General features: G+C 38.6%; 46 protein-coding genes, 4 tRNA genes, 1 other RNA gene and 1 pseudogene (2 of these 52 running past the window's edge). 14 read left to right on the forward strand and 38 right to left on the reverse strand.

Annotated elements, in window-relative coordinates; translation table 11 throughout:
* Positions 1–1453 carry the 5' portion of an excinuclease ABC subunit UvrA gene (uvrA, locus tag J4861_RS07400; protein ID WP_211817456.1) on the reverse strand. Its footprint begins 1424 nt before the window's first position, so the window shows 1453 of its 2877 coding nt (coding positions 1–1453); its start codon is at positions 1451–1453; its stop codon lies beyond the left edge, outside the window.
* Between the two features lie 152 nt (positions 1454–1605).
* Between uvrA and J4861_RS07405 the strand changes: the two genes are divergently transcribed.
* Positions 1606–2010, forward strand: coding sequence for a hypothetical protein (locus tag J4861_RS07405; RefSeq protein ID WP_211817457.1), 405 nt, complete (start codon positions 1606–1608; stop codon positions 2008–2010).
* A gap of 64 nt (positions 2011–2074) precedes the next feature.
* Here J4861_RS07405 and J4861_RS07410 read toward each other — a convergent pair whose 3' ends face one another.
* The 10 genes from J4861_RS07410 to J4861_RS07450 form a co-directional block, all read right to left on the reverse strand.
* Entirely contained in the window at positions 2075–2740 is a 666-nt protein-coding gene (locus J4861_RS07410; RefSeq protein ID WP_211817458.1) for a hypothetical protein, read from the reverse strand.
* Positions 2741–2853: 113 nt separating this feature from the next.
* Positions 2854–3231, reverse strand: coding sequence for a YccF domain-containing protein (locus J4861_RS07415; protein ID WP_211817459.1), 378 nt, complete (start codon positions 3229–3231; stop codon positions 2854–2856).
* A gap of 296 nt (positions 3232–3527) precedes the next feature.
* Positions 3528–4037 (reverse strand): nitroreductase family protein, encoded by a 510-nt coding sequence (locus J4861_RS07420; RefSeq protein WP_211817460.1) that lies wholly within the window; start codon positions 4035–4037, stop codon positions 3528–3530.
* Positions 4038–4119: 82 nt separating this feature from the next.
* Complete coding sequence (locus J4861_RS07425; RefSeq protein WP_211817461.1) at positions 4120–5157, reverse strand: DHH family phosphoesterase; 1038 nt, start codon at positions 5155–5157, stop codon at positions 4120–4122.
* A gap of 158 nt (positions 5158–5315) precedes the next feature.
* A complete protein-coding gene (locus tag J4861_RS07430; protein WP_211817462.1) occupies positions 5316–6227 on the reverse strand; it encodes a glycosyltransferase family protein in 912 nt (303 codons plus the stop codon).
* Positions 6228–6684: 457 nt separating this feature from the next.
* Positions 6685–7134, reverse strand: a complete 450-nt coding sequence (locus J4861_RS07435; protein WP_211817463.1) for an HU family DNA-binding protein — start codon at positions 7132–7134, stop codon at positions 6685–6687.
* Positions 7135–7551: 417 nt separating this feature from the next.
* On the reverse strand, positions 7552–9159 hold the full coding sequence (locus J4861_RS07440; protein WP_211817464.1) for a hypothetical protein: 1608 nt from the start codon (positions 9157–9159) through the stop codon (positions 7552–7554).
* Positions 9160–9192: 33 nt separating this feature from the next.
* Complete coding sequence (locus tag J4861_RS07445; protein ID WP_211817465.1) at positions 9193–9399, reverse strand: hypothetical protein; 207 nt, start codon at positions 9397–9399, stop codon at positions 9193–9195.
* Between the two features lie 164 nt (positions 9400–9563).
* The gene (locus J4861_RS13385) at positions 9564–9746 is read right to left on the reverse strand and encodes a hypothetical protein (protein ID WP_249110912.1); all 183 of its coding nucleotides are present in this window, start codon (positions 9744–9746) and stop codon (positions 9564–9566) included.
* Positions 9747–10034: 288 nt separating this feature from the next.
* Positions 10035–10742 carry a DNA alkylation repair protein gene (locus J4861_RS07450; protein ID WP_211817466.1) on the reverse strand — a complete coding sequence of 236 codons (708 nt, stop codon included), beginning with the start codon at positions 10740–10742 and terminating at the stop codon, positions 10035–10037.
* Between the two features lie 197 nt (positions 10743–10939).
* Here J4861_RS07450 and J4861_RS07455 point away from each other — a divergent pair, with 197 nt between their 5' ends.
* The gene (locus J4861_RS07455) at positions 10940–11209 is read left to right on the forward strand and encodes a co-chaperone GroES (protein ID WP_211817467.1); all 270 of its coding nucleotides are present in this window, start codon (positions 10940–10942) and stop codon (positions 11207–11209) included.
* Between the two features lie 101 nt (positions 11210–11310).
* Complete coding sequence (groL, locus tag J4861_RS07460) at positions 11311–12936, forward strand: chaperonin GroEL (RefSeq protein WP_013263821.1); 1626 nt, start codon at positions 11311–11313, stop codon at positions 12934–12936.
* Positions 12937–13037: 101 nt separating this feature from the next.
* Here groL and J4861_RS07465 read toward each other — a convergent pair whose 3' ends face one another.
* The 3 genes from J4861_RS07465 to J4861_RS07470 form a co-directional block, all read right to left on the reverse strand.
* Entirely contained in the window at positions 13038–13865 is an 828-nt protein-coding gene (locus J4861_RS07465) for a hypothetical protein (RefSeq protein ID WP_211817468.1), read from the reverse strand.
* Between the two features lie 2012 nt (positions 13866–15877).
* A complete protein-coding gene (locus tag J4861_RS13390) occupies positions 15878–16234 on the reverse strand; it encodes a transposase (RefSeq protein ID WP_346267022.1) in 357 nt (118 codons plus the stop codon).
* Positions 16155–16913 (reverse strand): IS110 family transposase, encoded by a 759-nt coding sequence (locus J4861_RS07470; protein ID WP_249110783.1) that lies wholly within the window; start codon positions 16911–16913, stop codon positions 16155–16157. The genes J4861_RS13390 and J4861_RS07470 overlap by 80 nt, the downstream gene beginning before the upstream one ends.
* 271 nt (positions 16914–17184) lie before the next feature.
* Here J4861_RS07470 and J4861_RS07475 point away from each other — a divergent pair, with 271 nt between their 5' ends.
* Both J4861_RS07475 and J4861_RS07480 read left to right on the forward strand, forming a co-directional pair.
* Positions 17185–18942, forward strand: a complete 1758-nt coding sequence (locus J4861_RS07475; RefSeq protein ID WP_211817469.1) for an IS1634 family transposase — start codon at positions 17185–17187, stop codon at positions 18940–18942.
* A gap of 476 nt (positions 18943–19418) precedes the next feature.
* Complete coding sequence (locus tag J4861_RS07480; RefSeq protein WP_211817470.1) at positions 19419–21176, forward strand: phosphoethanolamine transferase; 1758 nt, start codon at positions 19419–19421, stop codon at positions 21174–21176.
* Between the two features lie 413 nt (positions 21177–21589).
* Here J4861_RS07480 and J4861_RS07485 read toward each other — a convergent pair whose 3' ends face one another.
* The 8 genes from J4861_RS07485 to sppA all read right to left on the reverse strand — a co-directional run bounded on the left by J4861_RS07485 (position 21590) and on the right by sppA (position 32841).
* Positions 21590–23152 (reverse strand): sulfatase, encoded by a 1563-nt coding sequence (locus J4861_RS07485; RefSeq protein ID WP_211817471.1) that lies wholly within the window; start codon positions 23150–23152, stop codon positions 21590–21592.
* A gap of 306 nt (positions 23153–23458) precedes the next feature.
* A complete protein-coding gene (locus J4861_RS07490) occupies positions 23459–25540 on the reverse strand; it encodes a GDSL-type esterase/lipase family protein (protein ID WP_211817472.1) in 2082 nt (693 codons plus the stop codon).
* A gap of 638 nt (positions 25541–26178) precedes the next feature.
* Positions 26179–26251, reverse strand: a tRNA-Phe gene (locus tag J4861_RS07495).
* A gap of 173 nt (positions 26252–26424) precedes the next feature.
* On the reverse strand, positions 26425–27858 hold the full coding sequence (tnpC, locus tag J4861_RS07500; protein ID WP_211815788.1) for an IS66 family transposase: 1434 nt from the start codon (positions 27856–27858) through the stop codon (positions 26425–26427).
* A gap of 116 nt (positions 27859–27974) precedes the next feature.
* Entirely contained in the window at positions 27975–29084 is a 1110-nt protein-coding gene (locus J4861_RS07505) for a thiamine-phosphate kinase (protein WP_211817473.1), read from the reverse strand.
* A gap of 99 nt (positions 29085–29183) precedes the next feature.
* The gene (locus J4861_RS07510) at positions 29184–29993 is read right to left on the reverse strand and encodes a purine-nucleoside phosphorylase (RefSeq protein WP_081439540.1); all 810 of its coding nucleotides are present in this window, start codon (positions 29991–29993) and stop codon (positions 29184–29186) included.
* Complete coding sequence (gene lpxK, locus J4861_RS07515) at positions 29875–31056, reverse strand: tetraacyldisaccharide 4'-kinase (RefSeq protein ID WP_211817474.1); 1182 nt, start codon at positions 31054–31056, stop codon at positions 29875–29877. The genes J4861_RS07510 and lpxK overlap by 119 nt, the downstream gene beginning before the upstream one ends.
* A gap of 6 nt (positions 31057–31062) precedes the next feature.
* Entirely contained in the window at positions 31063–32841 is a 1779-nt protein-coding gene (gene sppA, locus J4861_RS07520) for a signal peptide peptidase SppA (RefSeq protein ID WP_211817475.1), read from the reverse strand.
* 95 nt (positions 32842–32936) lie between these two features.
* Here sppA and J4861_RS07525 point away from each other — a divergent pair, with 95 nt between their 5' ends.
* Positions 32937–33986, forward strand: a complete 1050-nt coding sequence (locus J4861_RS07525) for a glycerate kinase family protein (protein ID WP_211817476.1) — start codon at positions 32937–32939, stop codon at positions 33984–33986.
* Between the two features lie 267 nt (positions 33987–34253).
* On the opposite strand, the gene J4861_RS13395 is transcribed toward J4861_RS07525, so the two are convergent.
* A complete protein-coding gene (locus tag J4861_RS13395) occupies positions 34254–34610 on the reverse strand; it encodes a transposase (protein WP_346267022.1) in 357 nt (118 codons plus the stop codon).
* Positions 34531–35289, reverse strand: a complete 759-nt coding sequence (locus J4861_RS07530) for an IS110 family transposase (protein WP_249110783.1) — start codon at positions 35287–35289, stop codon at positions 34531–34533. Before J4861_RS07530 ends, J4861_RS13395 begins: the two co-directional genes overlap by 80 nt.
* Positions 35290–35560: 271 nt before the next feature.
* Here J4861_RS07530 and J4861_RS07535 point away from each other — a divergent pair, with 271 nt between their 5' ends.
* Entirely contained in the window at positions 35561–37441 is a 1881-nt protein-coding gene (locus tag J4861_RS07535; protein ID WP_211817477.1) for an IS1634 family transposase, read from the forward strand.
* A 378-nt stretch (positions 37442–37819) separates the two neighbouring features.
* Here J4861_RS07535 and J4861_RS07540 read toward each other — a convergent pair whose 3' ends face one another.
* Positions 37820–38125 carry a DUF3592 domain-containing protein gene (locus tag J4861_RS07540; RefSeq protein WP_211817478.1) on the reverse strand — a complete coding sequence of 102 codons (306 nt, stop codon included), beginning with the start codon at positions 38123–38125 and terminating at the stop codon, positions 37820–37822.
* Complete coding sequence (mnmL, locus tag J4861_RS07545) at positions 38122–39033, reverse strand: tRNA modification radical SAM protein MnmL/YtqA (protein ID WP_211817479.1); 912 nt, start codon at positions 39031–39033, stop codon at positions 38122–38124. Before mnmL ends, J4861_RS07540 begins: the two co-directional genes overlap by 4 nt.
* A gap of 55 nt (positions 39034–39088) precedes the next feature.
* On the opposite strand from mnmL, the gene J4861_RS07550 reads away from it, so the two are divergent.
* Positions 39089–41278 carry a S9 family peptidase gene (locus tag J4861_RS07550; protein ID WP_211817480.1) on the forward strand — a complete coding sequence of 730 codons (2190 nt, stop codon included), beginning with the start codon at positions 39089–39091 and terminating at the stop codon, positions 41276–41278.
* Between the two features lie 406 nt (positions 41279–41684).
* On the opposite strand, the gene J4861_RS07555 is transcribed toward J4861_RS07550, so the two are convergent.
* From J4861_RS07555 to J4861_RS07575, 5 genes are read right to left on the reverse strand one after another with little or no spacing between them, the layout of a single operon-like run.
* Entirely contained in the window at positions 41685–42089 is a 405-nt protein-coding gene (locus tag J4861_RS07555; RefSeq protein ID WP_211817481.1) for a PqqD family protein, read from the reverse strand.
* A gap of 43 nt (positions 42090–42132) precedes the next feature.
* A complete protein-coding gene (locus J4861_RS07560) occupies positions 42133–42618 on the reverse strand; it encodes a S24/S26 family peptidase (protein WP_211817482.1) in 486 nt (161 codons plus the stop codon).
* A 5-nt stretch (positions 42619–42623) separates the two neighbouring features.
* Positions 42624–43511, reverse strand: coding sequence for a hypothetical protein (locus J4861_RS07565; RefSeq protein WP_211817483.1), 888 nt, complete (start codon positions 43509–43511; stop codon positions 42624–42626).
* Positions 43512–43526: 15 nt separating this feature from the next.
* Positions 43527–43991, reverse strand: coding sequence for a hypothetical protein (locus J4861_RS07570; protein WP_211817484.1), 465 nt, complete (start codon positions 43989–43991; stop codon positions 43527–43529).
* Positions 43992–44019: 28 nt separating this feature from the next.
* Positions 44020–44883 carry a sigma-70 family RNA polymerase sigma factor gene (locus J4861_RS07575; RefSeq protein ID WP_004360834.1) on the reverse strand — a complete coding sequence of 288 codons (864 nt, stop codon included), beginning with the start codon at positions 44881–44883 and terminating at the stop codon, positions 44020–44022.
* Positions 44884–45405: 522 nt separating this feature from the next.
* Here J4861_RS07575 and J4861_RS13560 point away from each other — a divergent pair.
* Positions 45406–46611, forward strand: a pseudogene (locus tag J4861_RS13560) (ISL3 family transposase).
* A 381-nt stretch (positions 46612–46992) separates the two neighbouring features.
* On the opposite strand, the gene J4861_RS07585 reads toward J4861_RS13560, so the two are convergent.
* Entirely contained in the window at positions 46993–48459 is a 1467-nt protein-coding gene (locus J4861_RS07585; protein ID WP_211817485.1) for a trypsin-like peptidase domain-containing protein, read from the reverse strand.
* Positions 48460–49218: 759 nt separating this feature from the next.
* On the opposite strand from J4861_RS07585, the gene rnpB reads away from it, so the two are divergent.
* From rnpB to J4861_RS07610, 5 genes are all read left to right on the forward strand, one after another.
* Positions 49219–49604, forward strand: an RNA gene (rnpB, locus tag J4861_RS07590) — RNase P RNA component class A.
* Between the two features lie 94 nt (positions 49605–49698).
* Positions 49699–50127: a hypothetical protein gene (locus J4861_RS07595; protein WP_211817486.1), complete on the forward strand. Its 429-nt coding sequence runs from the start codon at positions 49699–49701 to the stop codon at positions 50125–50127.
* Positions 50128–50152: 25 nt separating this feature from the next.
* The gene (locus tag J4861_RS07600) at positions 50153–50560 is read left to right on the forward strand and encodes a YkvA family protein (protein WP_211817487.1); all 408 of its coding nucleotides are present in this window, start codon (positions 50153–50155) and stop codon (positions 50558–50560) included.
* 22 nt (positions 50561–50582) lie between these two features.
* A complete protein-coding gene (locus J4861_RS07605; protein ID WP_211817488.1) occupies positions 50583–50768 on the forward strand; it encodes a FeoB-associated Cys-rich membrane protein in 186 nt (61 codons plus the stop codon).
* Positions 50769–50963: 195 nt separating this feature from the next.
* Positions 50964–51034 (forward strand) — tRNA-Cys (locus J4861_RS07610).
* 660 nt (positions 51035–51694) lie between these two features.
* Here the strand turns inward: J4861_RS07610 and J4861_RS07615 are convergent.
* From J4861_RS07615 to J4861_RS07640, 6 genes are all read right to left on the reverse strand, one after another.
* The gene (locus tag J4861_RS07615; RefSeq protein WP_211817768.1) at positions 51695–54613 is read right to left on the reverse strand and encodes a porin family protein; all 2919 of its coding nucleotides are present in this window, start codon (positions 54611–54613) and stop codon (positions 51695–51697) included.
* A gap of 97 nt (positions 54614–54710) precedes the next feature.
* Positions 54711–56051: a M56 family metallopeptidase gene (locus J4861_RS07620; RefSeq protein ID WP_211817489.1), complete on the reverse strand. Its 1341-nt coding sequence runs from the start codon at positions 56049–56051 to the stop codon at positions 54711–54713.
* Between the two features lie 56 nt (positions 56052–56107).
* Entirely contained in the window at positions 56108–56470 is a 363-nt protein-coding gene (locus J4861_RS07625) for a BlaI/MecI/CopY family transcriptional regulator (RefSeq protein ID WP_013264871.1), read from the reverse strand.
* Positions 56471–57041: 571 nt separating this feature from the next.
* A tRNA-Tyr gene (locus J4861_RS07630) sits at positions 57042–57123 on the reverse strand.
* 4 nt (positions 57124–57127) lie between these two features.
* A tRNA-Val gene (locus J4861_RS07635) sits at positions 57128–57205 on the reverse strand.
* 194 nt (positions 57206–57399) lie between these two features.
* Positions 57400–57671 carry the 3' end of an NCS2 family permease gene (locus tag J4861_RS07640; protein WP_211817769.1) on the reverse strand. 1030 nt of this gene lie beyond the right edge of the window, so 272 of the gene's 1302 nt are visible here — the last part of the coding sequence; its start codon lies beyond the right edge, outside the window; the stop codon is at positions 57400–57402.

The following is a 57671-nucleotide window of genomic DNA, read 5'->3' on the forward strand; positions in this document are numbered from 1 at the left end:
GTGTGTTTGATTGGCGGTTAAGGGTGAGATAGCCTAATCCTACATCTAAAAGGAACTGCAAACGACTTGTTATTTCGGTCATCAGTCGCTTACTGACTTCCTGCTTATGCTCTGTTAGTTCCAGTTTGTCGAACCATTGTTTAAGGTTGATGATTGGCATATCAACGAGGTCGGTGATAGCCATACCCCCAATCTTCACCCATGTAGCTTCCTTCTTTAACTTCGTACCGTGGCAGTCTGGACAAATAGTTTTGCCACGATAACGGCTGAGCATGACACGGTATTGAATCTTGTATTGGTTTTCCTTCAACATTTGGAAGAAGGTCTCAATACAGATACGGTCGTGGATATCTTTCTTTCTTTCGCTTGGCAGACCCTTCCAAAGGCTTTCCTTCTCAGCCTTTGTCAACTCAAAATAGGGCTTGAAGATAGGGAAATTGTCTTTTGCAGCACGTCTACAGAACTCATCTTTCCATGTTGCCATCTTCTCTCCATGCCAACATTGAACACAGCCATCATAGACAGAAAGAGAGGAGTCTGGGATAACCAACTTCTCATCTATTCCGATGACACGACCAAAACCTTCACAAGTAGGACAGGCACCGAGGGGAGAATTGAACGAAAACATATTATCGTTCGGTTCTTCAAAGCGTATGCCGTCTGCTTCAAAGCGTGTAGAGAAATCGTAAGTAAGCTTGGCTGGCAGAATCATTAACTGCATGTTGCCGTCGCCCTCATAGAAAGCGGTCTCGCAAGAGTCGGTGAGTCGGGTCAGTGTATCTTTGGAATTGTCAACTGAGAGACGGTCAATAACGAGATAGATATTCTTTGCTTTGTCCTTTGCCGTGCTTTTATTGTCATCATCAGCAGGGTTTTGTTCAAGCCAATCTTCTATACGGATAAAGTCGTTATCTACATAGATACGTGCATAACCTTCCTGCATCTCCATCTCAAGTTGGTTCTGTACGCTTCGTCCTTCAACAATGTGGAGTGGGGCAAGGATACAGAACTTGGTCCCTTCTGAGTAGGACATGACTTTCTCAATGACGTCTTCAACAGAGTGATGCTTCACTTCTTCGCCAGAGATAGGGCTGAATGTCCTACCAATGCGGGCATAGAGAAGACGGAGATATTCGTATATTTCGGTAGAAGTGCCCACTGTTGAACGTGGGTTACGTGATATAACCTTTTGCTCAATAGCAATAGCAGGAGGGAGTCCTTTGATGAAATCGACCTCAGGTTTAGACATTCTGCCTAAGAACTGACGGGCATAAGCAGAAAGACTTTCCACATATCGGCGTTGTCCTTCAGCGTAGAGTGTGTCGAAAGCAAGCGATGACTTGCCCGAACCTGATACGCCAGTAATGGCAACAAACTTACCTTGAGGGATTTTTACATCTATATTTTTTAGGTTGTTAACCTTAGCTCCTTTTACCTCAATATATTTATTCATATTTTCCAACTTTATTCTACATTTATCCTTATATACTCTTAAAAGAGATTTAAAGGATTAATCGCAAAATGCAAAATTACAAAAAAACTTTGGTTCTTTCTGATATTTACTTTATATTTGCACGCGATATTTGATTTTAAAAGAACACAATTATGAGAGTTAAGAAATTATTAGTTATTGCTTTGTTGGCCCTTCCAATGATGGGTATGGCACAAAGCTCATACGAGCAGATAGGCGAATCTGCAAGCATTACACAGTTTGAAAACAAGCAGAATAGCGCAGCTTACCAGCAATGGTTGAGCCAGTATGAAGAGTGTGGTCGTCAGATTAATGCAATATCTGAGCAGTACCAGCGTGAGGTTGAGAAGCGCGGCTATCCAAAGAAGAAGACTGTCAAGGCTAAGATAGCACTTGTAAATCAGTATATCAGTTTGTTGCAGCAGCAGCGTGATTCACCAGAACTGAATCAGGGTGTTGATCTTGACAAGGTGAATAGTAAGATTACTATGTGGCAGGAACAGCTTGAAGGTTTGGCTGCTTTGCTGAAGAAGATTTAAATCGTATTATATTGTAATATTAAAAGAGCTGTAACCGCTTTGGCAGTTACAACTCTTTTTTGTTTTATTGCTCTTCACCATCAGTGTTAAGCAGAATCTTTTTATTTCCTTTCTTTGCTTCGAAATAAGGTGGTTCATCTCTTAGCGATATACTGTCATAAATGAAAGGTGCAATAATAGTATCCTTACCGTCAGGAAGTATCAAGCCAAGTTTACCATCTAATTGGGCTATGAGCGGCATTGTTCGTAAGTCATCAACATAGACATAACAAGTACGAAGGAACTCATACTTCGGTTCAACGAGTGTACGCCCTCTGTGATCGAGAATACCAAACTTTCCTTTTCGTTCGATAACCTCATGATACTGAATGTAAATCTCACGTATAAGGTTCAGATACTTCACCATCTTTCGTTTATCGTTGACCAATGTTACGAGGTAATCGAAGGTGTCAGAGTAGTTTGCCATAGCACGAGCTAAGACAATCTTCATGTCTAATCCTTTGATAACCTTGCGGTTCAAGTCGATGTATCGTGCAATAGCAGCCTCCTTTTCCTTCATCGGTAGGTCTTTCAGATGCTCCTCAAAGCGTAGCATCTGTTGTTTGCTGCCGTGCATGGCTTTAATGTATCTATGTATCTGTCGCCCCATTTCGATGCACACGAAATGGCGTATCTGCTGCTCCTCTATAGGGTCAGCGTATTCCTGGTTGAAGTTGTCTTGCGTAATCATGGGCTTTTTCTCCTTTGTTTTTGCCAAAGATACTGACTTTTAATAGTTCTACCAAGGAATTAAAAGAATTTAATTCAAATGATTATCAAATGCTTTTATTTCTTGTCTTTGGATTAAAGGTGAAGCTCAACATCTTTGCCAAAAGGTGCAAGGGATAGTCCAGCCATTTTGAAGTGTTGCTTGGCAAATGGAATACCTATAATCGTAATGGCAAGGAGGATACCAAAGAGAATGTGGGTTAAGCATGCCCATAAACCACCAAAGATAATCCAAATGATATTGAGTGGAATGGTGATACAGCCTGAAAGACTTTCTCCTTCTCTCACTTCTGCACCAAAAGGCCATAGGCACAAGAGTCCGAGCTTGAACGTTTGTACTGCAGCTGGTATGCCGATAATGGTGATGGCAAGTGCTAAACTACCTGTAAAATAACCGATAGCAGCCTCTAATCCGCCAAATATCCACCAAATAATGTTTCCAAGAATACGCATAAATTGATTGTTGAATTAAGATGTTAATATGTAGATGTTCCCTCTGCTTGAATGTTATAAGCTAAGTTTTAAACCAGAATTTAATAGCATCTTACTTTCATGCAGGTGTCATATTGAGTTGTATAGAGCGTCAACACTATTGGTGCGAACCATTAGCACCATTGGTGCGGAGCCTCAGCACATCAGCTAAAAGTAAGGAGAATGATCCGTTATGGTCGTTACATTATATGAATAAGATGCTAATAACTAATCTATGCAGCTTATGTTCAATAGACAACAGAAATCGTTTATAAGGATTATATGAAGTCTGTTATTTCTTCTAATGCCTTCCTTTTCTTTTCATTCAATGGACAATTATCAGCGATATGTCCAATAGGAATGATGGCAATAGGTTCAAAACCTTTATATGGAAAGGTCTCTTTCAGTTTGGCTACATTAAAGTTACATACCCAACAACTACCTAAGCCTCGCTCTGTTGCAGCCAAGCAAAGATGTTCAGTAGCAATGGCAACATCAATATCGCCATGCTGCTTGTTGTCTTCTTGGCGTATCCAGTTATTGTCAACCTCACGCATACAAATGATGTAGAGCGGTGCCGACTTGAACCATTCACGGTCGTAGCATTCTTGTAGCTGCTTGCGCGCCTCATCCGACTTCACAACTACAAATTTCCATGGCTGTTTGTTGACAGCCGATGGTGCCATACGTGTCACCTCAAGGATATATTGTAAGTCCTCTTCTGATACCGGGGTGTCACTATACTTACGTACAGAAAAGCGCTTTTTAGATAGTTCTAATATGTTCATAACCTGATAAATATAAGCTTTCCAATGTGGATTTAGCCATGAAGTATTTTGTTGTTTATTCTTTCACTATAAAGGATTTTACTTATTGTAATTCCTCTTTATAATATAGTATCGCCTTAATGGCAATCTGTTCCGCTTCCTCGATGGTGCAATTTAGTCTTCCACCTGATGCGTCAGCATGACCGCCACCATTGAAGAATTTTCCTGCCATAGGTTGACAGTGGAAGCCATTGCAAGAACGAAGACTCACGAGTACAGTCTTAGGTTTCTCTGTATCTTCTCGCAATGAGATACTTAGTTTGAGTCCTTTAATCTGCTGTGGAATATTAACAAGTCCCTCCATGTCACCCTTGATGAAATGGAACTGTGTCATCTCTTCTTTTGTTACGGTATAATAGGATGCGTGCAACTCCTCAATCACCTTCATCTTGTTGAGGATGATGTGTGCACGGAGGCGGAGGGCATTGGTAGAGTAGTTATGGAATACACGGTTATAAATCTCGTCCTTATCAATGTTCTTTGCAAGAAGTTGACCGATAATATAGAATATCTCTGGGCGTGACGAATTATAGGTGAAGCCACCTGTGTCGGTCATCATACCACAATAAATGCAGGACGCACATTGGGTTGTCATCTTCTCGTAGCCATCTAACTGACTAATCAGACGGAAGACAATCTCACATGTACTTGACATTTCTGGATGTGAGACTGTCAATGCGTTGTTTGTTTCAGGTTCTAAGTGGTGGTCGATGAGTAGGCGAGGGGCTGTGGAAGACTCCAAAACTTCTTGCATTGCATCTACACGTGAGTTTTGGTTGAAGTCAAGACAGCAAACAAGATCTGCTTCCTTAAACGCCTTCTCAACCTCCTTTGGTCGTCTGTCATAACGAATAACGGAATTATGGCCTGGAAGCCAATGCAGGAAGTCTGGTGTAGCGTCAGGCATACACACCTTAACGTTGGTCTTACCAATCTGGTTTAGGTAATGCATCCATGCCAGTGACGAACCTGTTGCGTCACCATCTGGTGACTTATGCGCACAGATTACTATGTTTGTTGCATTGGAAAGAAGATTGCGAAGTGTTGCAATCTCTTCTTGATTTAGTAGGTTTAATTCCATTATAGCTGTAAGCTTTGGTGTGTGTTTGAAAGGTGTTTGGGTGTTATACCCGATGTGTGTAGAGATGAGAGAAATAAAAAGCCCTGCCTGGATACCCGTCTTACATCTTGATATACCGAAGAATGTATGCGGAGATAGTACCCAGGCAGGGTTATGAATTAGAACAATTTAGCTGGATAGGTTCCATCGTCAACCAGTGACTGAATCTTTTCAACCACGCTCTGACGATCGGCAGCGTATGTTACGCCAAACCACTTGCTGGTAGTGTCAAGCACCTTCACGGTAGATGTACCATCGTTGATGAGCTTGTTTACCATCAATGGGATGAAGTATTCAGACTTCTTATTCTCCATGTTCTTTGGATCAGAGAGGAACTCCTTGAAGTATGCCTCGCTGTACTCGAAGTAGTCTGGTGTGAAGCCCCATACATTCATAGATACTGGAGTGTTCTCACCTACAGCAACCCACTCGCCATTGTCGTCTTTATACTTGATTTCGCCATCGCGACGCTCAATCTCTGTACGCTCAACAACAGTTGTCAAGTGTCCTTCTGCATCGGTAGAGCAGATACCACGAGCAACAGTACCATTCTCGCTCAGTGTGTTACCTACGCGGAAACCAACCATTGCATACTTATCTCTTGCACCTTCTGGGAGGTCGGCAAGGAACTTACCGATAACCTTGAAGCAATCACGATTATAGAAGTCGTCACAGTTGATAACGCAGAAAGGCTCTTTGATAACATCCTTTGCCATCAATACCGCATGGTTGGTGCCCCATGGCTTCTCACGACCTTCTGGTACAGAGAATCCTTCTGGCAATGCATCGATACTCTGGAAAACAAGTTCTGCAGGGATATGACCCTCATACTTTGAGAGAACCTGGCTGCGGAACTGCTCCTCGAAATCCTTACGGATAACAAAAACAATCTTACCAAATCCTGCTTGGATTGCATCATAGATAGAGTAGTCCATAATGGTCTCGCCATTAGGACCCAATTCGTCGAGCTGCTTTAGCCCGCCGTAGCGGCTTCCCATACCTGCCGCAAGGAGTAATAACGTAGGTTTCATTTTCTTTTTTATATCGTTAAATTATATATTATGTTCTGATTGCAAAGGTAAGAAAAATATGGGATATATAATTATTTTATGTTATGAATTATGAGAGTTAAGTTTGTTGAGGTTTCTGTATATCCTGCCATTCTGTCTATTTTCATCTATATCAGAGGTGAGACCTCTCTTTGCCCTCTTTTCCACAGCAAGAGACACGGTTACCGAGATACCTCGTATAAGGATGTTGAAATAGAGGAACGCAAAAAAACTTGCCCCTTAACACCAAGAGTGGTGACAGGGGCAAGAAAACGAAAATTAAATTAATAAATTAAAAAGTATTGCTATTGATATCACATCAAGGGCATATCTCAAAAACATGAAAAAAATCATTAATTCAGAATCTTTCAAAACCAAGTTTGTTTTCAATTCTGTTCTTTTCAATTAAGCGTATAAATACTTTCGCGTTCTGTGAGATTTATACGGTGTCTGGTACAGGTCCATTTTCTTCTTTCTTTTCCTTTTTCTTCTTATCTTTCCCTGCCTCTTCTGTCTTTCTCACCGATTCGTAAGAGTTTACAGACAGCTCACTTTTCAATTCTCTTCCTGGCGTAAAGACCACGCGCGGCTTAATCGTCTCGGTCTTAAAAGCCTTTTCCGTTGCAGCTCCCTCGCTTGACAGTGTTAGGCGCATTGTGCCAAATTCTCCTAACTGCACGCTAAAGCCATCACGGAGATAATGAGGCAGACAATCCATAAAGTTCGCCAGCACGTTTTCAATGTCACCACGGGTCAGCGAAGAACGCCCCGCAATGTCATGTGCAATATCCCACAGCGTCTTCTTACCCACGTTTACAGGACTTGCATAAAACTTTCCAGGACCTGTCTTGGTGCCTGGTTTTCTTCTTTCAATCAATTTGATTTTCATTGTGTTTAAGATTTTATTAGTTATTATTTACTTATGCTGCACTTTGCAGCAACACGTCTTTCATTAGTTTCGTTTCTTATACCGAGCATCATTAGCTTAAGTAAAAGCGTTTTTATTCACTATTCAAAAGAAATAAAAACCTCCGCAAAGCTTGGAAAACCCGCACGATGCGGAGGCTTAAAACGCATATTAGGTCAGAGTAAAAATTCTAACGGGTCGGAAGAAAATTTCTAACCTGTTAGAAATTTCTCGCTAACACGTTCCCCGTAAATTTATAACACGTTAGAAATTTTCTTGCAACGGGTTAGATTTTCTCTTATCTCTTATCCTCCTTTATCCCATTAGGCTCCCTCCCCCTTTACTTCCCTTAGGTCAGTGACCGTTGGTTTGGGGAGGGTCGGGGTGGGGCTTTTAGGACTACTGAAACGCCTCTGCCCTGAACCCGTTGTAGCGGTAGTAGTTGTTGTTCACGTTGACGTAACCACTGCCGAAGGCCAGGCCGTACGCGAAGTTACTAACCCATGGGTAAGCACTCGACGACCAATAGTTGCCGCTGCTGCCAACGTTGGTCAGCAGACCAGAGTTGTAGGAACCCAAGGCGGGCAGGTAGAAATATTTGTTTGCATCGGATGCAGATGGGAGGCCTGCGTTGTTGATACTACTGTTAGTGTTGTTATAATACCTGTATGTTGTACGTAAGTCAGTTGTATTATCAGCAGATTTCTCTGTATCGTAATTACCCTCTGCCAGTAGTACAGACTTCTTCTTAAACCACATGCCACCTTTATATAAATGACCCATAGTTGTCCATAACTCGTCTGCGTCCCAACGTGGATCGCCGTACACGCAATACCAAGACATCTCGTTGGCATTTGGTACGTTGTAAAATGAGATGTGGGTAGCATCAAATCTACCAGAACCACCGCCCTCGTTATACCAACGAGACACATCACTGTTACTCTGAGGGTAATTTGGGGAGCTGTTGTAGTTTAGTGTTGGCTGACCTGTGTTTCCTGACAAGTGCCTTGTCCATTCGTAACCATACCAATATTGCTGCTGCGCATCCCACATGTAGTAATGGTCGCCGTCGTAATTCTTTACGTCAAGCGATGCAGTCATATCGTAGTACGTGTTAGAAGCGTAAGCGGTGGCAGGAAGCGTCTTTGTAATAGTACCCTCAACGTTGGTTGCTACGTCTTTTACCCAATAACGTACTTTTAAGGTATGAGTGCCTGGCTTAATCACCATGTATGCACCGTTAGTAGTTACGTTAGCTGCGCTGTTAGTCAGTGGGAAGCCGTTAGGGTTGCTGCTGCTACCGCTTGTGGTTAAGACTATCTTGTCTCCGTTTGTTACTGTGGAAGCGACCAAAGCACCTGTTGTCGTATTGACGGTGTATTTCTCTGCAATATCATTGTCAGAACTTACCTCTACCTTAGTTAGGTAACAGTTATGCAGAATTGTGTTACTTGTGTAAGGCTGGAAAACTAAGTAAGCTGGCTGATGCTCTAACACGAACTCAAACTGTTGCTTGCCCGTTACCTTATTTGCTGTAGCAGTACCGTAATCGCCGGCGGTGCCGAAATGCTCGGTGTTGTCTGGCTTTGTTTGTGTTTGAGCAGTAGAAATCGTTACTTGGCTGCCGTTACTATTCTTACCCAAGTAATAAACCTTATAACTCGTGTGTGCTGTAAACTTGCCCGGTACTTTATACTTAAAAGAAGCTACCTTACTGGTTGGGGCATTGCTACTCTTCTGCAATACGTTATTATCATCCTTTACGTAGATATAGTCGCCAGCTTCCCAAGAGAAATCACTGCTATTATAATCTAATGATGTGCGGGTCTTTGTCTCGTCACCTGCTACGAAAGTCGTTAGGTTCTTGTCGTTATCCTCATTGGGGTTCGTTGGGTTCTGTGCCACATCCTCATTAGCGCAGGATGTAAAAGCCAAGGCTATACCAAATACAAGTGCCAAGGACTTTAGTTGTAATGTGAATGAATGTCGTTTCATTGTTTTCTTCATTGTTACTTTGTTCTCTTTGTTAATAACTCTCTGTTAGTCTTCCCATGAAGATGTGTTTTCATCTTCAAAGTCTTCCACATTCCATTGACTTGCTTTAGCAGCAGCAGATGGCCCAGTAGCATGGTTTGCCTTTTTGTGCTGACTGGGGAAGGACGTATCCATCAAATAAGTGGTTTCGTTTACCTGAACTATTTCACACTTTGGTGCAGAATAGTTCTTCTTTTGTTTCTTTTTCTCCATTGTTTTATCAATTAAAATAGTTATTATTTCGTGCTTAATTTCTTCTTATTTCGTTTATGTAGGGACACAAAAAAGCGAACAAAGGAAACTCCGAAAAGTCCTTTGTTTACAGGGGTTGCACGGCACGCCTCGCGCGCGTATGCGAGAAGAAAAAAGTGGGGAGGTTAGGCCTGGCCTATATGAGAGAGAGAGAGAGAGAGTACAAAATTATTTGGAACTACCAAATAATTTGCGATATTTTTTTCATCTTTCTTCGTTAAAGAATCTAATGCAGCACAAAGCGTGTTTACACCTTTATTTCCTAAGGTGCAAATATTTGCTGGATTAATATTCTTTATGACTCTCATCGTTATTGCGAGTTAATTTTAATTTAACTGGGCGCAAAGGTAGTGACAATATTCGAAATAAACAAGAAATTAGCAAAAAATATAAAAACAATTATCTTTCCTTGCTTTACGTATTACCTTATATAATAGCAAACATCTTTGCAGAAGGTTTGAATTATGAGGGTTAAGTCCTTTTACCTCTTCGCCTTTTCACCTTTAACTTAAAACGATAATTCGTCTTTTTAAGTCTCTCAGTCTTTGACACGCATTGGAATAAAGTTTTGAAGGTGGGCGAAAGAGAAAAGAGGGTCAGCCACGTTTCATAAGTTTAGAACGCTCTTTGGGTGAGAACTTCTCTATTGCATAACGTAGCATGGTACGGGGCATGTCTGCTCGATGGCTCATCACGTAATCATAAAGTCGCTCAGGATTACGCTTTCCAGCTTCACGAAGCATCCAACCAATAGCTTTGTGCATGAGGTCGTGTGGGTGTTGCATCATGAGGTCGCTAAGTGCATAGGTGTCTTCTAATTGTCCTTTACGAATGAATGCGTATGTTGATACGATAGCGATACGATTATCCCATAGTAGTGGACTTTGAGCTAAATGATAAAGAATGTCACGTGATTTGTCAAGTAAGTATTCGCCTATGATGAAGCGACAAGATAGGTCAACAAGGTCCCAGTTATTGATTCGCTTAGTTTGAGAAAGGTAAAGATTGAATAGCTCTTTGCGTAAAGCTTCGTCTTTTTTCTTACTTTTCTCTACCATTATGATTAAGGCACAAAGGCGCACTTCATGCCATTCTGACTGTATCAGCTCCCGTATCTCCTCTATGGATATGTCTTTGTGTAACTTGGCAATAGCTCTGATATTGGGTACGGTAACACCTAAGAAACGGTCGCCTTCACCATATTCTCCTTTGCCAGCCTTAAAGAACTTAGGGAATATTTCTCGCTTCTCCGCATCTGATAGTGCTTGAAGTTTATTTGTTATAGTCTTGGTAAGTTGCTTCATTGTTAACCCTTTATTAATTTACCAACTTCTTTTCTCATGCAAAGATAATTATTTTTTTTTTTTAGTCGAATAGGTAAGAAGAACTGACAGATTGTCAGTAAGTCCTTTTGGCATAGTTTTCGTATAATTGAAAGCGAAATGACTTGGTGACAGGTCATATACAGAATGAAAATTAAAATCTTAAAACATATACAATTATGACAATTAAACCTTTAGCAGACAGAGTCCTCGTGCTTCCAGCACAGGCAGAAGAGAAAGTTGGTGGTATTATAATTCCAGATACAGCCAAGGAGAAACCACAGCGTGGTAAGGTTGTAGCTGTTGGTAATGGTACCAAGGATGAAGAGATGGTTCTCAAAGTTGGCGACGAAGTACTCTATGGTAAGTATGCTGGTACAGAGCTTGAGAATGAAGGAGAGAAATATCTGATGATGCGTCAGAGTGATGTATTAGCAGTTATTGAATAAAATAGCCTTTGCTTATTAAAGAATGTAATACTCTTACCTTATATATATAAGGTGACGATAAGCAAAGCATAACTAAACAATAATAATAAGGAATAAACAAAATGGCAAAAGAGATAAAATTCAATTCAGATGCACGTGAACTCTTGAAGAGTGGTGTTGATCAGTTGGCAAATGCAGTGAAGGTAACACTCGGCCCTAAGGGGCGTAATGTTGTTATCGGTAAGAAGTTTGGTGCTCCACAGATTACTAAGGACGGTGTTACCGTGGCTAAGGAGGTAGAGCTTGAGGATAACTTTGAGAATGCAGGTGCACAGCTTGTTAAGAGTGTTGCAAGCAAGACTGGTGATGATGCTGGTGATGGTACAACAACAGCAACTATCCTCACACAGGCTATTGTTACTGAAGGATTGAAGAATGTTACAGCAGGTGCAAACCCAATGGACCTTAAGCGTGGTATCGACAAGGCTGTAGCTAAGGTTGTTGATCATATTAAGGCTTCTGCAGAGGTAGTTGGTGACAACTATGACAAGATTGAGCAGGTAGCTACTGTAAGTGCTAACAACGACCCTGAAATTGGTAAGTTGCTCGCAGATGCTATGCGTAAGGTGTCTAAGGATGGTGTTATCACTATCGAAGAGAGCAAGACTCGTGAGACAAGTATCGGTGTTGTTGAGGGTATGCAGTTCGATCGTGGTTACCTCTCTGGTTACTTCGTAACAGATACAGATAAGATGGAGTGTGATATGGAGAACCCATATATTCTCATCTACGATAAGAAGATTTCAAACGTTAAGGACTTCCTTCCAATCCTCCAGCCAGCAGCTGAGAGTGGTCGTCCATTGTTGGTAATTGCTGAGGATGTAGATTCAGAGGCTTTGACAACATTGGTTGTAAACCGTCTTCGTGCAGGTTTGAAGATTTGTGCTGTTAAGGCTCCAGGCTTTGGCGACCGTCGCAAAGCAATGCTTGAGGATATCGCAGTATTGACAGGTGGTGTAGTTATCAGCGAGGAGAAGGGCCTTTCACTTGATAAGGCAACTCTTGAGATGTTGGGTACAGCTAAGAAGGTTACCATTTCTAAGGACAATACAACAATCGTTGATGGTGCTGGTGAGAAGGAAGCAATCAAGGATCGTGTGGCTCAAATTAAGAACGAGATTGCAGCTTCAACAAGCTCATACGATAAGGAGAAGTTGCAGGAGCGCTTGGCTAAGCTCTCTGGTGGTGTAGCTGTTCTCTATGTTGGTGCTAACTCTGAGGTAGAAATGAAGGAGAAGAAGGATCGTGTTGACGATGCTCTTTGCGCTACTCGTGCTGCAATGGAGGAGGGTGTAGTTGTTGGTGGTGGTACCACATACATCCGTGCTCAGGAGGCATTGAAGGACCTTAAGGGTGAGAATGCTGACGAGCAGACAGGTATCAATATTGTTTGTCGTGCTATTGAGGAGCCTCTCCGTCAGATTATCGCTAATGCAGGTGGTGAAGGTGCTGTTGTAGTAAATAAGGTTCGTGAGGGTAAGGGTGACTATGGTTACAATGCTCGTAAGGATGTTTATGAGGACCTTCGTGCTGCAGGTGTTATCGACCCAGCTAAGGTTTCTCGTGTTGCACTTGAGAATGCAGCTTCAATCGCAGGTATGTTCCTGACAACTGAGTGTCTTATTGTAGACAAGGTTGAGGATACACCAGCTATGCCAGCTGCTCCTGGAATGGGCGGTATGATGTAATAAGCTTTTTATCAAGATATTATAAAATAAAAGGAAGACATTTATAGGGTCTTCCTTTTATTTTTTATTAATACGTTGTGTTCCTTATTATTTTTAGCTGTCTATTTATAGCTGAGTTCTGTTCCTTTATTTATACTTAAAAGTTCCACTTTCTTATCGGTAATATTTATGTGAACTTGAACAAAGTTACGCCCTCCATGATTACCATATGCTGTGTTAAAGATTGTTTGGTATTTACTTTTTATTATTCCTTGGTCATTGTGGACTTCGTATGCATACAAATTAACAAAGACATATTTCATATACATTTTCTGATATCCGAAATATTGAACAAAATAGTGGTCATATGGCAATGTATTGTTGCTACTATTCAGCTCTTTCTTTAGAATTGTCTCAAATGCTCTGTATTCCTGCTTTGTAAGCTTATAATAAGAACAATTATCCCATAGTTTGAATGGTTTTCCGTCCATCCATGTTATCATACCTTTGTAAGACATTTCTTGAGGTCTTTTATTCTTAGAATCAATAGCCCAAATATATTTCTTTCTTTTTCTAATTGCTATCCATAAGAAGAAAGACAAAAGAAAAGTGGACCAAGGAACAATTATACTATAAATTGTTTCACTATTTGTGAAAACCTGATCTCTTTCTACATCGTAGTATAGAGGAGTATTTTCAATGTCAGATTCTTGGCTATGAGATATTCCTACGTAATATTTTTTATTGTTATATAATATGTTTATAGTTACACCATTTCTGTTACCCCCTCGAGATATAATTTGGTCTCTTTTAATAAAGATAGGATGAGTGGTAGCAATAACTTCTTTTTTATGGTAATAATCAATAGAACAAAGAATAGAATAAAGTAGCACTAAAGCCTGTATTATGCTAATGTATATGCCTACTTTATTAAAGTAATGTTTAATCATTTCCTGCTATAATTTTGTTTTATCATTTGTTTAATAGTTTATACTATCTTTCTTTTAACTCGTAATAATATAGTTTCGAAGATGTGGAAAGTGGGAACAAAAGGCGAGGAATATTATTTCCCTCTGTGGAATTCACCACAATATTAGAAAGCAAACTTCTTCACGACAACTCGACATCCAATGTAAGGCTGAATGCTGGCAGCCATTCAAATGTTATGCGTTATATTGCAATATGTCTACGATAATATTCTTTCTTCTGAAAGTGTAGAGAAATTAAATATATTATTTTCAAGGGCAAATATACAACTTTATTTCGTAAATGTACTTTTAAGCAATAAGAAAATGAGATGGTACATTATGTGTTATTTTACAAATGTTACATATGGAATTACTGTGAAAAACCTAATCTAATTTTAATTACTGTCATTTTTAAGATTCTGCGTAAATTGTTTATTGTTAGATGCTTAGTTGGAGAAAAGAGGTGATAGGAGTGACAGTACAATAGAAAAGGTGTGTAGTTCTCTTTTGTATTTTGAATTATTGCTGTCCGGTAAAAATAAACTGAAAGTTCTGTATCTCTTTATTCATCGGTGTTGCAGCCGTTTTACTTATCCAGGGGCTTGGTTTTTAGTTTTAAACTGTAAGCATTATAAAATGCGCTTATATTGACAAGGAAAGCCCTATAATAACCAAATAAATTAATGAAATCATAAGTTTAAGCCTATTTTATCTAACACAAATAACTCCAAAAAAGTTTTATCGGACACCAATAATTTTGAATTGTAAAGATATGTCGATCCGTAGCGTGTATAGATGTTTGGCAGTAAGGATATTCAAGGCAATTATATGTCAATTTTAATGTGAGTTTGTTAGAATGTTGTATATAATATCTCTTATTTTGTCAATGTCAACAAAGTATTTTAATATTATGATATAGATAGACATCCCCAATATAATGCATATCGGTAGTATTAAGAAGAAGCAATAAGTTGGGATTATCCTATTAAATTTATGCTGAGAATATTTCTTATATAAACGCTCTACCATCTTCTTATTTCCATATTCATTGTAACAAAACCTAAGATTGAAATGAAATATAAAATAAAAAACGCGGTGTTAATTCTACCACCTTTCCGTGTTATCTCGGGTACGACACCTGCTATCGGAAGAAGAACAAACATAAGTACGCATGATAAATACAAAATACTATTTAACATAGCAGAATCATGTTTTGCTTTATAAGCCATATGTATCCTAAAAAATATATAATTTATAATCATCTGATTCTATCTTATTACCAATTAAGTACTCGACCATTTATATTGTGTTCCCTATAACGTTTAGCTTCTTTCCTCATTGGAATCAATCCCATGAAATCTAAGATTCTAATAGGATTCGCATAGACCGTTTAACGTAAGGTTCATTGATAGTAACTATTCAGCGATAATAAACGTTGAATATCAAGAAATTATAAACGTAACATTGTGGCAAAAAGGCTCGAAATGACATTCTTTATTAGAATTTGCATGTATCTATTTATGTAACTTATTGATAATCAATAATAGTTTATACACCTTATCGCTGAATAGTTACAAAATTCCATGCTATATAATGAATCTTAAAAATAAAATGAGTAATAAAGAAACAAATTAAAGAACGATGGCTTATAATGAAATTACTGGATATAATTTTAGAATAAGTTACAAAAACGTTTAATGGACTTTGAACAAGATAGGAGTTATGGACTGGTATCAAATAAAGAAATATTTATATTATACTCATGATGATTATGTCAGAGATATAATTGCTCTACATCTTAGCCCAAGTTTAACCGGCAAAATTATTTTTCATAAATTTTCGGGATGTTTTGTGTAGTATCAATTTGATAAATGATTGATAATCAAGTGTAGGGTATTGTTGCGAGGAGTAAAATCTGATTTGTAGGACACAGCCATATCAAAATTATTTTGCTTTCTATGTCAAAAACCTCCAATATTTCTTATTTTAACTATTTATTTAACATTTACACTTTGCGTTGCCACGCAGATGTTGTCAGATTGATACATGCAACCATTTCTGACCATTGCTGTTATAATGGCAATCATCTTATTCTTGACATTATTCAGTGCAACCATCGGTTTCTTTCCTCGTTCTATAAGCCTTTGATAATACTTTGCAATCTGTGGACAAGTTCGTACAGCGGCTAATGCAGCCTGTGTGAGGAGCGATTTGAGCATCTTATTAGCTATAAAGCCCACTCGTGGATCAGTGTGTACGCTTGTGCCAGAATCACGTCCAAAAGGTGCTATACCATAGTAGCAAGCAATCTTTCTTGGGTTGTATGCGAACTCGCGTAAAGTTGTTCGTATATACCATTAAACTGACAGCGTTGATAGTCCCAACACCAGGCATAGATGTGACAATGGCAAAAATACTATAGAGTTGGTCATCTGATTCGATATATTCCTTTATCTTTTCATCACACTTGGCTATTTCCTTATTTATCTCTGTAATGATATGTCTGGCACTCTGAGATATAGTATTCTTGATAGGCGATTTCTCTTGTGTAAAACGTTTCTCAATTCGTCTTACTTGAAAGCTGTACCTGTGACGTACAAGGTGATGACGACACAAGAAAAGTTCCCGTAATCCACTCAAAGCAGGGCTTAAGGGTTCATATAACTGCGCCTTATCCTCAAAGCGGAGAGCATACTCAGCAATCATAAATGCGTCAACAGCATCATTCTTTATACGCTTCAAAGGGAATGTGCGTTTGATGGTTAGTGCATTCTCTATCCACACGTCATACCCCTGAGCATATAGCCAGTCGCTCATCATACGGCTGTATCCACCCGTAGTTTCGCCACAGAACAACCAAGAGGAGCATGTTTTTTCCTCAACCACAGACTTAATCCACTTAATCATCTTACGATAACCACTCACTTTATTGTCGAACACTGCATGCACTTGCATAGATGTAGACTTAACGATAATAGCTACATCGAATTTTTCTTTTGAGAAATCAATGCCAATTAAAACTTTCTTCATATCTTTGCATTTTATGGAAGGCTAGCCAATAGTTGTTGGACTCAAAACTCTAAATAGGCTCGCAGCCTAGACTTTCTATCAGGTCTTTGCAACTATACAGGATGGACTAAAGCAAAAGCTGGATTTGAATTCCTTGTTACTTTAAAGTTTCCCTATCCTGTAGGCTGGTTCTTCCTTTTGACAACAAAGGTAATGAATCAACCTTGTTTTCTAAAGGATTTTTATACCCTCTTTAAGTTTCTTGCTGCAAACTTAGAGTTACTTTGCACTCATGCACGCAAATGTACAGACACGATTCAACCCTGCCACAGGGGACATGGCTCCTTATTATCGCATCAAGGAGTCATATCGTGATGTGCAGGGTCATGTACATTCGCTAATTCTGTTGAATATCGGGTTCGAACCTTCACTTACTGCTGTACAGGTTCGAAAAATTGCATACGCTCTTACCGAACGCTTCAAAAATAGAAGTACACCCTCGCTTTTCAAAGAACATCTTGACGGTCTTACTCCTATTGAACAGGCAAAGGCTGACGAATGGTGGATCCGTATGGAGAAAGAAGGTGGAATCGATCGGTTTAATAAGGAAGAGCAGAAGTCGCTGAGAAAATATGAGAACTATATTGACCTTGAGACGGCAAACTATACTGACGCAAGGAATGTTGGTGCAGAGTGGCTCTGCAAGCAGACAATAGACAAGCTACAATTAGAGGGTTTTCTGCGCAAAAACGGGTGGACGGAGAATGCGATACACACGGCTTTGTCAGCATTGATTGTTCGCACGGTATATGCAGTTTCTGAACGTTCATCTTATTATTATTTGCGCGATAACTCGGCTGCCGCTGAACTTTATAGTGGAGTTCCTGGCTGGACACCAGGAATCAATTCTCTGTATAAAATCACTGATAAATTATATGAACTAAAGGAACAGTTAGAGCATCATCTGTGCAGCATTACTGACGCTCTCTTTAATATAGACAACAAGTTGATGCTCTTCGACTTAACCAACTTCTATTTCGAGGGCAGCAAGCGTAACAGCAACAAGGCCAAGTTCGGTCGTTCAAAAGAAAAACGCTCTGACTGTAAGCTACTTGTACTTGCATTATGTATCAATAAAGAAGGTTTTATACGTTATTCTTCTATCTTAGAGGGTAATACAGCAGATCCCAAGTCTCTACCCAATATGATTGATACGCTGGCAAAGAGGAATCCATCAAGAACAAAGGATACGCTCGTTGTCATGGATGCAGGTGTTGCCACGGAAGAGAACTTGGAGTTAATAAAGAAAAAGGGTTACAATTATCTCTGCGTATCCCGTACGAAAATGAAGGACTATACGCTCAGTGATGATAACAAGAGCGTTACAGTAATGGATGCCCGTCGACAGAAGATAACGCTGAAAGAGGTTAAGACAGAGGATGATGAGGATTATTATCTCGAAATAACATCTCCTTCGAAAGCTATGACAGAGTCGTCCATGAACAGGGTTTGGAGAGAGCGTTTTGAGATGGAACTGCAGAGGATAAACGAAGGAATCTCCAAGAAAGGTGGAACAAAAACCTATGAAAAGGTTGTTGAACGTACAGGACGTGCCATACAGAAGTACCTCCTCCGCAGCAATGTCAGGACACTTTCTGAACGTGTAACATGGGAATACTACAATCTCATTCGTGAGATAGAATGTACGAACAGACAACTAAAGAATGATCTCAACCTCCGTCCAATCTATCATCAGAAAGATGAGCGAAGCGACGCACACCTTTTCTTCGGTTTATTAGCCTACTGGGTGGTAAACACTATCCGTTGTCAATTAAAACGAGAAGGAGAATCCTGTTACTGGACCGAGATAGTACGACGTATGAGCATCCAAAAGCTCGTCACCACAAAAGGGAAGAATCCATTAGGTGAAACCATCGAGATGCGCCAATGTAGTAGTCCTTCGAAGCAAGCAAAACAGATATACGATAAGTTGAACTTAAAACACTCACCATTCAAAAAGAATAAAATTTGTAGGACACAGAGCCCATAAGAAAAATGAGGAAAGTACGGTGACAGTAACAATTAGGCGAAGGTGGGTATTAAACTTGGGTTAAGGCTTTTGTCAACTACTATCTTTATTTTCTTTTGATGTTTCTTCTTATTATGTTGAAACCAATCAATTGAAGAATAAGTAACTATTTTGAGCGGTGAGCTACATGTTGGTATGTGCTCACCGTTCTTATGATTAAGGTTAGTAGTGATAAGTATCCTTTTAAGTTAAACTGCCTGTTAAAGACTAAACTGATTTTGTTTTATAGTTGAGTAGCTTGTCTATCTTTGTATTAAAGGTATAGAGGGCTATGTTAAGTTACATAAATAGACCAGCAATATAGAATTATGGTATAGTGTATATATTTATAGCGCTTATGTAAATAACAATTATTTGAAAATACGGATGCTATTTTGTACCTTTGTAACTAATCCTAATTATTATAGCATGTTAAAATCACGATAGGATAAAACAGAATGAAGCAAATCAATAAAACGAAAATGAAACGTACCTTTGTAACTAAGATGGTAAAGCCAATAGAAGAGAATTCTCTTTTCTTTATGTTTATGCTGTTGGTTGGTGCCTTTACGAATGTGAGTCATCGTAATGTTTTTGGTTATATAGAATTGATTGCAGATGTATATATTATTTGTTTTTTACTGAGTTTTTGTCAACGAACAATACGTCAAGGGTTGGTGATTTTGTTGAGTAGTATTATTTATGTGGTAGCCATAATAGATACTTGTTGTAAGACACTCTTTGATACTCCAATTACACCGACAATGCTTCTTTTAGCACAAGAGACTACAGGCAGAGAGGCAACAGAGTTTTTCTTGCAATATCTTAATCTAAAACTTTTCTTTTCTGCAGCTGATATTATTCTTTTTCTTGCACTCTGTCATATTGTTATGGCGGTAAAGAAGATGAAGTTTCCAACCTCTTATCTCAAACAACCTTTTGTTACCTTTGTTTTAATGTTTACAATCTTTGTAGGAATAGCTTTAAGTATTTATGATAAGGTTCAGCTTTATACTGTTAAGAATCTTTCAGGACTTGAGGTTGCTGTTACTAATGGGTTTGCACATCTTTATCATCCAGTCGAACGTATTGTTTATGGACTTTATTCAAACCACTTGATAGCAAAACAGGTTGATGGAGTCATTATGGCTAATCAGCAAATAAAAGTAGATTCATGTTCTTTCGCATCTCCTACAATTGTACTTGTTATAGGTGAAAGTGCCAACCGACACCATTCTCAACTGTATGGCTATCCTTTGCCAACAACGCCTTATCAACTTGCCATGAAGAATGGTAAAGATTCGTTAGCAGTGTTTACTAATGTTGTTTCACCATGGAATCTAACGAGTAAAGTGTTCAAGCAAATATTCTCATTGCAATCCGTTGACGAGAAAGGTGATTGGAGTAATTATGTACTCTTTCCTGCGGTGTTTAAAAAAGCAGGGTATCATGTTAGTTTCTTGTCTAATCAATTTCCGTATGGTATTAACTATACACCTGATTGGACGAATAATCTTGTAGGTGGTTTCTTCTTAAATCATCCACAATTAAACAAGCAAATGTTTGATTATAGAAATGTCACGATTCATAACTATGATGAGGACCTATTAAAAGATTATAAAGATATCATTAGCTATAAGAAGCCGCAACTGATAATCTTTCATCTTTTAGGACAGCATTTTCAATACTCATTGCGTTGTAAAAGTAATATGAAGAAGTTTGGAATAAAGGATTATAAACGTATGGACTTGACAGATAAAGAGAAACAAACTATTGCAGACTACGATAATGCAACGCTTTATAATGATTTTGTATTGAACAAGATAGTAGAACAGTTCCGTAACAAGGATGCCATTATAGTCTACTTGTCTGACCATGGAGAGGATTGCTATGGTAAAGATGTAAATATGGCTGGTAGGTTAACTGAAGTTGAACAAATCAATCTCAAGAAGTATCACGAAGAGTTTGAAATACCTTTCTGGATATGGTGTTCGCCTGTATATAAGCAGAAACACCGTAAGATCTTTACGGAAACATTGTTGGCAAGAAATAATAAGTTTATGACAGATGACCTACCACATCTGTTGCTTTATCTGGCTGGAATAAAGATAAAAGACTACTGTGAAGAGAGGAATGTCATCTCTCCAAGTTTCAACAACAATCGTCGTCGTCTTGTTTTGAAGACTATTGACTATGATAAAGCGTTATATCAATAAGATGTTTTTATAGTGCTGTTTGGTAGAGTTGTCCTATATTAGTTATTTATAAAGCATTTTACAGTTTTCTTTATAATAACCAAAACGGGACTCTTTGACAATTTTCAGCTAATGTGTTGTTATTCCGCACATAGCGTGTTGATGCTCCGCACATATTGTGTTGTTGGTTAACACCAATTGTGCTGAGCGCTAAACATCTTGCAAAATGTCACCAAAGTAGCTTCAACTTATTGTTATAAACAAGTTGTACTACAAAGAATTTACTTAATCTACTGGGTCAGTAGCTTATTTCGTAAAGTTGATAAGATACCACTTCAAGGAGATACTATTCTTTCTTTTATCCTATAAGAGTAGAATAATGCAGTTGAAATAAAATTCAATGAATAACTTATGTCTACTTAAACTAACAACTCTTATTTTCTTTTTTCACCCTCCACGATTGGTTTCTGTGCATTCATTTTGTGCAATTTAGATGTGAGATGTTTGTAAAGGCGAGCAACGATTTGAGGATGCGAAGAGGCAAGGTTGTTCTTCTCAGACAGGTCGCTTGATAGATCATATAGTTCTTTTTGACCTGTAAGATACGAATAAATCAATTTCCATTGCCCTTCACGAATGGCACAATTAAGACTGATTCCCAATCCCTCTCCATCCCAAATGTTAGGATAGTTCCATATCAGTTGTCGCTTCTTATCACCTTGTTGTTTACCACGAAGAATAGGTGTAATGTCTTGTCCGTCTATTTTTTGTGGTACATGATAGTTCTTAATTTCAGCCATGGAGAGTAAGGTAGGGTAGAGGTCCTCTATGATGATAGGTGCATGAGAGCGAGTATTTGGTTTTACAATATTGTTCCATTTTACAATAAAGGGAACTCTTATACCTCCTTCATACAGAGAACCTTTACCACTCTTGAGTGGTGCATTCTGAGTGTAAAGTTCTCCATCCCGCCAATAGGATGATGAGGCGAGTCCTCCATTATCGCTCATAAAGATGATGACTGTCTCTCGCTTAAGTCCTGCCTTTGCTACCCAATCCATGAGATCTCCCAAACTTTTATCCATTCCTGCAATCAATGAAGCGTAAGCAGCTTCCTTCTCCGAAAGACCACGTGCACGATACGTAGGGTAAAAACGCATATCTCGATCGATTGGTACGTGCACAGCGTAATGAGACATATAGAGATAGAAAGGTTGGTCGTATTTCTTAGCCTTCTCTAATGATGCTATTGCCTCTTGTGTAAGGGCTTCTGTGGCAAAGATACCAGTACTCCAATAACGTTCCAAGCCTGGAATAGCGAATGGAGATGTGGGTTTGCCATCTTTTGTAAAACCATAGTTACGTTCGCTTAAATAGGTAGCTAATCCACCAGCTGCCGTACCTGTAATGTTTATGTCAAAGCCAAAATGGCACGGATTCTCACCCGGAGTGTCAATAGCTCCCCAGTGTGCTTTTCCGCAATGTATGGTATGATAGCCTGCATTTTTTAGGAGTTGTACAAAGGATATAGCCTTTGTCGTATGTGCGACATTACCGCTTTGCGCAATACCATTATAATTCCAATCAGGTAATGTTACGCCATCTCGTTTCCCATCTGTCATCTTATCGCGATGTAAAGTCCAATTCGTTACCCGATGGCGAGCCATATTCATACCTGTCATCAGACTACATCTGGAGGGCGAACTGATAGGAGTTGCATAAGCATCTGTAAACATCATCCCCTCGGAAGCAAGTCTTTCCATGTTAGGTGTATCGTATTTCCGATTATTGGCAGTAATCGAATCGGCAAAGGGAAGGGATGTGTCCTGCCATCCCATGTCGTCTACCATGAACAAGATAATATTGGGTTGTGTATTTACTTGTTGTGCTTTGGCTGGGAAGGAAATGCCGAGAGCAGCTATTGAACTTGTAACTAATAGGGTAGAAGAGTGCTTTGAATTATATAAGGTATAGTTGTTCATTGTTGTATCAATCATTGATAGGGGTTTTTAGATAGAGTACAAAGTTAAAAAGAAAGTTGCTAATCACCACATAAATATGATGAAGTTCTTAAATTCTTTTGCTATAAAGTTATTGAGAGTGTCCTATAGTAGATGCATGATATGGTTAAACTACCAAATATATAGGGATACATCAAGGATTATAAAGGGAGAAAAGTTTATTTATGGAATATAGTAAATAGGATTCTGGCTGGAATGGTCTTAATAAAAAAAGTCAGACTGCGGACAGTCTGACTTAATTGTATCATTTTTCTAAACAAAGAACGATGGTTATAACCACCTTTATTTTTTTACTGCCCATTGGAATGTACTACATGGTAATCCTACCTCATTCACAAGGTTGGCACGTGTAAAAGGTTGCCATCCATAACGAACATAGAGTGGGCGTGTTACAGAAGACGACTTAACAAGAATTGTGTTAGATGATGTTATTTGTGCTTCTGCTGGATAATAGATGCCATCTGCACCTGCTACCTCAAAGCCAATAAGGCGACTGCCCTTAGCTGATAGTGACTTTGCGTGAATAAACTGCAATTCAATTCCATTGTCTTTTGCTAATACAGAATGACAGATAGGACCATCAGATTCTATGTTGTAGTCATAACTATGGTGTAAAGCCTGTAAGCCAAGTCGCTCACCGACAGGCTTTTTGTTCGTGTAATGTACATCTAAGGAATCACCCACATCTGTTGTAACAGCCATCCAGGTATTACGTAGTCTTGATGCCATACGACGCTGAGAATCGCGGAAACGTGGCCATGAAGGACGATTCAGGCTGGAGAGCTGTACGAAATAAAATGGTAGCTCTGGGTCATGGAAGAAGTTACGCCAACTCTTCTGTAACATTGGGAAGAGACGTTCGTGTAGTTCCATGTTATGTGCATTGGACTCACCTTGGTACCAAACAATTCCCTTGATACTATATCCTTTTAGTGGAAGCATACCAGTCTCGAACATATAGGCTGGTGCATAAGGATGACGTTGCAGTGGGTTCTTACTTACGCTGATGTTTTGCAATGCTCGCTCACGTGCCCATTTCATTCCGAAATCTCCATGATACCAATCACGAAGAATAGCTGGCATACGTTGTTCTAAAGTATGGCGGTCAATCCATGACTCTGTAGTGGTACCACCAACAGCATTACAGATGATACCTACTGGGACCTGCAAACTGTCTGCTAAATTCTTTCCAAAGTGATAAGCTACAGCAGAGAAGCCACCCAAAGATTCTCGAGAGCAGTTACGCCATGGTCCAATATGGAGGTACTGATGACGATTTACAGAGTCGCAAGCATTAGCAGACCATGCTACGGCTGTCGTTGGGTAGATAGCTGACATATTAAAAAGATGTAAGTGTGTCTGACTGTCAGCCTCATTCAAGTCTTGTGTCCTGCTCTGTACAGCATTTACAGGTAACTCCATGTTTGATTGTCCTGAGCAAAGCCACACTTCACCAACGTATATGTCTTTAATAGTAAGCTTTTCTTTCTTCGTACTTATTTGGGCTTTATAAGGTCCACCAGCTTTCTCTGCAGGGAAGGTTACCTTCCACTTTCCTGCATCATTTGTTATAGTTGAAAGCATATGGCCATTGAAGTTGACCTTAACCGTTTCACCTGCATTGGCTTTTCCGCGGAAAACAATAGGCTTGTTGCGCTGAATGACCATGCCATCCGTATACAATGGAGAAAGGGAAAGCCTACCATAGTTGCCTGTTAAGGCTCCATAGACTGTCTCTGCAATAATCTTTGCACCCTCAGCATTCGGGTGAATAGCATCGGCAAGAAGGTCGGGACGACTATATAGAGGTGTGTTTAAGTCAATGAGTGGAACTCGTGTTGCAGTAGCCACTTGTCGTATATGTTTCTGAATCTGTGCATGCCAGTCGCGTGTACCACTCTCAAAACGTGGATGACGCTCAAAGATAGGGGTCATAAGACAAATCCAAATCTTTGCTTTAGGATTCGCCTGACAGAAACTATCAATCAAATGGATGTAATCAGCATTAAATTCTTCACTGTACTCAGGCCAGTTTCGTGGATCGGTATCATTGAGCCCAAGGTGGATAATGACAAGGTCTGCCTTGAAGTTCAAAGCTTCTTGGTACTCTTGTTGGTCGACATAGGGACGATGTCCATGTTGTAGTAGTGTAGTTCCAGAGTGTCCGAAGTTTCTGACTTCATATTTATCTCCTAACAGCTTCTGTAGTTGTGCTGGATAACAATTCTTCTCTCTATCGGTAATTGTCATTCCCCATGTCACACTATTTCCTACACATGCTACCTTGATTTTGCCATCTGCAACAGCAGTCAAAACCATAAGGAGCAGTCCAAACAACACGATTGTTCTTTTCTTCATAATCATTTATTAATGTAGTAATGGAAGGTTTTGCTTTTACTTAATATTTAAGTTATACATAAATTCTTTGCAAAGTTAATTATAATCTATGAATAAAGGAAACACTATGGATTACAAAAACATTTTAATGGGTAAATTATTATACAAAAGGATCGGTAGTGTGATGAAAAAGTATAGACGCGCAACTATTCATATAGCATTACAAAAGGTTATTAATATACAAGTGGAATAACTTAAATTTCTGAACTTTTAAATAACAAAAACCCTTATGAAACAAGAAGTTCGAGACTTATTTAGTTAAAAATAGATTTTGCATAAACATGTGTTCGCACACATCATTATAATGAAAAAATAATCTACTGAAAGTTTGCATGTAACGCGAAAATAATATATCTTTGTAACTGTTATCCTGAAAACAATCTTTTACCTTTAAAAGACTAATACCTATTGAGTAAAGAAAGCGATTACCTGTGAAGGTCATCGCTTTTTCTTTTAGCTCTAATATAGGCTTATGAAATTGTGTGCTTAAGAGGGTAGACTTGCAACTGGGTTTTAGGACTGACCCAAAATAGGGCTCATAAGGTTATAATGGGTAATAAAAAAAGAGCGGCCTCTTGCGAGAACCGCCCTGATGAAAGGAGGAGTGGTACCACCAGGAATCGAACCGGGGACACAAGGATTTTCAGTCCTTTGCTCTACCAACTGAGCTATGGCACCATCGTTATTTGCAATCAATTTTTGTAGCGTTTGTGTTTCTTTCTCAATTGCGATGCAAAGGTAGTACTTTTATTTTATTCCTCCAAGTTTTTCTAAAAAAAAATGTTTCTATTCACATCCTTTAACAGGTTGGCTATTTCTCGTAACTATTCAGCGATAATTGATATATATTATCAAACCTTAAATAAGGCTTGAATCGCATTATATGGAGTTTTGTCGTGCTTCTTAGCTGTTTCTACAATCGAATGAAGTTCAAGGAAAGCGTCTGCTCCGAAGTCTGAACGAAAAGCACAGGAGTTCTTCAGTTTGATTTTTAGCTTGCGTATTCCACGTTCACTTCCATTATTGTCAAATGGTATCATCGGATTTTCGAGGAAATTGAAAATGTAATCTCTGCATTTGACCAAGCCTTTTCTGAACGTAATAAACTTTTTACCAAGCTCCTCTATATTCTGTTTGAGTAGATTGTCTAAACGTCGGGTCCATGACACCTTGTCTATAACGTTGTTCGGATTGGTATTCCGCTCGTGAATGGCTTCACGGAACAGATTGGTTACTTTCCCAGACCACTCTTGCTTAGTGTTCAACTCTGAGAGATATTGCAGTTCGCGCAGTAAGTGAGCAAGGCATACCTGATGATTGAGGAAATGGAGTGCAAAGTATGCGCTATGGCGGTCGGTAACGGCAGTCATTCGTTCCAGGCTATCGCCAAATTTGTCTGCTAATACCTTCGACCCTCTTCCATTAGCACGGAAAAGCAGTGTGTAATAAACGGTTTGTGCAATCCATGCCCAGTCGAGTCTTTTCTTACAGTACAAGCCGCTCTCATCGAAACCAACAACTGCTGATGACTTAATATATCCTTTAATTTTATCAATCACAGGTTGCGCATTTCTCTTTGCCTCATTTACCCAGTTCACCAGTGAGCCTTCGCTTGGAGTGAGTCCAAATACCTCACGCAAAAAACTTGCTATGCGACCGTAAGGAAGAAATTGTACGACACTCAGATAAACCACTAAGGACTTTATGCTTGAATCATATACCACGTTGTTTGACCGCCGTCTCGGTACTGTCCGAATACGTTCACCACAGTTCTTGCATACCATCACATAGTGTCGGATTTCCTTGATTACGGGCTTCAACTCTGGAATGGAAATAACCTGCGTCACATAATCAAGCACACGTTCTGCATCTGATAAAGATTCTCCGCAACGAGTGCAATAGTTGGGTATCTCATCAATTATCTCGTCAGGTATGGAAGAGTAAGACAACTTATGCCCATCATGCCCCTTTTGTCCTCCCGGCTTCTTACCACTTGGCTTACGGAGGCTTCTTGTTCTTCTGATAACCTCATCCTTTATACGCTCCTTGCTTGGAGGAGTGCTGCTGTTATTAGAGTTTTTGTCAGGTTTTTCATACTTAGCTAAGCGTTCCCGTAAGTTTATAAGTTCCGTATCTTTCTTGCGAATTTGGAGGTTCAAAGCATTTATGTTACGGTTCAATTTGATAATCTCGGCATACTGCTGATTAACAGTTGCACGTAATAATCGCATCTCTTCCGTCATGCCTTGTAATACTTTTGATATGTCCGTAACCTGCTCTTTCATAGGTATAAAGGTACAAAGAAAATCTGAAATACGCAAGAAAAACAAGCATATTTATAGCCTTTATACTAAGATTTTAGAGGAGAAAATACAGACTGATCAATACCGCTGAATAGTTACTATTTCTCGTTTATAGGCCAACCTTGTGCCTTCAACTCAAACTCGTTACCATCACGAGCAATAAGGAATGCACCCAGGCTTTCTTTTGTTATATAACCTATCTGTCTGATATTCTCCATCTTATCAATCTTCTCATGATCACCGATAGGTACTGTAAAAAGAAGTTCATAGTCTTCCCCACCATTCAAAGCTGCTGTTGTAAGGTTCATATTGAATTCTTCGCAGGTTGCTGCAGTTTGATAATCGATAGGAATATTCTTTTCATAAATTCTACAACCGCAGTGACTTTTTTCGCAAATATGTTTTAACTCACTTGCCAAACCATCTGAAATATCAATCATAGAGGTTGGGTGTATACCTGCTGTGCGCAGTTGATTGAGAACATCACCACGTGCTTCAGGTTTCAACTGACGGTCAATAAGATATTCTTTACCTGCAAAATCAGGCTGAAAATCCTCAATGACTGCACGTTCTTGACGCAAAGCTTCGAGTCGTTTCTCATCTTTATTACTTTGTGCTTCTTTTACCTTATTATTATATTCCTGGACCTGCTGGTAGTAGACTGTCTTTTCGCGTTCGAGAATCTGTAAACCCATGTAGGCAGAACCAAGGTCACCGGTAACGCAGATAAGATCGGTCTCGTTTGCTCCACTACGATAGACGATATCATCTTTTGCAGCTTCACCAATACAAGTGAGGTTAATAGCAAGTCCCGTATATGAAGAAGTCGTGTCACCTCCAACAATATCTACATTCCATTTAGTACAAGCTTTGTTCAATCCTGCATAGAACTGATCAAGGTTTTCTACTTTGAAACGTTTTCCAAGTCCTAATGAAACGATGAGTTGCCGTGGCTGTCCGTTCATAGCGAAGATGTTACTCATAGCTATCATAGCCACCTTGTAGGCAAGATGTTCCATGTCTATGTAAGTTAAATCGAACTGTACACCCTCCATGAACATCTGTGAAGAGACAAGTGTTTCTTTATCTGAATAGTGTAAAACAGCAGCATCATCACCCACGCCCATAATGGTAGAGTTGTTGATTGGTTGTATATCTTTTGTGAGACGGTTGATTAGTCCGAATTCACCAAGGTCTTTTATTTCCATTTACTTTATTAATAGCTTATTGATATAATGTCTAAGACGTCCTTTATCTATGAATTATAGAATAAAGAACGCCTTAGTTTCTTTTTATATTTATATGTCTTATGAGCGTTTAATCATCTCACGCATAATCTCTGTCATACGTGGCTGTGCAGCATTTGCAGCTTCCTGAACCTCTTCGTGGCTAACCTTTACAGGAACATCAAAGCCACCAAGGTCAGTGATTACACTGATGCCGAACACCTTAATACCACTATGGCGAGCAACGATAACCTCTGGTACGGTACTCATGCCAACTGCATCACCTCCCATCTTGTGGTACATACGGTATTCTGCAGGTGTTTCAAAGGTTGGTCCTTGTACGCCCATGTAAACTCCATGCTGAACTTCGATGTTCTTCTCCTTAGCAATAGAGTCTGCTAAATCAACCAATTTATGGTCGTATGCCTCGTGCATATCTGGAAAACGAGGACCTGTAGGGAAGTTACGACCACGTAGCGGATGTTCTGGGAACATATTAATATGATCTGTAATAATCATGAGGTCACCAATCTTGAACGATGGATTCATACCGCCAGAAGCGTTTGAAACAAACAATGTTTCAATGCCTAACTCGTGCATTACACGAATTGGGAAGGTAACATCCTTCATGTTATATCCTTCATAGAAGTGGAAGCGACCTTTCATAGCCATGATATCCTTACCACCAAGTCGTCCAAAGATAAGGCTACCAGCGTGACCTTCTACTGTTGAAACTGGAAAATTTGGTATATCTTGATAAGAAAATGAGTAGCTATCGGTTATCTCTGAAGCTAATTGTCCGAGGCCTGTGCCCAGAATGATGGCTGTCTTTGGACTTGTGGTCATCCTCTCTTTTAGCCAAGATGCTGTTTCTTGAATTTTTTCGTACATAGGATATTATTTTTTGATTGAATGTCTCTTCCTTGTCAAGCATAAAGCTTACCTTGATAGGAAGCGCATAAATATTTTCTTTTACTTCGTCTGACAATTTATCAATATCAACAAGACGTGCCTTATCTTTCTCTGTTGTGACAATCAATTTTGGTTCAGGCATTTTAGCAAAGGTCTCGTTAATACGATGAATATCCTTTGTTGTGAATGCATGATGGTCTGGGAACGAGAGTGTTGTCAGTGCATTGTTTCCTGTGAAAGAGTTTAGATCCAACTCCAATTGCTTTGGTGACATGATACCAGCAAGCAACAAGACATTTTTTCCTCTTATCTCTGTGAGTGGTATATTTCTTCCTTTACTGAAGATAGGTTCCAAATCACAATAATCTAACGTCGTAAAATAAAGCTGTTGGAAAGGGTAGAGTTCCATAGCTTTCCTCAATACACGATAGTCTATTGGGTTTAGACTCTTAGGACACTTTGTGATAATCACAATATCTGCACGATTTTTTCCTGAGAGTGGTTCTCGTAATCTACCAGCAGGAAGAAGTTTGTCATAGATGATAAGTCGATGATAATCAACTAACAGAATGTTGATACCAGGATGTACATATCGGTGCTGAAAAGCATCGTCTAAAAGGATTACATCTGTATCTTTTGTTTCCTCGTCAGATGTTAATCGGTCTATTCCCTCACATCGCTTCTTATCAACTGCAACACGAATATCAGGGAACTTTGTTTTCATTTGATAGGGTTCGTCACCAATCTCACGCATAGGAGTGTTTTCTTTTGCCAACACATATCCACGGCTTTTACGTTTATAGCCACGTGAGAGGACAGCCACCTTCATCTTATCCTTCAGCAATCGGATAAGATATTCTACGTGGGGAGTCTTTCCTGAACCACCCACAGTAATGTTACCAACAGATATGACTGGAATATCAAACTGTCGGGATTTGAGAATGTTCAGTTCAAATAACTCATTGCGCAATCTTACTCCCAGCCCATAGAGCCAGCTGAAAGGCAACAGCCATTTGTTTATTTTAATGTGGTCTCCTTCCATATATGATTAATGGATATTAGGATAAAATGGCAGACGTGCCTGAATTGCACTCTGTTGGTCGATAGTCTTCAAGAGTGTAAAAGGCTCATAATAGTCACCTAAGTTAGCACGTAACTGCTGGCTGAGGTAATTATTAGGATTCGTTTGATCCATCATTTGCTCTAAGAAGTTAGGCTCCTTTGGGTAAGCACATTTTCTATAATTTGGTAGTTTAGCAAGTTGTGCAGCTTTTGCTACAGCAACATCCAATCCACCAAGCTGATCAACAAGTCCTATCTTTTGTGCATCTTGACCAGTAAACACATGCCCCTGTGCTACCTTCTCAACCTGTTCTTCAGTCATCTTACGTCCTTCTGCCACACGGTGACGGAAGAGTTTATAGCCACGGTTTACATATTGGCTAAGATATGACATTTCTTCTTCTGTGAATGGGCGAGCACGTGTGCCGAAGTCTGAATATTTGTTGGTTTTAACCTCATCAAACTTTAAACCCAATTTTTCTCTTAGCAGACCGCTAACATCAGGGAACATACCAAAGATACCAATAGAGCCTGTAATTGTTGTAGGTTCAGCAACACTCCAGTTGGCTGGAGCTGACATATAATAGCCACCTGAAGCAGCCATTCCACCCATACTAACCACGACAGGTTTTAACTTCTTCAGTTCCATAATCTGATGCCAGATTTGCTCTGATGCATAAGCGGAGCCGCCGCCAGAGTTGACACGTATGACAACAGCCTTAACGTCTTTATCTTTTCCTAATTTCTCCAAATCCTTGCAAACAACTTGTGCGTCAATCTGATGACCTTGTGAGAAGAGACCTCCTACAACACCATCAACAATATCACCATAAGCATAGTAGACTGCAACTTCATTTTCCTTATCACCTTGGTTTTTGTCCTCAGTGTTCACCATGTCAGCAATTGTAACCTGATTGATGTCTTTATCAGCCTCAATACCTAACTGCTTCTTCACGATTCCCTTTATCTGGTCTGTATAAACTAAGCCATCAACGAGCTTTAATTTTACATATTCTTGTGGGTCAGCAAAGGTTATCATACTGTCAGCGTATGCGTTCAGTTGTACTACTGACAAACCTCTGCTTGCGCCAACTTCCTTTGTAATATTGCCCCAGATACTGTTTAAATAGGCTGATGTTTGCTCACGATTAGCATCGCTCATCTTGTCGCCAGTGAACATCTCGGTTGCGCTTTTGTAAGCACCAACCTTTACTACCTGCATCTTTACACCAAACTTCGCCAAGAGGTCCTTAATGAAAACTGGTTCAGAAGCTAATCCGTGCCAGTCAATTTGTCCTTGTGGATTCAGATAGACCTTGTCAGCAACAGACGACAAGTAGTATGTACCCTGAGTATAGGTGTCAGCGTAAGCAATAATCCACTTTCTACTCTTCTTGAAATCGAGTAGTGCTTTACGCAATGCCTGCATAGAAGCATATGAATCAGACGCAAACGCACCTGCTTCGATGTATATACCCTTTATTTTATCGTTGTCTTTAGCTTTTCTGATTCCTTCAAGCATATCGTCAAGACCCAAACTATTTATTTGAGAACCTTGTAGCTGACTAAGAAAATTGTTTTCACTTCTCTCTGACATCTGTCCTGAAAGATTCAATACAAGTACTGAGTTGTCTTCAGGTTCTTTGGTTGTATCCTGCGATGCAATCATACCAACAATAGTGAAAAATGCAAAGAGTCCTGTAACGATGCTAAACAACATCATTCCAAAGAAAGAAGCAAAAACAAATTTGAAAAATTGTTTCATAAAGACGTATATAATTACAGTTTATCTTGCAAAGATATATATAATAGATGTAAAAACCAAATTATTCATGAATTCTTAATAACTTTGCAGTCAATATGAAGCATATTATTTTAGCTATAGATAGTTTTAAAGGTTGTCTCTCTTCTGTTGAAGCTGAAGATGCTGCTGAACAGGGGCTTCGTGAGCGGTGGCAGGATATTAAAGTTGTAAAGATTCCTGTCACGGATGGAGGAGATGGAATGTTAGAAGTCTTTTTACAGTTATTCGACTGTAAGGAGATTACTATTAATTGCCACGATGCACTTATGCGACCTATTCAAGCAAGCTATGCCGTATGTGCTGATAATATGGTCGTTATAGAATCTGCTTTGTCATGTGGTATCAACCTACTCAAGTCGCATGAATTGAACCCTTTACGTGCAACTACTTATGGATTAGGTGAACTCTTTGCAGATGCACTTAAAAGAGGGTTTAGAAAGTTTATTATCGGACTTGGAGGGTCAGCTACAAGCGATTGCGGACTTGGTATGTTGGCAGCTTTGAAAGACATTTTTGGTAAAAATTGGCGTGATAAATTCTTACGAGATTTAGATATAACTTTAGCTTCAGATGTAAATAATCCTCTGTATGGTGAACATGGAGCAGCTGGAGTGTTTGGTCCACAGAAAGGTGCAACACCAGAAATGATAGTCTGTTTGGATCGTCGAGCACATACTTTTGCGCGTATGGCTGCTACTCAGTTGGGTTTTGATTGCTCTTTGAATAACGGTGCTGGAGCTGCAGGCGGATTGGGTTATGCTTTTATGCAGTTTATGAATGCCAAGATGAGGTCGGGTGCAGATGTACTTTTAGAAACTGTCAATTTTAATTCGCTTATAGAAGATGCAGATTTGATTATAACAGGGGAGGGTAGCGCAGATAGTCAGACATTAATGGGAAAGATACCGATAAGGGTTTTAGAATATGGTCTTCGCAAGAATGTTTCTGTTATGCTTATAGCCGGGAAGATAAAGGATGCGGCAGCTTTACTTAAAGCAGGTTTCTCACAAGTCCAATGTATTACACCAAAGGATATGATGCTTACAGAAGCAATGAAGCCTAACGTTGCAAAAGATAATATCCAAAAAGCTATTATGCAGCTATAATATTTTAATTAAGGTTTCCGATATGCGGAGTAATAAAGCAGACAAAAGTTAGTGACATTACCATTGTTATTTTAACCCAAGTTTAACCGGCAAAATTATTTTTCATAAATTTTCGGGATGTTTTGTGTAGTATCAATTTGATAAATGATTGATAATCAAGTGTAGGGTATTGTTGCGAGGAGTAAAATCTGATTTGTAGGACACAGCCATATCAAAATTATTTTGCTTTCTATGTCAAAAACCTCCAATATTTCTTATTTTAACTATTTATTTAACATTTACACTTTGCGTTGCCACGCAGATGTTGTCAGATTGATACATGCAACCATTTCTGACCATTGCTGTTATAATGGCAATCATCTTATTCTTGACATTATTCAGTGCAACCATCGGTTTCTTTCCTCGTTCTATAAGCCTTTGATAATACTTTGCAATCTGTGGACAAGTTCGTACAGCGGCTAATGCAGCCTGTGTGAGGAGCGATTTGAGCATCTTATTAGCTATAAAGCCCACTCGTGGATCAGTGTGTACGCTTGTGCCAGAATCACGTCCAAAAGGTGCTATACCATAGTAGCAAGCAATCTTTCTTGGGTTGTATGCGAACTCGCGTAAAGTTGTTCGTATATACCATTAAACTGACAGCGTTGATAGTCCCAACACCAGGCATAGATGTGACAATGGCAAAAATACTATAGAGTTGGTCATCTGATTCGATATATTCCTTTATCTTTTCATCACACTTGGCTATTTCCTTATTTATCTCTGTAATGATATGTCTGGCACTCTGAGATATAGTATTCTTGATAGGCGATTTCTCTTGTGTAAAACGTTTCTCAATTCGTCTTACTTGAAAGCTGTACCTGTGACGTACAAGGTGATGACGACACAAGAAAAGTTCCCGTAATCCACTCAAAGCAGGGCTTAAGGGTTCATATAACTGCGCCTTATCCTCAAAGCGGAGAGCATACTCAGCAATCATAAATGCGTCAACAGCATCATTCTTTATACGCTTCAAAGGGAATGTGCGTTTGATGGTTAGTGCATTCTCTATCCACACGTCATACCCCTGAGCATATAGCCAGTCGCTCATCATACGGCTGTATCCACCCGTAGTTTCGCCACAGAACAACCAAGAGGAGCATGTTTTTTCCTCAACCACAGACTTAATCCACTTAATCATCTTACGATAACCACTCACTTTATTGTCGAACACTGCATGCACTTGCATAGATGTAGACTTAACGATAATAGCTACATCGAATTTTTCTTTTGAGAAATCAATGCCAATTAAAACTTTCTTCATATCTTTGCATTTTATGGAAGGCTAGCCAATAGTTGTTGGACTCAAAACTCTAAATAGGCTCGCAGCCTAGACTTTCTATCAGGTCTTTGCAACTATACAGGATGGACTAAAGCAAAAGCTGGATTTGAATTCCTTGTTACTTTAAAGTTTCCCTATCCTGTAGGCTGGTTCTTCCTTTTGACAACAAAGGTAATGAATCAACCTTGTTTTCTAAAGGATTTTTATACCCTCTTTAAGTTTCTTGCTGCAAACTTAGAGTTACTTTGCACTCATGCACGCAAATGTACAGACACGATTCAACCCTGCCACAGGGGACATGGCTCCTTATTATCGCATCAAGGAGTCATATCGTGATGTGCAGGGTCATGTACATTCGCTAATTCTGTTGAATATCGGGTTCGAACCTTCACTTACTGCTGTACAGGTTCGAAAAATTGCATACGCTCTTACCGAACGCTTCAAAAATAGAAGTACACCCTCGCTTTTCAAAGAACATCTTGACGGTCTTACTCCTATTGAACAGGCAAAGGCTGACGAATGGTGGATCCGTATGGAGAAAGAAGGTGGAATCGATCGGTTTAATAAGGAAGAGCAGAAGTCGCTGAGAAAATATGAGAACTATATTGACCTTGAGACGGCAAACTATACTGACGCAAGGAATGTTGGTGCAGAGTGGCTCTGCAAGCAGACAATAGACAAGCTACAATTAGAGGGTTTTCTGCGCAAAAACGGGTGGACGGAGAATGCGATACACACGGCTTTGTCAGCATTGATTGTTCGCACGGTATATGCAGTTTCTGAACGTTCATCTTATTATTATTTGCGCGATAACTCGGCTGCCGCTGAACTTTATAGTGGAGTTCCTGGCTGGACACCAGGAATCAATTCTCTGTATAAAATCACTGATAAATTATATGAACTAAAGGAACAGTTAGAGCATCATCTGTGCAGCATTACTGACGCTCTCTTTAATATAGACAACAAGTTGATGCTCTTCGACTTAACCAACTTCTATTTCGAGGGCAGCAAGCGTAACAGCAACAAGGCCAAGTTCGGTCGTTCAAAAGAAAAACGCTCTGACTGTAAGCTACTTGTACTTGCATTATGTATCAATAAAGAAGGTTTTATACGTTATTCTTCTATCTTAGAGGGTAATACAGCAGATCCCAAGTCTCTACCCAATATGATTGATACGCTGGCAAAGAGGAATCCATCAAGAACAAAGGATACGCTCGTTGTCATGGATGCAGGTGTTGCCACGGAAGAGAACTTGGAGTTAATAAAGAAAAAGGGTTACAATTATCTCTGCGTATCCCGTACGAAAATGAAGGACTATACGCTCAGTGATGATAACAAGAGCGTTACAGTAATGGATGCCCGTCGACAGAAGATAACGCTGAAAGAGGTTAAGACAGAGGATGATGAGGATTATTATCTCGAAATAACATCTCCTTCGAAAGCTATGACAGAGTCGTCCATGAACAGGGTTTGGAGAGAGCGTTTTGAGATGGAACTGCAGAGGATAAACGAAGGAATCTCCAAGAAAGGTGGAACAAAGACCTATGAAAAGGTTGTTGAACGTACAGGACGTGCCATACAGAAGTACCCTTCTATAGCGAAGTTCTACCAGATAAGCTACATAAAAAACGAGAAGAAACCCAAGCAGATGCTGCGTGTAGACTGGGAGATAAAAGACCTCTCGGCAATGGAATCTGGTCATGGAGTCTATTTCCTCCGCAGCAATGTCAGGACACTTTCTGAACGTGTAACATGGGAATACTACAATCTCATTCGTGAGATAGAATGTACGAACAGACAACTAAAGAATGATCTCAACCTCCGTCCAATCTATCATCAGAAAGATGAGCGAAGCGACGCACACCTTTTCTTCGGTTTATTAGCCTACTGGGTGGTAAACACTATCCGTTGTCAATTAAAACGAGAAGGAGAATCCTGTTACTGGACCGAGATAGTACGACGTATGAGTACCCAAAAGCTTGTCACTACAAAAGGGAAGAATCCATTAGGTGAAACCATCGAGATGCGCCAATGTAGTAGTCCTTCAAAGCAAGCAAAACAGATATACGATAAGTTGAACTTAAAACACTCACCATTCAAAAAGAATAAAATTTGTAGGACACAGAGCCCATAAGAAAAACGAGGAAAGTACGGTGACAGTAACAATTAGGCGAAGTGGGTGTTAAACTTGGGTTAGGCTATTTTTCCACCTTTGCTTTAACTGTTTTGTCAATATATTTCTTAGTCTTTCTACGTTAAAATTTACATAGTATTACCGAAGGTTTAGGGGGCAAAGGAGCATAATTGCAATGTTTCTTGGCAAGAATAAACAAAGATGTTAGTAATCTGTGTAGAACATCTCTATCGCTTTTTTGTTTCGTTGGAACCTCCATTTGTTGTTTTTAACTCCGTCTTCTCTCTGCTTATCCGTGTGCCTTATTATGTAATAGGTTTGTTTTTATCACTCCATATTTTGATAGAGTCAAATATAAGAATAGGCATAAGATTATGGCTATTGTTTATTATTTCTTACGTAAGCTTCACTGTTACTGGGGTTACTTCTTTGATAATAAACGGTGATAGTGTCACCAATATGCAGACTTTCATATTCTCCATATTGTTTACCCCTACCTTCATAGGTCTTCTGATCTACGTTATATGAATAGGAGTAGTATGGAGTTGCACGATTTTTATAAAGCCTATTGACTACACCTTTAGTGTTCTCAGCAATCTTGCTACTCTTCCATACATGCCATAAAGAGATTCCTAAAAGTGCGATAACAAGATAGGCTATTGAGCGTTGATGCTTTCTTTTCATTTGTCTGATTGAGCTTTATTATTCAACTTCTCCTTCATATAGTTATGAAGACGATGTGTAAACTCATAGTTTTTCAGTCCCCATTTGGGTGCTATGAGGAGGTCGGGAGGACTCTGACTGACAAAGCGTTCGAGAACAAGGTCGGGGCGGAGAAGGCTAATGTAATCTGCAATGAGTTTGATATACTCCTCAATTGTATAAAGGTGAAATGGCTTTTCAGCGTACATCTTTGCAAGCCGAGTCCTACGAATAATCTGTAACTGGTGAATCTTCAATGTCGTTAAGGGAAGAGAAGAGATGATAGGGGCTTGTCTTAAACTCTCTTTTGCATCTTCACCAGGTAGACCGAGAATGATGTGTGCACCGACACGGATACCACGTCGGGCAGTCTCCTCAATAGCTTTTCGAGCGCAAGCAAAGTTATGACCACGATTTACCAATCGTAATGTCTCATCATTGCAGGTTTCCACACCATACTCAACGATGAGGAATGTGCGGCGATTCAGTTCTTCAAAGTAGTCTAAGAGGTCATCATTGATACAGTCGGGACGCGTACCGATAACGAGTCCGACTACATCCTCTACGGCAAGTGCTTCCTCATAGAGCCTTTTAATATAGTCATTAGTGCCATAAGTATTGGTATAAGCCTGGAAATAAGCAAGATATTTCATCTCAGGATACTTGTTAGAAAAGAATCGTTTGCCGTCTTCAAGCTGCTGGGTTACACTCTTTCCATTATCGCAATAGGCTGGGTTGAACGTCTGGTTGTTACAGTAAAAACAACCGCCACGCCCAATCCTACCATCTCGGTTAGGGCAGGTAAAGCCAGCATTAACTGATATCTTTTGTACTTTATAAGGGAACTGAGAGCGCAACCAGTTCCCGAAATCGCAATAATATTGTTCCATTCTTTTGCAAATATACGGAATATTTTATATTTTTGTGCTGTTAAAACTTGAATTTATGAAACGTATATTACTTCTGTGTGCAACAGTGCTAACCGTACTTCAGTTGATGGCTGGAGAACCTATCTCTTTGAAAGACATTACTAATGGCACATTTGCAACTAAGCGTATCTCGGGTGTTAATCCTCTAAAAGGGACTTCGGAGTATGCACAAATTTCGTCTGATGGTCGTCAGGTCGTTAAATATTCTTTTAAAACTGGTAACTCTACAGGGGTTATTTTTGACCTTGCTGATGCAAAAGGTGAGCAATTAAGCTCTTTTGATGATTATCAGATCTCGTCAGATGGAAGTCGACTGTTATTACAAACGAATACAAATCGTATCTATCGTCGTTCGTTTACAGCAAACTTCTATCTCTATGATGTAAAGACAAAACTGTTAAAGAAACTGTCAAAAGATGGCTCTGAGCAGATTCCTACTTTCTCTCCAGATGGTCGTCAGATCGCTTATGTTCATCAGAATAACATCTATATTACAGATGGAGAGAGCGTAAAGCAGGTTACAACGGATGGTGAGTTTAATAAGGTAATCAATGGTTTGCCTGACTGGGTTAACGAAGAGGAGTTCGGCTTTAATAATGCACTTGCTTGGAGTGCAGATAGCAAGACGCTAAGTTGGATTAGATATGACGAGAGTGAGGTAAAGAGTTATACCCTACAGTTTTACAAAGGTTCTCACCCTGCATATGATATGTTTGATATCTATCCTGGTGATTACAGCTATAAATATCCAAAGGCTGGCGAAGCAAACTCAAAGGTTAGTGCATGGTCTTATAGCTTGAGTGATAGTACTGTGCGTAAATATGATTTACCATTAGCGGTAGATGGTTATATTCCACGCATCAAGTCTACCTTTGATGCAAATCGAATTATCCTCTATACAATGAACCGTCATCAGGACGAGTTGAATCTCTATGCTGCTAATCCTCTCACAGGTACATGTAAACTACTGATAAAGGAGAGTGTACCAAAGTATGTAAAGGAAGAAGCTATGGAGGGAATCAGTATCATGAAGGATTACATTCTTGTTCCTTCTGACCGTGATGGCTATATGCATCTTTACTTGTATAATAAGGATGGTAAGCTTTTACGTCAGATTGATAAGGGAAACTATGACGTAACAGAAATCTATGGATATGATGAGAAGACTGGAAATACCTACTTCCAAGCAGCAGCACGTAAGCCAATGCAGCGTGAAATATATGTTGCAGATAAGTCGGGTAAGTTGACTTGTCTTTCTGCTCGTGCGGGATGGAATGTTGCTTCGTTCTCTGGTGATTATAAGTATTTCCTCAATACATGGAGTGATAGCAACCACCCATACGTATTTGCTATCTATGATAACAAAGGTAAGGAGATACGAGAGGTGTTGAATAATGATGAATTGCAGGCAAAATTGGCAAAGTATGGCAACACTGGTGTTGAATTCTTTACATTTACAACCTCTGAAGGTGTGAAACTTAATGGCTGGATGGTGAAGCCTGCTAACTTCGATGCAACAAAGAAGTATCCTGTAATTATGCACCAGTATAGTGGTCCGGGTAGTCAGCAGGTTGTCGACAACTGGGGCGTTGGGTCTATGGGTAGTGGTGCAATGTTTGACTACTACTTAACACAAAAGGGCTATATCGTTGTTACTGTAGATGGTCGTGGTACTGGTGCGCGTGGTGCAGAGTTTGAGAAGTGTACTTATTTGAAGCTTGGTGATTTGGAATCAAAGGATCAGGCAGAAGCTGCATTGTGGTTGGGCAAGCAAAGTTATGTCGATGCTTCGCGTATTGGAATATGGGGTTGGAGCTTTGGAGGCTTCAATACATTGATGAGTATGAGCGAGGGACGCAATGCGTTCAAGGCAGGTGTAGCTATTGCTCCACCAACGAACTGGCGCTATTATGACTCTGTTTATACTGAGCGTTATATGCGTACACCACAGGAGAATGCTGCTGGTTATGCTATTAATCCAATCAATAGAGCAGAGAAGCTTCATGGTAAACTCTTAATATGTCATGGGCTAACGGACGATAACGTACATCCACAGAATGCCTTTGAGTATTCTGAGGCTTTGGTTCAAGCTGATAAGGACTTCAAAGAGAATCTTTATACCAATCGTAACCATGGTATTTATGGGGGTAATACACGTAATCATCTTCTGAAACAGGTTGCTGAATGGTTTATCGAGAATCTGTAATAGGCGCTGATAAAAGAACTATGCTGTTTGCTAAGCACCCTTATGTATAAATGAACCATGCGTGTCTTACTTCATATTATGATGATGATAAGAGTCTTTTAACTCATCTTTTACTGATGTGTTAATGCTCAACACATAGTGTGCTGATGCTTAACACGTCATGTGCGGATGGTAAACACCAATGGTGTTGAGTACTTTGTGTAGTGCAATATGATATTATCAGGGAACAAATTGTTGGTAGAAAGGAGTTGTTCTATCAGATAACTGTAAATCAAAGGTGATGTCGTATGGACGAATATATTATTCAAAGTTCTATCAGATAGCACTAATAAATAAAAAACTCGGGCACTGAATTGATATAATCAGTGTCCGAGTTTTTTATTTATAATTGTTTTCAGTTTGCTCTTTAACCAAAGAGACGCTCAAAGAAGCCTTTCTTTTTAGGATTTTCTTCGCTTGTAGCTGCCTCGAGGTGTTTAGAATCAACTTTCTCAGAGATTGTTTCCTTCTTAACAGCAGAATCATCTGCAGGGATGTCTTCACCCTCAATGATACCCGCAGTTCCCCATTGTGCAGCAAGTATTGTAGCATCCTTGCGAGCTGTGTCCTCGTCAATTTCATATTGACTACAGATTAACTCTACGAGGTTATCTACTGTAAAAGAATCCATCTTCTGCACCTCTTCCCATAAGTATGCAGAACTTTCGTTCATAGATATAATATTGCTGAAGTCAATATTCTCATCTCCTTCTGCAACGATAATATGTTCTCCGCATACTTCACGGAGGTTGAAGCCATTCTTTACTTTCATTCTTATTGATAGTTTATATTATTGTCTTTCTTTTTATATTCCATTAAATGGTGCCAAAAATAGGAATCCAGATACGTCTGTAAATGCCTAATAAATATCTCCGGATAGGAAGGAGTTGGGTCCAAATAAAACTATATGACTTCCATTTCCAAGCATTTGTAGCATCCATCTTATTTCGTCCTTTACGGTAGAAACCAATGACTGCTCCAACGATATTCTCTTTCTTACAATGCTCAACACCAAGGTTGCCATCACCGCGTAAGGTCACGTTGTCACCTTCTATGCTGTCAATACGATGTAAGACGAAGTGTCGTGGTGTTATCTCCGCTAAGACTGGGTCGCCAACTTTTATTGTGGAAGGCTTGACAAGCAAAGCTTTGTCACGGTCATTTTCAAGGAAAGGACGCATAGAATAGCCACGAAGGCGTAACGTAACAGTATGTCCTTCATTTAACATCTTGACAACTTCTGGTAGAAACTCTGCATTCGCAAACTGGATTTCAGAAGTAGTAAGTACTGTTTTTGACATAAGTTTTATCTTTTCGTTACGGTTTGATAGCACACCTCTGCTGCTTCTTGATTAGGCAAGCAATGTAACGTAAATATCCTCCCAGCTTCTACAATCTTTGTAATAGTATCACAAACGCCATTGTAAATGTCTGAATCCCACTTCATGCTGGAGCAAGAGGGGAGTAGTGAAGCAAATGCTGCAATAGGAGTGGGCTTCTCAACAGAGTTTGTTGTAGCGCGGTCAATACGTGTGATAGCACCTAAACGAGCCTTGATATTGCGATAGCATGGTGTCTTACCACTCCATGGGCTACCATATATCCATGTTTCTCCATCAATGATTCTCACGATAGGATTGTCATCGTTCATGAGGTCACTGCCTGGAATATAGCGTAGCCACATACTAACCTGGGTTGACTTACCTGTTCCGCTCTTGGCAATGAAGGCATAGCCATAGCCATTGTTACGAACAAGGGATGCGTGAATCAGCAAGGTTTTCTTATGTGCACCAGCAAAGGCAAAGATAAGCATCAATGCATTATTAAGTCCAAATGTGCGCATATTCTTGTTGCCATTGAGTGCACAACGACAGTCAGAGAAGTCTTTATTACTCTGTAGCAGACAACAATCAGAGCCATTAATGTCCTTGATAATATACTGATAGCTACCATCATCAACACGATCAACAATGGTATCACCATTTCCTGTATCGAAAGCACGGATACGTTGTCTCCTTTCCTTTGGAACAGGTCGAAGCGTATCGTCAACCGTTAAGCGGAAAAAGACATTCTCTGAAACCTCTTTGATTCTGAAAGGTTCAAACGAACTTAGCAAGTGCATTCCGTTGACATCAGTCTCACGGAATATAATCTGTATGTCAAAGTCAGCTATTCTGAAGTTATTTATTTCCATCTTTAGAGGCTCTGCTTACTTTGACTTTATGGTTTTAGTATTCACTTGTGTCTCTTCGTTTGAAGTATAGTTGTCTGGTGTTATAGTCTTATAGCTGAACTCTGCATCAGAGATAGACTTAACTATATATTTCTTCTTACCCTTTTCGTATTTATTTTTCAAAGCTGTGAACTGTTTCATAGCTTTATTCTCATTCTCAGCATACATCGTAACGCAAGTTGGATAGCTTACCAAACCATTGTTCTGAAGGTAATAACGGAGTTGATATGAGTAGTCTTCACGATTAGCAAGGAACTTAGTACGGTCGTTTGCAAGGTAGGCATCCACCTTCTGAATATTGGTCATATAAACCGTTGAATCATTAAAAGAGGCTGCAAAACCAAACATATATACCTTTGCAGGCTTGTATCCTTTTGCGTTACTACTATTTACCCATCCCAGCAGGAGTACTGCTATAATTAATACCTGACGTAATTTCATCTTAAATTAATATCTTACAATGTTAATGTTATTGTCCTAAATAAGCCTTCAAAACCTTACTATTGGATAGTTGGCGTAGACGTCTTATTGCTTTTTCTTTAATCTGTCTTACCCGTTCACGTGTGAGATTATATTTACTTCCTATCTCTTCCAATGTCATTTCACGTTGGTTAATTCCGAAGTAAGCCTCTATAACCACCTTCTCTCTATCCTCAAGAATCTGTAAAGCTCTTCCAATTTCTTCCCGTAGACTCTCTTCAACCAACTCTTTATCAGTTGATGGTGTGTTATCATTAGGAATAACGTCAAGTAAGCTACTTTGCTCGTCGTCATAGAATGGAGCATCTACCGAGACATGACGTGAATTAACTTTCATTGCATCAACAATCTTGTCTTCTGGTATATCAGTGTTCTGTGCTATCTCATCAATACTCGGACGGCGTTCGTTCTCTTGTTCAAACTGTGTCAATATCTTATTGATTTTATTGACAGAGCTTACTTGATTTAGTGGTAATCTGATGATACGACTTTGTTCTGCTATTGCTTGCAAGATACTTTGTCTTATCCACCATACAGCGTAAGAGATAAACTTGAAGCCACGTGTTTCATCAAACTTCTCTGCTGCCTTGATTAATCCTACATTACCTTCGTTAATAAGATCGGGCAGAGAGAGCCCTTGATTTTGATATTGCTTTGCGACAGAGACAACGAAACGCAGGTTTGCTTTCGTCAGACGTTCTAAAGCTTTTCGATCACCATTTCGAATCTTTTGAGCAAGCTCAACTTCTTCTTCGATACTGATCATTTCTTCGTGACCGATTTCCTGCAGATACTTATCGAGAGAAGCACTCTCTCGATTCGTAATCGATTTTGTGATTTTCAATTGTCTCATGTGCTTAGCATTATTTTAAGTGATGGCAAATTTACACAAATTCAATGAGTTAAACAAATAAAAAAGTAAAAAACTCACATAAGAATCTATAATGATTTTGTGTTGTGTATTAGGTTTTTGGTCTTTTAACGGTTTCTTGTTGACCGATAGGAGTATAATGGTTTGTAATGACTGTATATTCTCTTAATGTTCATACACTGTCTTTTAGTTTGATAAGAGGAGGACTAATTTGAATCCATAATGGCTCTTATGTTGTGTTTATTGTACAAAAAGAGTGTCCCCACAAGTTAAATGTATAGATTGTTAAAAGAATAATACTAATCCACTTACATGGTATTAATGCCCCCAATTATTTTTTTTTATCAAGGGATATAGACTACATGATAAATGTAATTAGGTCTGATGTCTATCTGTCTTCTACAAACAATTTATGGTTCTTCCGTTAAATGGATAGATATCTCTGATTAGTTATATATAAAAAGCTGGTATTATGTATCTTTGTAGTGACCAAACTTCAAGAACATGAATACCAGCATAATGCAAAACGCCTTAGGCGTCTCCCAACAAGATTGTCAGAATCTGCGCTACGAAGGTAATAACTTAGTTTTAGAAATCCAAACTCCAAAGGAAAAACTTTGTTGTCCTGTATGTGGAAGTCATAATATTAATCGTAACGGCAGTCATATTCGTCGCTTTGTAAGTGTGCCTATAGGTCTGAGCAAGACCTATATAGACATGCGTGTACATCGTATTCAATGTCATGACTGCGGCTGTATTAAACAAGAAAACATCGACTTTGCGAAAGGAAAACGTCGACACACTATAGCTTTTGCAAATATGGTGCTTGATTTGTCTCGCTTTGCAACAATTCAAGATATATCACGGTTCCTACAGGTATCCTAGGATGTAGTACGTAATATACAGATGGAGTTTCTACAGTCAAATTACTCTAACCCAGACCTTTCCATGTTAAGACGTATTTCCATTGATGAGTTTGCCACTCATAAGGGGCATGTATACAAGACCATAGTTGTAGATTTGGATAATGGTCATATTGTTTATGTCGGTGATGGCAATGGGAAGAATGCTCTTGATGGATTTTGGGAACGGCTCGGCAAAGACAAAGAGCATATACAAGCAGTATGTACAGACCTTTCTGCAGCATATACAAGAGCTGTAAGTGAGCATCTTCCCAATGCAGCACTTGTAGTAGACCACTTTCATGTAACCAAGCTTATGAACGAAAAGCTGGACTTGCTAAGGAGACAGTTATGGCATTAGGAAAAGGACATCAACAAGCGTAAAGTAATCAAAGGAACACGTTGGTTGTTACTCAGAAATGGAAATGATATCTTTGATCATGCACACAGAAATAGACTGGAGAACGCACTAAGCCTAAACCGTCCGCTAATGATTGCCTATTATCTCAAAGAAGATCTTAAGGAAATATGGAATCAGTGTAGTAAGCAAAAGGCTAAAGCTGTGTTGGATGAATGGGTAAAGCAAGCTATAGAATCCAAAATACAACCATTAATGAAAATGGCGTCAACTATTAGAGCATACAAGACATACATATTAGCATGGTATGACCATTATATAACAAACGGAACAATAGAAGGAATTAACAACAAAATAAAGGTTTTGAAAAGACAGATATATGGGTTCAGAAATGAAGAATACTTCAAATTAAGACTATATGCACTGCATGATAGGAGTCTACGCATTTAACGGAAGAACCCAATTTATTCCCTTACTTGTTGAAGTTTGTAAACTATTTTCAGATGACTCGAAGCCAATATATGCTCTTTTGGCTTCTTAAAGACGCCTAATTGGCTTGTAAAAGATGCCCTTTAAGACTCTTACTAACGCCCTTTTGAAGTCCTATTAAGCACCTTTTGTTTTGCTGTTTTATAACTGATTGATATACTGTTGGTTATAAAGCTGCTTTTCATATGTGTTTTTGTCGTTATTTATAGATGTTTTATTTGAAATTATGTAATAATTTTTCAAGGCATTGCTTATCAAAAAATAATCCCCCATTCTTGTGTCTAAAAATCAAGAATGGGGGATTCTTATTTTGTCAGCTTTTCAGCTGAAAGTTATCTGTCGTTAATCAGCAAGAGGAATAGCGAAGTAAGCCTTCTTACCAGTTGGGTAAATACCCTGAACGTAGAGAACTGGGTCCTTGCTGGTAGATGCCTTCTTAACGATATTCTGCAAGTCGTCAATATTCTTCACCATGGTCTCGTTTACATTCTGAATGATGAAGCCACGATTGATTCCGGCAGCCTTCAATGCACCATTGTTAACCTTCAGTACCTCAAGACCATAGTTGATGTTCAACTGCTTCTTAAGGGCATCTTGTACTGGACGGAACTGACCACCAAGAACGTCGATGTCAGCCTGCTCGATTACCTTTGTCGTACCCTGTGCATTCTTCAGTGTGATAGTCTTTGAGATTTCTTTCTTATTGCGGATGAAAGTAACGGTTGCCTTATCGCCAGGACGCTTGCTGTTGAGAGCCTGCTGAAGCTCAGACATACGTGTTACCTTTTGTCCGTCAAACTTAGTGATAACATCACCCTTTGCCAAACCTAAGGCTGCCCCATTTCCTTCTTCTGAAACCTCGCTAACGTAAACACCAGCATTTGTACCAAGGTCAACGTTCTTGCCTTCTTCTTTCTGAGCGTTGATGAAGTTCAGTACGTCACCACCTTGAATGCCGAGCATTACACGTTGTACGCTACCATACTTCTTGATATCATCAACAACCTTATTCATTATTGATGTAGGGATAGCAAAACCGTAACCACTATATGCACCAGTCTGTGAGTAGAGCATAGCATTGATACCTACTAATTCGCCTTGAGTGTTAACCAATGCACCACCAGAGTTACCTTGGTTGATGGCTGCGTCAGTCTGGATAAAACTCTCGATACCATTGCGAGTAGCACCCAAACCACGTGACTTAGCACTTACGATACCTGCTGTTACAGTATTGTTGAGGTTGTAAGGGTTACCAACTGCAATTACCCATTCTCCAACTTTCAACTTGTCTGAGTCGCCAATAGGAAGGGTAGGGAGATCCTTTGCGTTTACCTTTAGCAGTGCGAGGTCAGTCTGCTTGTCAGTGCCAACGATGCGAGCAGAGAACTCACGGTTGTCATTCAGTGTGACTGTCAATTCATCAGCACCCTCAACAACGTGATTATTTGTTACGATATAACCATCAGGTGAGATGATAACACCGCTACCTGTAGCCTCCTTCTTAGGAGTCTGAACCTGCTGACGGCGTGAACCATTACCTTGGTTAGGATTTCCAAAGAAACCAAATGGGTCGAAGAAACCACCAAATGGGTCATCTTGAACATCAACGGTCTGTGTCTTAGAATTCTGTACATACTTAATGTGAACGACAGCTGGAAGAGCTTTCTCAGCTGCGTATGTAAGGTCAACTGGCTGACCAGGAGCTACAACTGGGGCTTCCGCAGCATACACTTTGATGAAAGCGCCAGTAGAAAAGGCGAGGGCTGTAACACATGCCGCGCCTGCCAAATACTTTGATAAATTCTTCATATTCTTAATTATTTGTTCGTTAATTACTTTTTTATGTGCCAAGCCGTCATTATTTGTAAATGTCTTGTTGACATATTTTGGAATGCAAATATAGGAGCAAATTTTGTAAAACCGACATTTTGTCAGTTATCTTTATCCGATTTTAACAATTAAAAATTAACACTTAACGACTATTAATCTGATGTGATGTAAATTTTGCATTTATTTGTTTTGGGTAGTCATTTTGTTCCTATTTGTCAGTTTATTGTTTTGATAAGTTGACAAAATGAAAGGAAATGTAAGTCGTCGTGTTATGTGGTTGATGTTATCTCACTTTTTGAAGAGGGCTTTTGGTGAGTGCGTTATTTAATATCTATAGCCACTTAAAACTGCTGTGGAGACGCTAAAACTACTGTATGTTGGGATTATTTTCATGAAAAGAAATAATTATGTTCACGAGTGGAAATATTTTTTTCATGAAAAGAAATATTTATTGTCATGAAAATAATTTTGTGAAAGTGTACTCTAATGTGCGTAAAGCATTGTTTTAAAATGTGTATAGTATAAGTATAATTTAGGTGTAAAGTTAACTTTAAGCATCTTGTTTGATAGCTTGATATGCTATTATGTTGTTATAATTATCTTAATGTCTATATGTTTAGGTTCACACAATAACTTCTTTCAGTCTTTTTATACTACCTCTTTTCTTGGCTAAGTTTAGATTATCATTGAAATATTTTGGCTTTTCCATGTTTTCCATTATCTTTGCATTCTGATAAGGCAGTGTTCCGGCTCTGTCGCTGGCATCTGTAATGGATGCGAGAGGAAAGTCCGGGCAGCATAGGGCATCCTGCTTCCGAAAATAGAAGCTATTGGTGACAGTAGATGTAGGCAGAAGAAAATAACCGCCACGCAGTAATGTGTGGTAAGGGTGAGAAGGTGGTGTAAGAGACTACCAGCAGGCGGGTAATCGTCTGGCTGTGCCGTTCAGGAGCTGCAAGTTCATGTAAACCGTTGTTTGAGGGTAGCCCGCCCAAGCGTAAGCACAACGGAGGGTAGAATGCTTTAATTGCAAGGTGACTTGTAATATAGATAAATGACAGGCATCTTCCTATTATCGAAAGATGAGGAAGAAACAGAACCCGGCTTATAGGAACACTGTTTTATTTTTCTTTCATATACGCCCCTCTTCTCACATTCTGTTTGGAATGATGGAGGAGAGTTGGGAGTTTTTTATTAATATAAAAGCATTGGAAAATCATGAAAGATTTAGAAGAACAGTATGTAACTGTGTTGGATGATTTTCAACACACAGTAGAAAATAAAATCAGAAATCATAAAGACGAAGTGGGCTTCCCTCAGTTACCAGCTAATGTAAGTGAGGAGGAACTTTCTAATTATCTTTTTGATTACCAAGCGGCTTTGGACAGTGAGGGTACAGAGCGTTCACGTTATACAATAGCGGGTTTCCTTTTGTGCTTACCGATATTGATATTGTCGGCATTTCCAGACGATTCGCTTCCTTTTAAAGGAATACTGAATGTGTTGGCTGCTATCGGTGTCGGCTTGGTTCTCTTCCTTCTTTATAGGGTAATGATGAAGGTTTTAGTGCGTAACAAGATTCGTCGTGCTAATCAAGACTATCCAGAGGCTAAGGCTTATGTAGATCGAGTTATGGATTTTAAGTAAGTTTTGTTAATGATTTAGTTGTAGTATGGAATTACCTGATTTTCAAAAGTATAAAGATAAGTTTACCCAACAGGGTTTCTTTGATAAGATTCAACGTGTAGCAAAGCGTGCTGGTGCAAAATTGGTATATGTGGCATTGATTTTGTATTATTTGATACAGAGTGATAAAGTGTCACTTAAGGATAAGGCTATTATCATTGGTGCATTGGGTTATCTAATCTCACCACTTGACGCAGTACCTGATGCTATTCCTATTGCAGGACTATCAGACGACCTCGGTGTTTTGCTTTACGTATTAAATAAGGTGTGGGCTTCTGTTGATGATGATATGAAAAAGCAGGCACGCGAAAAGCTGTCAAAGTGGTTTGACGATGATGAAATGGAGGTAGCAGAAGATATCTTTACGGAAGATACTACCGATACTCCAGTGTGAAAAGTAGAATAAGGAGGAAAAGATGTGGCAGTATATTGTCTTAGCCATAGTGATTTTATCAGCTGTAGGCTATGTGGTTTATCGTACGTGGCAATCGTTTCGAGCAGCAAGCGATCCATGTCATGGATGCTCGGGTTGTACCATTCATAATCAGTTAAAGAAAAAGCAGAAACTGGGAGGTCATAAGAAGCCTGCTTGTTTTAAATAGTTTCATCTAATAAACCTATCAATAGGATTACTTGGACTTAACTTTTTACTCGATGTCTGCGAGAGATTCTTGGCTTTTTACATGAAGAAGATTTTACGTAATCTTTATTGAAAAAAGTTTCTGAATTGTTTGGTTAAACCGAAATAATTGATTACCTTTGCACTCGCAAATCGCAATTATGATTTGTAATAGAATGGTGCTTGGGCCGGGAGGTTAGGCAATGGTCTGCAAAACCATGTAGAGCGGTTCGATTCCGCTAGGCACCTCAAAGGACTCTCAGTATTGAGAGTCTTTTTTTATTTCTATAACTTTGTCAGCACATCAATAGTTGTGGTTTACTTTTTTCTTTCACAACAGAGTAATATGTAAATAGTTCTTTCTACTTTAAGTATAGTAGGTTGGGTGGAAGACTATAAACTTTCCATGTGATTGGTACTTGCCGTTCGCACCATGTGTGTTGAGCCTTCGCACGATATGTGTTTGCCCTTTGTTTGTTATAATGAAGGTTTATTGTGTCTTATTTACGATAGAGGGTATGCGGGTGTGTGTAGACAAGGCAAATCGCTAATGTGAGATAACCCCTTAGGATTTGTCATCAAGAATGCTTCTGTGGTATAACACTCATTTCTCACTTAAACCCCATAGTCCTGCTTTTGTATAACAATGTGATTTCTTTAGAATAAAATTTCCTGTTACTTCTGTCATTCGAAATATACTTCTAATCCGTTGATATGTAGTATGTTTATATGAAGTGTTAAAAGTGACAGCAAAGTGAAATCAACATAATTATAGTAATATAGCTGCATTTTGTTTGTGAGAAAGAAGGTAATGAAGACTTTTGTAGAGCTTTTGGTTTATCAAAAGATTGCGTGAAGTTACTTTTAGAAACTTCACGCTGAAATATATTTTTAAATGAACGACTAATTTCACTTCTTCCCACTTATGTTCATCTTATAAATGAGATGCAACATTAAGTAATTTGGAATAGCATTAAAACGTGTCTCGGTTTTTCCTTGCCCGTTTATCTCATAACTTATGCTCTTGAGTTGATGAAATATATCGTACCCTTCGAGTTTGGCTGCCAGTTTCCCTTTTAAGAAGCTCTTACTAATGTATACGTTACAAATTAAATCATTAGCATTTATAAGAGGATCTGAATAACCTCGGCGGCTAAACATCTTAAGATCCATACCTGTTTCTAATCCAAATTTAAATTTGTATGAACCTAACATACCATAATTAAAATCCAAGGTACGTATAGTTGAGAAATTTTCACGTCTACTATTAGCATATCTCCATTTCATTTCGCCAATCAAGCTACAAGTCAATCCTCCTTTTTGATAATTTAAAGATAGATTATCCTCTAACCAATGGTTGTTCACTTTACTCAATATGCTTTCTGCTTGACCTGTCACTCCTGTGAAGTCTACATTGTGGTTGTAACTATAGACAATAGCGTTTACTAATGTGAAGTAGTTTTTATTATCTAATGGAAATGTTTCATATAATCCAATATTGCCATACCAGTTTCCCTTAACATTTTGTGGTTTATATGTATATACACCCGTTGTAGGATTGTAAGTAAAACCATTAGCAACAGCATTCTGATTAATATTGATATTTATAAATGCCATTGGCAGCTTAAATCGCCTATTGTTGTTATAACTAAAGGTTAAAGATACATTTGTTTTTCTACTATTTTTCAAATTCGGATTACCTAAAGAGATCGCTAAAGGATTGGAATTGTCAGATCGGGTAATTTTTGAGTAAAGATCTGGAGTTTCCATTTTCGAAGTCATAGTACCGTAAAAACTGTATTTGTTTATTGTAAATCCCATATTTAGAGACAATCCTGCAACCCAATTATATTGTTTGACAGAAGTGTTTAGCAATGAATTGCGATAGTCAAGCTTTTCACTTTTGTAACCAACAGACACGTTTGTATTGAAGAACACATTGTTGTGATTTTTAGATTTTGAACAACCAAATCCGAGTGAAACCGAATTTTGCTTACTTATATAAAACCCTTTGTAACTATTGTTAGCATCTAATGCGAGTAGGAGTGAATCACGAGAAGAAGGTAAACTGCCAAAATCGTGATTTTCTTCCTGCCATTTGTATAGTTTGTCTAATCTGTATTTTTGGTTGTTTCGGTAACTTCCTTTTTGCTGATATTGATATCCAGTGAAAAGTCTAAATCCATTAGGAATCACGAATGTATATTGTGGTCCTAAACGATAATTGTAGGAGTAAGATGGAGTGTTGTCATATCGATTGCGATAATCATTTATAGCATTGCTTTTTAAGTACTTCAACTGGTAATTGTTAAACATTGAATTTGTAGTATTTAAATAGTCACCTTCTATCAATGCCGATATACGGTCACCAGATGGTAACTGTTTATATGCATTGACATTAGCGAAAGTTGTAAGTGAATGACCGAATCCATATGTTTTAGAAGACAATCGGTTTACACCAAAATCATTTACAAGTCTGTTTCTTGAAGAGGAGAATATCGTATCTAATATTGCTTCTGTACTACCTATTGTTGATGGGTCTGCATTGAAGCGTGCTGAACGGACAGTTCCCCAATTATCAAATTTATTGTAATTTAAGCTTATGGTTGATTTTAGGAAAATGGGTGTTGAAATCTTTAAATTATTTTGAAAGTCATAAATAAAGTTCTTGGATTTAACATCTGAGATGCTACGATTAAAGTTGTTTCCTCCAGTTAAGAAAGATTCAGCTATCATTTGACTGATATTATGTGTATCTCTCCATGTGAAACTTGTAGACATATTATTTTCCAATGTGTTTTTTTCATTGCTAACAGCAGCGTTGAGACCTACTGTTCTTTGTATAACCTGACCGTTTGGTAGCTTGGTTGGATCCCAATCTCCCTTTTCTCCGGGTTTGCGGTCTTCATTCACATTATTAATGTTTGAGAAAATAGATAACTGCAATCGTGGTGTGAAATATAATCCGAACGCTTTGGTTGCATACCTGCCGTTCGTACCACCAGCTATATCAAAGTTAGCTATAAAAGTTTTTTCATATTTTTTCTTTAGTGAGATATCCATGATGTAGTCTTTCTTATCAATATCAACACCCATAGCCTGACTTCTATCAGTACTTTTTTCAAATACCTTTAGATTTTTAACAGTATAGTTTGGCAAATTCTCTATTAATTGTTTGTTATTTCCCTTGAAGAAATCTTTACCGTTAAGTGTAAGATAATCTAATTTTCGGCCATTGATGAATATCTCGCCATTACTATTAAGCGTAGCGCCTGGTAATTGTCTGATTAGCGCATCAAGCATACTTCCCTGAGGGAGGTTGAAGGCATCTGCATTATATATAATAGTATCACCCTTCATTACCATCTTAATTTTTGTACTCTTAACAACAATCTCGCCTAACATATGCTCTTTATTTTCCATTCCTTTTCTCTTGATAGGAATGTCTTGCATGTCAATGCTTGTGTTTCTACTTTTGAATAGTAGTTCTTTGTCGACAAAAGTTGTAAAATAATCAGGATGTTCTATTTTAAAAATGTATTTTCCCTCACTCAAATTCTTTTGCATATAGAAATAGGAGTCGGGATGAACAGCTTTGTCGTTCCATATAAAGGTGCGACATGTATCTATTACTGTACTATCTGCTGATAGCAAAGTTAGTTTAACATTTGATATAGGGAGGTTTGTAAAAGAGTCTACAATACGACCATGAATAGTATAATTTCGTGTTGGGGAAAGTAATACTTTTTTTTGATAAGCTGATATTTGTTTTGGTAGTAATATTAATAAAGCAAGTAAGACAACTTGTGCCCATTTTAGGTTTTTCATATTCATATTTTTTATAAATGAAGAGTATGTTTGATTATTCTAATCACCCCTTTAGCCCAATTTACATTGGTCTAAAGAGTATGTGATATAATTGTTGCTATATTTTAAAAGAAATAGGAAGATTATATATAGCTTTTATTGTCTTATTTTTGGTGTTATCAGGTTTATCTTTTGACATTTTTTCTATTTCTTGTAAATCCTTCTGATTATATGAAGTGTCTTTTATATGCGTTACATTCAGGGACGAAACAGAACCTTTTGCGTCAACAGCAAAAGAGATATTATATATACGCACATTAGTACTATTTTTCTCTGGTAATTCTGAATCTTTTATGTCAACGTGAGAATCTTCGATTACATTACTCGGAGTAGTATTATTTATAGTTTTTTGTTCGATAATAGTATTTATTCTATCATGCGGCACCTTATGTACTTGTTTTTTGTCTTTCTTAATAGTATTTCCTTTTGAGGTCTTTGATGTGAAAATTAGTTTCTTTTGATGTACATTGTATGCTTTTGTATTAACAGGTACAATTACTTCATTATTTACAATTTTGTTTGATACTAATGAGTGCGCTACACTCTCAATATTTTTGACGACTAATAGTGTAGCTATTACTGGAATAAGAAGGGCATATTTTGCCTTTACTATTACTCTTGATCTACGTTTGTTCATCATTTTTATACGCTTTTTAAGAAGTAAAACATTGAAATTATTTAGAATAGTAGGTGTCTTTTTATGATAAGTCATCCCCAACAAGTGATACTGGTAACTTTTTTGATTACATCCTACTTGCACAACATGAAAATCTGCAAGGTATTCAAGATTGAGTCTGATTTCTTTTTTTAACAACCATGCAAAAGGATTGAACCAACATAAGATAGTAAATAATTCTGATAGCATTACATCTATGGAATGCTTCTGTTCTACATGACACTGTTCGTGAATTAATATCTCTTGTAGTTGTGATTCATACAGTACTTCTCGATTAACAAAAATCCACTGGAAGAAAGAAAAGGGGCTCCCATTCTTCTCGATAATGTGTATCTTAAGCCCTTTAATGATACTTATCTCTGTTTTTTTTGCTAATCTGTATATTCCAATGAGTTGAATTACAAAGCGTAGCAGAAAGATGCAAACACCACCCATATATATCCACAAAAGTACAGTATTCCATGACAGCACCATGGCTTTGGATGAAGGAGAAGGAGCTTCTGACAAGACTGTTTCAGCATATGTATTAGCCATATTTTGAGTAGCCTCACGAATACTAATCCAATTACTAAAATCAGCAAAAGGGACTAATAAAGCTATAAGGTATATATTCAACAACATAAATCTTCGCCAGCTAAAGAAAGTATCATTAGTAAACAATAGGCGATAAAAACCATACAAAAAGATGGTAATAATGTTTATTTCAACAAGGTATGAAAGCATAATCCAAATATTTTTTATACATTATCTTTAATACAGATAGCTATAATATCATAGTATTACTCTTTTCCTTTCTCTATTTCACGAATAATGTCTACCAAATCTTTAAACGATAGATCCTCCTCCTTGGCAAAGAAACATACCATCTCTTTAAATGAATCTTTGAAGTAGTCATGTACAAATCCTCTCATAAAACGATGTTTATACTCCTCTTCCTCTATGGCTGGTAAATAACTGTATGCAATGCCCTGCTTTTCTTGGGATATGTACCCTTTTTGTTTAAGATTCCTCATAACAGAAGCTACTGTGGTGTAGGGAGGTTTAGGTTCAGGGAGTTCCTTTAGAATCTCTGTTACCGTACATTTTTTTAGCTTCCATACTTTTTGCATAATTGCTTCTTCTTGAATAGATAATTTCTTCATATAAAATTTATAATGCTTTTTTGTTTTACTTTCAAAAATGTTGTTTGTTACTTAATAACATTCTGCAAAATTTCAAATGCGCTGTAAAGCTACTAAATTTTCGTAGATTACGATAACATTCTTCAGAAAAGAAAGCAAACTTGTCGTCCTTTTATGTTTATTTAACTAATTTGGTTTATAGAATTTATAAGATAGCAAACGCTGCTACAATCACTATTGTTTACTGCTACATGTTTTTGGGATACATGAATTACTGTCACTTCTGTCATGCGCATATTACTCTTAACTGGTTGATTTGTAGTGTGTTTACACGAAGTGTTAAAAGTGACAGCAAAGTAAAATAAAAATTATTATAGTAATATGGTTACATTTCCGTATGAAAAGAAAATGTCCTCATACAGTTCAAAAGTCATCTGTGGGATGTTTTAGGACTGACCCAGTTTTAGGACTGATGCCCAAAAAAAAGTTCTACTGAGCCGGGATCTACAATCTCGGGATGTTGCGTCAGCGGTTTGATGGTAATTGGTATAGAAAGCAAAAGAGTTGTAATCAAATGATTACAACTCTTTTGTGGGTAGTGATGGATTCGAACCACCGAAGCAAGAAGCAGCAGATTTACAGTCTGCCCCATTTGGCCACTCTGGAAACTACCCAAGGTGGTGGGCGTTGACGGATTCGAACCGCCGACCCTCTGCTTGTAAGGCAGATGCTCTAAACCAGCTGAGCTAAACGCCCTTACTTTTCGTAAGCGGTTGCAAAAGTAGTCATTTTATTTTAACTGTGCAAACTTTATCATGGTTTTTTCTCCTTTTTTCTATTATATGACAAAGAAATGTTCTTTTAGAGTAGGTGTGGTATGGTGATATAAATAAAAACTCCCTATGAGTAGCTTTATGACTCATAGGGAGTTGCTTATTTTAAAGTCGCTTTTAGCTTCTCACAAAGTTCAAGATGAAGAGAACTGCTAATACAACGAGTGTCCAGTTCAAATCCTTCCACTGACGTGTAAACGTCTTCATGAATACATATGCAATGATTCCTAAGCAAATACCATCAGCGATAGAATAGCAAAGCACCATTGTAATCATTGTGATGAAAGCAGGGAATGATTCTGTAATATCCTGAAGATTGATTTTCTTTACAGAGTCAATCATCAGTACACCTACCATAACTAAAGCTCCACTTGTTGCAGCACTTGGGA

Origin of the sequence: Prevotella melaninogenica (assembly GCF_018127925.1) — a bacterium.
Lineage (GTDB): Bacteria > Bacteroidota > Bacteroidia > Bacteroidales > Bacteroidaceae > Prevotella > Prevotella melaninogenica_C.

Bases quoted from the DNA above. Each gene is read 5' to 3' on its own strand.
- J4861_RS07605 (WP_211817488.1), top strand. From the start codon at position 50,583: ATGTGGCAGTATATTGTCTTAGCCATAGTGATTTTATCAGCTGTAGGC.
- sppA (WP_211817475.1), bottom strand. From the start codon at position 32,841: ATGAAACAATTTTTCAAATTTGTTTTTGCTTCTTTCTTTGGAATGATG.
- J4861_RS07470 (WP_249110783.1), bottom strand. From the start codon at position 16,913: ATGAAGAAAGTTTTAATTGGCATTGATTTCTCAAAAGAAAAATTCGAT.
- J4861_RS07525 (WP_211817476.1), top strand. From the start codon at position 32,937: ATGAAGCATATTATTTTAGCTATAGATAGTTTTAAAGGTTGTCTCTCT.
- J4861_RS07435 (WP_211817463.1), bottom strand. From the start codon at position 7,134: ATGAAAATCAAATTGATTGAAAGAAGAAAACCAGGCACCAAGACAGGT.
- mnmL (WP_211817479.1), bottom strand. From the start codon at position 39,033: ATGGAACAATATTATTGCGATTTCGGGAACTGGTTGCGCTCTCAGTTC.
- tnpC (WP_211815788.1), bottom strand. From the start codon at position 27,858: ATGAAAGAGCAGGTTACGGACATATCAAAAGTATTACAAGGCATGACG.
- J4861_RS07485 (WP_211817471.1), bottom strand. From the start codon at position 23,152: ATGATTGATACAACAATGAACAACTATACCTTATATAATTCAAAGCAC.
- J4861_RS07550 (WP_211817480.1), top strand. From the start codon at position 39,089: ATGAAACGTATATTACTTCTGTGTGCAACAGTGCTAACCGTACTTCAG.
- J4861_RS07475 (WP_211817469.1), top strand. From the start codon at position 17,185: ATGCACGCAAATGTACAGACACGATTCAACCCTGCCACAGGGGACATG.
- J4861_RS07620 (WP_211817489.1), bottom strand. From the start codon at position 56,051: ATGCTTTCATACCTTGTTGAAATAAACATTATTACCATCTTTTTGTAT.
- J4861_RS07490 (WP_211817472.1), bottom strand. From the start codon at position 25,540: ATGATTATGAAGAAAAGAACAATCGTGTTGTTTGGACTGCTCCTTATG.
- J4861_RS07420 (WP_211817460.1), bottom strand. From the start codon at position 4,037: ATGAACATATTAGAACTATCTAAAAAGCGCTTTTCTGTACGTAAGTAT.
- lpxK (WP_211817474.1), bottom strand. From the start codon at position 31,056: ATGGAAGGAGACCACATTAAAATAAACAAATGGCTGTTGCCTTTCAGC.
- J4861_RS07540 (WP_211817478.1), bottom strand. From the start codon at position 38,125: ATGAAAAGAAAGCATCAACGCTCAATAGCCTATCTTGTTATCGCACTT.
- J4861_RS07415 (WP_211817459.1), bottom strand. From the start codon at position 3,231: ATGCGTATTCTTGGAAACATTATTTGGTGGATATTTGGCGGATTAGAG.
- J4861_RS07575 (WP_004360834.1), bottom strand. From the start codon at position 44,883: ATGAGACAATTGAAAATCACAAAATCGATTACGAATCGAGAGAGTGCT.
- J4861_RS07450 (WP_211817466.1), bottom strand. From the start codon at position 10,742: ATGAAGCAACTTACCAAGACTATAACAAATAAACTTCAAGCACTATCA.
- J4861_RS07455 (WP_211817467.1), top strand. From the start codon at position 10,940: ATGACAATTAAACCTTTAGCAGACAGAGTCCTCGTGCTTCCAGCACAG.
- J4861_RS07530 (WP_249110783.1), bottom strand. From the start codon at position 35,289: ATGAAGAAAGTTTTAATTGGCATTGATTTCTCAAAAGAAAAATTCGAT.
- J4861_RS07615 (WP_211817768.1), bottom strand. From the start codon at position 54,613: ATGAAAAACCTAAAATGGGCACAAGTTGTCTTACTTGCTTTATTAATA.
- J4861_RS07555 (WP_211817481.1), bottom strand. From the start codon at position 42,089: ATGAAAGTAAAGAATGGCTTCAACCTCCGTGAAGTATGCGGAGAACAT.
- J4861_RS07625 (WP_013264871.1), bottom strand. From the start codon at position 56,470: ATGAAGAAATTATCTATTCAAGAAGAAGCAATTATGCAAAAAGTATGG.
- groL (WP_013263821.1), top strand. From the start codon at position 11,311: ATGGCAAAAGAGATAAAATTCAATTCAGATGCACGTGAACTCTTGAAG.
- J4861_RS07600 (WP_211817487.1), top strand. From the start codon at position 50,153: ATGGAATTACCTGATTTTCAAAAGTATAAAGATAAGTTTACCCAACAG.
- J4861_RS07565 (WP_211817483.1), bottom strand. From the start codon at position 43,511: ATGGAAATAAATAACTTCAGAATAGCTGACTTTGACATACAGATTATA.
- J4861_RS07510 (WP_081439540.1), bottom strand. From the start codon at position 29,993: ATGTACGAAAAAATTCAAGAAACAGCATCTTGGCTAAAAGAGAGGATG.
- J4861_RS07410 (WP_211817458.1), bottom strand. From the start codon at position 2,740: ATGATTACGCAAGACAACTTCAACCAGGAATACGCTGACCCTATAGAG.
- J4861_RS07535 (WP_211817477.1), top strand. From the start codon at position 35,561: ATGCACGCAAATGTACAGACACGATTCAACCCTGCCACAGGGGACATG.
- J4861_RS07560 (WP_211817482.1), bottom strand. From the start codon at position 42,618: ATGTCAAAAACAGTACTTACTACTTCTGAAATCCAGTTTGCGAATGCA.
- J4861_RS07445 (WP_211817465.1), bottom strand. From the start codon at position 9,399: ATGGAGAAAAAGAAACAAAAGAAGAACTATTCTGCACCAAAGTGTGAA.
- J4861_RS07595 (WP_211817486.1), top strand. From the start codon at position 49,699: ATGAAAGATTTAGAAGAACAGTATGTAACTGTGTTGGATGATTTTCAA.
- J4861_RS07505 (WP_211817473.1), bottom strand. From the start codon at position 29,084: ATGGAAATAAAAGACCTTGGTGAATTCGGACTAATCAACCGTCTCACA.
- J4861_RS07440 (WP_211817464.1), bottom strand. From the start codon at position 9,159: ATGAAGAAAACAATGAAACGACATTCATTCACATTACAACTAAAGTCC.
- J4861_RS07480 (WP_211817470.1), top strand. From the start codon at position 19,419: ATGAAGCAAATCAATAAAACGAAAATGAAACGTACCTTTGTAACTAAG.
- J4861_RS07425 (WP_211817461.1), bottom strand. From the start codon at position 5,157: ATGGAATTAAACCTACTAAATCAAGAAGAGATTGCAACACTTCGCAAT.
- J4861_RS13385 (WP_249110912.1), bottom strand. From the start codon at position 9,746: ATGAGAGTCATAAAGAATATTAATCCAGCAAATATTTGCACCTTAGGA.
- J4861_RS07465 (WP_211817468.1), bottom strand. From the start codon at position 13,865: ATGATTAAACATTACTTTAATAAAGTAGGCATATACATTAGCATAATA.
- J4861_RS07570 (WP_211817484.1), bottom strand. From the start codon at position 43,991: ATGAAATTACGTCAGGTATTAATTATAGCAGTACTCCTGCTGGGATGG.
- J4861_RS07430 (WP_211817462.1), bottom strand. From the start codon at position 6,227: ATGAAACCTACGTTATTACTCCTTGCGGCAGGTATGGGAAGCCGCTAC.
- J4861_RS07405 (WP_211817457.1), top strand. From the start codon at position 1,606: ATGAGAGTTAAGAAATTATTAGTTATTGCTTTGTTGGCCCTTCCAATG.
- J4861_RS07585 (WP_211817485.1), bottom strand. From the start codon at position 48,459: ATGAAGAATTTATCAAAGTATTTGGCAGGCGCGGCATGTGTTACAGCC.